The sequence below is a fragment of the Acinetobacter sp. VT 511 genome, assembly GCF_001077515.1.
Lineage (GTDB): Bacteria > Pseudomonadota > Gammaproteobacteria > Pseudomonadales > Moraxellaceae > Acinetobacter > Acinetobacter schindleri.
In genome coordinates, this window is record NZ_LFRE01000073.1 from 115,344 (window position 1) to 173,014 (window position 57,671).

The following is a 57,671-nucleotide window of genomic DNA, read 5'->3' on the forward strand; positions in this document are numbered from 1 at the left end:
TAAACACACTTGTAGTTTGGTTAAGTCCTTTAATTCGCTAATTTGAGAGAGTTGTGAAACGTATTGCTTCTGTAAGTAGGCCAACTGAGAAATCATGGCTTGGTTTTCACCAGTAAGCGTTAACACACCATTTTGATAGCAGACAACCTGCCACTGTTCCGGTTTGGGCAACAAAGGTTGAATGAGTTTTGTAAGTTTCTGCCATGCAGCAACTTGTGATGAGAGAAACGAGAAGTTTCCTGTTTTTATGTGTTTTCTTGTTTGTTGAAAAACGTTGACAGGTTCAGACATACATCATTCCTACATGATTATGCCTTAATCTTATGCGCTCTTTTCGGTAGATATCAAGGAAGAGATCACCCAAGGAACTCGATTAAAACAGTTTTAGAGAGGTTTTTTATGCATTTGCGACGTATTTTGTTGGCATTTTCCCTGGCGAGTTCAGCTGCTTCTGTAGCATTCGCAGATTTAGTGGATCTAAATCAGGAAAGTGGATCCGTCGATCGTCTTGAGCAGCTTACACGGACTTTAGCACAGGGCGCTTATACACAATCAGATGATGTTTATATCCCTGCTGAAACCAAATTAAGCGTTCAGCTCCGTGAGAAGCCAGTTGAGCTCAACAATGCAACGATTGAGAAAAAATACGGCGCTTCTAAGTCTACATCTAAATCTTCTTCAAGTTTTTCATCTTCTCCATATTCTTGGTTAGTGGCACATCCTCTGCCAAACCTGAAACGTGTCAGCTCTGACTTTGGTGGTCGTACCATGAATGGTCGCGCTGAAAACCATTCTGGTCTGGATATGTCTGCACCAAGCGGTACACCGATCTATGCGACGGGTCCTGGTATTGTGACCAAGTCAGGTTGGGGTACAGGTTACGGCCAATACGTGGAAATTAACCACGGTAATGGTTACCTAACTCGTTATGCACATGCTTCACGTCTGATTGCACGTGTGGGTGATCGCGTAGAAGCAGGTGAGCACATTGCCAACGTAGGATGTACAGGTCGCTGTACGGGCCCGCATTTACACTATGAAGTAGTAAAAGACGGTCAGCGTAAGAATCCTTCGACTTATCTTGCCATGCTGCCATAAGGCCTGTCAGGTCATTTAAGCTATCCTGTACATAACACCTACAGAAAAAGCACATCCATATTTAAAAGTAATAAATCTCTGGTCTCTTTCTAAAATGAGAGAAACTGGAGATTTATTGCTTTCAAGTCTTAATTTATCACTAAAAAATATGAGCAATGTATAATTTTGATTCTTTACTGACTCAGATTTGTATCTTTGTGTAATAAATGATCAACAGGTATTTAGCTGCTAAATACCCCAGCATTCGCGCATTCAGCGTAGGCGATACCTGTCACTGCCCTAAATATGATACATATAAACGATTAATGTAGATCTTTAGGAACAGTAGATTATGGCGTTTTATGGCGATACAGACGCGCAAGAAACTCAAGAATGGCAAGACGCTTTTGACTCTGTTTTGCAACACATGGGCACTGAGCGTGCAGCTTTCTTATTAGAGAAACTTTATCAGCGCGCGATTGCTAAGCATGTTCCCATTCAGCGTTTAAATACTCCTTACTTAAACACGATTTCTGTTGAAGAACAACCACCTATGCCGGGTGACCAGGACATGGAGCGCCGTATTCGTGCGCTGATCCGCTGGAATGCACTGGCGATGGTTCTTCGCGCGAACAAAACTGGCGATGATCTAGGTGGCCACTTGGCCAGTTTTGCATCATCCGCAACCTTATATGATGTAGGCTTTAACCACTTCTTCCGTGCCAATAGCGATAGCTTCGGCGGTGACATGATCTATTATCAAGGTCACTGTGCTCCGGGTATCTATGCACGTTCATTTCTGGAAGGCCGTTTAACGGAAGACCATTTAAATAACTTCCGTCGTGAAGTAGATGGCGTTGGCTTACCTTCTTATCCACATCCATATTTGATGCCGGATTACTGGCAATTCCCGACTGTATCGATGGGTCTGGGTCCGATTATGTCGATCTACCAGGCACACATTCAAAAGTATTTGATGAACCGTGGCTTGATCAAGGAAGAAGATCGTAAAGTCTGGGCTTACCTGGGCGACGGCGAGATGGATGAGCCAGAAAGTACCGGTGCAATCTCTCTGGCTGGTCGTGAAAAGTTAGATAACCTGATTTGGGTGGTCAACTGTAACCTGCAGCGTCTTGATGGCCCGGTACGTGGTAACGGCAAGATCATCCAGGAACTTGAGTCGCTATTCCGTGGTGCAGGCTGGCGCGTAATTAAAGTCGTTTGGGGTCGTCATTGGGATCCACTGCTTGCCAAAGATGAAACTGGCGCTCTAAAAGCGATTATGGAAGAAGCGGTAGACGGCGATTACCAACGTTACCAAGTAAAAGGTGGTGCTTATACACGTGCGCACTTCTTTGGTAAATACCCAGAAGCTGAAGAGCTGGTTAAAGGTTTAAGTGATGAAGACATCGACAACTTGAACCGCGGTGGTCACGATCCATTCAAAGTATATGCAGCCTATGCAGAAGCAATGAAATCCACAGGTCAGCCAACCGTTATCTTGGCGAAAACAGTGAAAGGCTATGGCCTGTCTGAAGAAATTGAAGCGGTGAATAAGACTCACCAAATCAAGAAAATGCAGCTTGAGTCGTTGAAATATGTGCGTAACCGTTTCAACTTGCCATTTACTGATGAGCAGTTAGAAGAAGTTCCATTCTACCGTCCAAGCGAAAATTCGCCTGAATTGAAATATATGAAGGCACGTCGTGAGGCGCTCGGTGGTTACCTGCCTGCACGTCGTAAGGAGAGCGAACAGCTTGCGATTCCAGAACTGTCGGTATTTGACGCAGTACTTGCAGGTTCTAACGGTAAGCAACAATCAACCACCATGGTGATGGTTCGTTTAATTTCTTCATTATTGAAAGAAAAAGCCATCAAAGACCGCGTGGTTCCAATCGTTCCAGATGAAGCGCGTACATTTGGTCTGGAAGGTATGTTCCGTCAGCTGGGTATTTATGCTGCACATGGTCAAAAATACACGCCTGAAGACCAGGAACAATTGATGCATTACCGTGAAGCAAAAGACGGTCACATGCTTCAAGAAGGGATTAATGAAGCGGGTGCGATGAGTGCTTGGGCTGCGTTGGCAACCAGTTATTCAACCAATAACCTGCCAATGATTCCAATGTACATGTACTACTCTATGTTCGGTTTCCAGCGTATTGGTGACATTGCATGGGCGGCAGGTGATGCGCAAGCACAAGGCTTCTTGCTGGGTGCAACAGCGGGTCGTACTACATTGAATGGTGAAGGCTTACAGCACCAGGATGGCCATTCGCATATTCTTGCGAATACGATTCCAAACTGTATTTCTTATGATCCTTGCTTTGGTTATGAGCTTGCCGTGATTGTTCACGATGGCTTGAAGCGTATGTACGTGAATCAAGAGCGTGTGTTCTACTACTTAACCGTAATGAACGAAAACTACGAGCATCCTGCAATGCCACAAGGTGTTGAAGAAGGCATCAAACGTGGTATGTATCTGCTGGAAGAAGACGAGAAAGCGACTGTCCAGTTGCTTGGTTCAGGTGTGATTCTGCGTGAAGTGATCAAAGCTGCGAAGATCCTGCGTGAAGAATATCAAATCCATTCAAACGTATACAGCGTAACCAGTTTCAACGAGCTGGCACGTGATGGTATGGCGTGTGAAGAGTACAACCGTTTACATCCATTAGCTGAAGAAGTGAAAGAGTCTTGGGTTGCTCAGCAACTACGTGGCACAAATGGTATTGTAGTTTCTGCAACAGACCATATGCGTGCGTATAGTGAGCAAATCCGTGCCTACCTTCCAGACAACCGCCCATTCGTTGCATTGGGTACTGATGGTTATGGCCGTTCCGATACACGTGCCAAACTTCGTAGCTACTTCGGTGTAGATGCTGCTCATATTGTGGTTGCTACATTGAAGAAACTGGCTGACGAAGGTGAAGTAGATGCTCGTCTAGTGAAAGATGCGATTTCTAGCTTCGAGCTGGATACTGATCGTCCAGTTGCATGGGCGCCACAAGCAACGCCTGAACTACACGCTGTTGCTGACTACAAGGAGGAGAACTAATCATGCAAATTACGACTCCTGATATTGGTGTAGATAAGGCAACAGTTGCTGAAATTCTGGTGAAAGTGGGTGATACCATTACCATCGATGAAAGCATTGTGCTGCTGGAATCTGACAAAGCCTCTGTTGAAGTGCCTAGCACTTCAGCAGGCGTGGTAAAAAGCATTCTGGTTAATCAGGGTGATGAAGTATCTGAAGGTGCAGTACTCATTGAATTAGAGGCTGAAGACGATGTCAATGCTGTAGAAACCCAGCAAGCTGATGTGTCAGACAAAACTTCGGAAAATACCCCGACTTCATTACCTGATGATGAAATCCTTCAGGAAGTGGCTTCACATCAGCCGGGCACTGCGGCTAAACAAAGCCAAGCACTTGCTGCTAATAGCGCTGCATCTGCAACTGTTGAAGTGAAAGTGCCAGATATCGGTGTAGAAAAAGCACTGGTGGGTGAAATTCTGGTACAGGTCGGTGATGAAATCACGGTTGATCAAAGCATCGTGGTCGTAGAGTCTGATAAAGCAACTGTTGAAGTTCCAAGCACTGTCGATGGCACAGTAGAAGCTATTCAAATTAAGGAAGGTGACACCGTTAAAGAAGGTGTGGTTATCCTGGCAGTGAAAACTGCGGCTTCAGTATCGGCTCAGCAAGCAGCTCCTGAGTCGGCTGAACAGGCTCCTGCACCAGCAGCACCTGAAGCCAAAGCTGAAACAGTTACACAAGCACCCGCAGCGCCTGCTGGCGATGTGGAAGTGAAAGTACCTGACTTGGGTGTCGACAAAGCTGCTGTAGCAGAAATTCTGGTACAGGTCGGTGACAAGGTTGAGAAAGACCAAAGTATCATCGTGGTGGAATCGGATAAGGCGACTGTCGAAGTGCCAAGCACGACTGCAGGTGTGATCAAGTCAATTCATGTCGAGCTCGGCCAGAACGTTTCTGAAGGCATTGCACTGATTACGATTGAAGCTGCAGGGCAGTCAGCACCTGCGACAGCTCCGGCTCCAAAAGCAGAAGTGTCAGCAGCTAAAGCCGTACCTGTACCAGCTGCAGTGCCAAAAGTTGAGACTGCTGCTGCATCTGAAACGCAAAATGCAGACAAGCTCACCAAAGAGCAGAACGCTGCCAATGCCAAAGTCTATGCCGGTCCCGCAGTTCGTAAGCTTGCACGTGAGCTGGGAGTGGTACTTGCTGAAGTCAAAGCATCTGGTCCGCATGCGCGCCTGATGAAAGAAGATCTGTTTGCATATGTGAAAACACGTCTGACTGCACCGGCATCTGCTGCAGTTGCGCCAGCCGCGGCTGCACCCGCAGGCTTACCAAAACTACCAAGCTTCGATGCATTTGGTGGCGTGGAAGAGAAAGCCTTGACGCGTTTGCAGCAGGTTTCTATTCCGCAGTTGTCTCTCAATAATTACATCCCGCAAGTGACACAGTTCGACTTGGCCGATATTACTGAACTTGAAGCATGGCGTAATGAGCTGAAAGGCAACTTTAAGAAAGAAGGTCTAAGCCTGACCATTATGTCATTCATTATCAAGGCAGTAGCACACCTGCTGAAAGAAGAGCGTGAATTTGCAGGTCATTTGGCAGATGACGGTAAGTCAGTCCTGTTGCGTAACGAAATCCATATGGGGATTGCAGTCGCAACACCAGATGGTTTGACGGTTCCTGTACTGCGTAATCCAGATCAAAAATCCATTAAGCAAATTTCGAAAGAATTGGGTGAACTGGGTCAAAAAGCACGTGATAAGAAACTTTCACCGAAAGATCTGCAAGGTGCAAACTTCACGATTTCAAGTCTTGGAGCAATTGGTGGTACAGCGTTTACCCCACTTGTGAACTGGCCACAAGTTGCAATCCTGGGTATTTCACCTGCGACCATGCAACCGGTTTGGAATGGTGAGGGCTTTGATCCACGCTTAATGCTTCCATTGTCATTGTCATACGATCATCGTGTGATTAATGGTGCAGATGCGGCACGCTTCACCAATAAGTTAAGCAAATTGTTAAAAGATATTCGTAGCCTATTGATCTAATGCATTAATGCTTTAATAGAAAGACCCTGCTCCGGCAGGGTTTTTTTATATTACGATTTGTAAATATGGATACTCTTGATTATAATGAGCCTACTTCATTGGGGAGTAGCCGCCTTTTGCGCAAAGCGAAAGGGTGATGGTCAACATATTTGTCCTGAACCGGACATGGTCATCATAGCAAAGAACCAAATGAGCTTCTTGAAGCTTTCTTTTGTTGGCAAGACCTTTGATTTACCATTCTGCAGATTTTGGCTGGCGGGAAGGGTAAGTCATCGGTAGCACATGCCAGCCAGAGAAAGACACATGTACGAATTCCTTCTTTCAACTGCCGTCGTAGCACTTGCCGAAATGGGCGATAAGACCCAATTGCTTGCCTTGCTGCTTGCCGCGCGATTCAGAAAGCCTGTTCCTATTCTTATTGCGATCTTGCTAGCGACCTTGATTAACCACGGTTTGTCTGCGGTATTGGGTCAGTGGATTACCACGGTCATCAGTCCAGATGTGTTGTTATGGGTTGTTTCAATTGGTTTTATTGCCATGGCGATCTGGATGCTGATTCCGGATGAACTTGGTGATGAATCTTCTAGCATCAATAAATGGCAAAAATTGGGGGTGTTTGGTGCGACCTTTATCCTATTCTTCCTGGCAGAAATTGGTGACAAAACCCAAGTTGCAACTGTAGCCCTGGCAGCACGTTTTGACAGTGTGCTTTGGGTGATGCTGGGAACCACAATAGGTATGATGATTGCCAATGCACCGGCAGTTTTTATTGGGGATAAGCTGGCAAACCGCCTGCCAATCGCCTTGATTCACAAAATTGGTGCGTTGATCTTCCTGTTGATTGGTATTGGTACCTTGCTCAAACATTATTATTTCTAATTCATAAGAATAATATATTAAATCCTGAGCTAAAAACTCGGGATTTTTTATTGTGAAATAGCTATCAAAATGCTGATAAATAAGGCTATATAGACATTTTTATTTATTGTAAGTTTCTCTGAATACTTATATGTTAACAACAACACAAAAATCATTTTTAAATGTATAAAATTGGGGAAAGTTATGGCTTTTGAACGTACCACATCACAGGTTTTATTCGATGATGGCATCCACAAGTGCATTAGTTTTACCAGCCTGGTAAAAGGTGAAGGCGTTCAGGCCAACCAGTTTTTAATTATTGATAATAACCGTGCGGCAGTACTGGATCCGGGGGGTGACCTGACTTATGTGCCGCTCACCATGGAACTGAACAAGTATACCCGTCTGGCCAATCTGGACTATGTCATGGCCTCGCATCAGGATCCGGACATTATCACTTCGATGCCGCGCTGGTTAGTCTATACCGATGCCAAAGTGGTCGCGTCCAAGCTCTGGGCACGTTTCTTGCCGCACCTGAACTCGGCCTTTATGAGTGACCGCATGAAAGGTAACTGGTTAGATCGTCTGGTGGAGCTGCCGGATCATGGCCAGATTATCAAACTAGGCAATTCCAATATTGTGGCAATTCCTGCTCATTTTCTGCATTCAGTCGGTAATTTCCAATTCTATGACCCGATTGCAAAAATCCTGTTTTCAGGCGATATGGGCGCGTCTATGGTCGAAGACGCTTCGCGTCCACTGGAAAACTTTGCGGCGCATATCCCGAAAATGAAGGGTTTTCACCAGCGTTATATGTGTAATAACAAGGTGATCCGTCTCTGGGTGCAAATGGTACGTACCATGGATGTAGAAATGATCGTGCCACAGCACGGTACACCGTTTGTGGGCAAAGAGCAGATTAATCTGTTTCTGGACTGGATTGAAACCCTGGAATGTGGCACTGACTTAATGGATGAAACGGTATTTACCTGTCCGGAATAACAGGAAAAATTAAAAAAATACTTGAGTGAAAAAACAACATTTTTTATATTTTCGGATTCCAAAAAATCTTTTTGATGACGAGAATTTATAAAAAATGTTGTCTCAAGTTCCAACACAGGATGCATGTTTAAGTTGTGGCGCATGTTGCGCCCATTTCAGGGTGTCGTTTTACTGGGCAGAGGGCATTCCTATGCCAGAGCACTATACGGAACCTGTTACATCGGTGTATTCGTGTATGGCCGGGACCAATCAGAAAAATCCGCGCTGTATTGCATTACAAGGTACGATTGGTGAGCAGGTCAGTTGTGGTATGTATGAGCTACGCAGTACTTCATGTAAGGAAGTACAGGTTGCAGATGCGCAGTGTAATAAAGCCCGCATTGCCCATAATATGATTCCATTCATCCAGATCGATCGGGATGAAGCTGGGAATGACAATAACTTTGAACGCGTCAGCTAAATCTGCATGCAAGATTTACAAAAGCAGGGCTTAGGCTCTGCTTTTTTATTGGGTATAGGTGTTGGTATGAGTGAGCCTCGAATCTGCCATGTTGCAGGCAAATGATTATTTTTCCATGATCTGTTTTTTATCTCACTATCTGTGGAAAAGAAGAAGTGTATAAATGATTTTGTAAGCTTAATTATTCTTCTTGCCAAGCTGGAATATTTAAACTGTTGATTGAATAGTCGAATTTATAAATTTAGCCAGTTAAATTAGATCTAAGTCCAGATTTCGACAAAATAAATTTTGCAATTGCAATGAAATTTAGAGCTAAATTTGTTTATAATGGCGCACGGAAATTACCAGTGAGACTGTTATGTTGACCATCGTTCAAGACGCGTTAACCTTCGATGATGTCCTATTACTCCCTGCCTACTCTACTGTTCTCCCAAAAGATGTCTCTCTAAAGACACGCCTGACTCGCGGCATTAACCTGAATATTCCTCTTGTGTCTGCAGCTATGGATACGGTGACTGAATCCCGTATGGCGATTGCAATGGCGCAAAATGGTGGTATCGGTATTCTGCACAAGAACATGGATATTGCTGCACAGGCTGCTGAAGTACGTCGTGTGAAGAAATTCGAAGCGGGTATGGTGAAAGATCCAATCATTGTTACCCCAGAAACTACCGTTCGTGAGTTGATTGCCTTAACTCAGGCAAACAATATTAGCGGTGTACCTGTTGTTAAAGATGGCAAAGTGGTTGGTATCGTGACAGGTCGTGATACACGCTTTGAAACCAATCTTGAACAGCCAGTCAGCAACATCATGACAGGTCAGGAGCGTCTGGTCACAGTTCGTGAAGGTGAGTCGAAAGAAAACATCCAGGCCTTACTGCAAAAACACCGTATCGAAAAAGTTCTGGTTGTAAATGAACAGCAAGAACTGAAAGGTTTGATCACGGTTACAGATTTCCGCAAAGCTGAAAGCTATCCAAACAGCTGTAAAGATGACCTGGGTCGCCTACGCGTGGGTGCTGCGGTTGGTACGGGTGCAGAAACACCAAGCCGTGTTGAAGCATTGGTTGAAGCTGGTGTAGACGTGATTGTCGTCGATACTGCACATGGTCACTCTGCTGGTGTGATTGAACGTGTACGTTGGGTAAAACAGAATTTCCCACAAGTTCAGGTGATTGGCGGTAATATTGCGACGGGTGATGCTGCACTTGCACTTCTGGATGCTGGTGCAGATGCTGTTAAAGTGGGTATCGGTCCTGGCTCCATCTGTACGACGCGTATTGTTGCGGGTATTGGTATGCCACAAATCTCTGCAATCGATTCAGTTGCGAATGCATTGAAAGAACAGATTCCATTGATTGCTGATGGTGGTATCCGTTTCTCTGGCGATATGGCAAAAGCGATTGGCGCTGGTGCAAGCACCATCATGGTGGGTTCACTGTTGGCTGGCACCGAAGAAGCACCAGGTGAAGTTGAGTTCTTCCAGGGTCGTTACTATAAAGCTTACCGTGGTATGGGCTCATTAGGTGCGATGGCTGGAGCAACAGGTTCTGCAGACCGTTATTTCCAGGATTCTAAAGCAGGTGCCGAGAAACTGGTTCCAGAAGGCATTGAAGGCCGTGTACCTTATAAAGGCCCAATGGGTAACATTGTGCATCAGATGATGGGCGGTCTGCGTTCATCTATGGGTTATACCGGTTCTGCAGTGATTGAAGATCTTCGTCAAAATGCGAAGTTTGTGAAAATCACTTCTGCAGGTATGTCTGAATCTCACGTACATGACGTGACGATTACCAAGGAAGCGCCAAACTATCGCGTTGGCTAATTTCCTTTCTGCACTCATTCGAAAAAAGCCGTCATAGCAATGACGGCTTTTTTATTTTGGTGTAAAGTGTTGCTCATTGTAAAAATGGATGGTGTAATTCATCCACTAAGAAGAGAGACAACAATGAGTTATTTTGGTACCGATGGTATTCGTGGCAAGTTTGGCGTATTGCCGATTACCCCTGAATTTGCACTTAAATTAGGCTTTGCAGCAGGGAAGGTACTCAAGCGACATAGCAAGAAAAATAAACCGCTGGTGGTGATGGGGAAAGATACCCGTTTATCAGGCTATATTTTGGAATCTGCCTTGCAGGCGGGCCTTAATGCGGCAGGTGTTTATGTACATTTACTGGGTCCATTACCGACTCCTGCAATTGCCCATTTGACCCGTGCACTGCATGCCAGTCTGGGTATTGTTATTTCAGCTTCTCATAATCCGTATTTTGATAACGGGATTAAATTTTTCTCTAGTGAAGGCAAGAAACTACCGGATGCCTTACAAGATGAAATTAATCAGGAGCTCGAAAAAGAAATAAGTATTGAAGATACGGCGAACCTGGGTAAAAGTTTCCGTGTCAAAGATGCTAATGGTCGTTATATCGAATTCTGTAAATCGACTTTCCCATATCATTTAGATCTGAATGATTTAACGATTGTAGTGGATTGTGCCAATGGGGCAGCCTATAACGTGGGTCCTGCAGTGTTCCGTGAATTGGGCGCAAAAGTTATTGCAATGTTTGATGATCCTGATGGTCTCAATATCAATAAAGACTGTGGCTCAACACATCCTGAGAATCTGCAAAAAGCAGTCGTTGAATATCAGGCTGATCTTGGGATTGCCTTTGATGGAGATGCTGACCGTGTCATTATGGTCGACAAAAACGGTGAGCAGATTACTGGTGACCATATTCTGTATATCCTTGCGACTCAGGCCAAAAATAAGCCAGCAGGAATTGTAGGCACACTCATGAGTAATATGGCGCTGGAACTGGCTGTAGAAAAAGCCCAAGTCTCATTCTTGCGTGCCAAGGTGGGTGACCGTTATGTATTACAAGGTCTGGAGCAAAAGGGATGGGTCACTGGCGGTGAGCCATCCGGTCATATCCTGACATTAGACAAGAGCACCACGGGTGATGCCATTATTGCTGCGCTACAAGTATTGACAGTGATGGTCGAGCAGAAGAAAGCCCTGCATGAACTGGTAGCTGATTTCCGCTTGTTACCGAACGTATTGGTCAATGTACGTCTGGATGCCATGTTTGATCCGTACGCCGTCCCTGCGCTTGCTGCTGAATTTGAAAAAGCAGAACAACAGCTGAAAGGCCGTGGCCGCTTGCTGATTCGTAAGTCAGGTACTGAGCCGGTTATTCGTGTTATGGTGGAAGGCGAAGACCTGGATGAAGTCACTACACTGGCCCATTCATTGGCAGATGCTATACGTGCCAATGCTGCCTAAACTTGCTGACTGATTATAGAGAGATGGAATGACTGATTTAATTAAAGATCTGAGTGAACTACGCCTGAATTATCAGAAAGGCGAGCTGCTTGAGGATCAGGTTAAACTGGATCCACATGAACAGTTTTTGCTCTGGTTTAACCATGCCCTGGCAGCGCAATTGCATGAGCCTTATGCCATGTCACTGGCTACGGCAAATGCGCAAGGTCGTCCGCATGTACGCACAGTCTTGCTACGTGGGGCGACTCCAGATGGCTATGCTTTCTATACCAATTATGATAGCCAGAAAGGGATGGATCTTGAGGTAAATCCTTATGCTGAGCTGCTATTTTACTGGCAGGAGCAGGAACGACAAATCCGTGTTTCTGGGCGTGTAGTTAAAATCTCTGAAGAAGAATCCACAGATTATTATCATAAGCGTCCACGTGACAGTCAGATTGCTGCGCATGTCAGTACGCCCCAGAGTGGTGTGATTGCCAGTCGTGATGAGCTGCAGCAGCGTTTCTGGGACTATCATGATACGATGGCGAACCAGGAACAGCTTGATAAGCCAGAATTCTGGGGTGGTTACCGTTTAGTACCTGATTATTATGAATTCTGGCAAGGACGTCCAAATCGTTTGCATGATCGTCTGAGTTATACCAAGAATGACGATGCCTGGACATTGCAGCGACTGATGCCATAAATGCCAAAACTTGAAATCAAGCAGCGCCCTTTACTGACCCGTCCTGAATCTTTTCAGGACGTACCGTCTTTTATTGCAGAGATTCTGGCACGCCGTGGAGTGGAATCGCAGCAGGAGCTGGAGCTGAAACTCAAGCATCTGTTGGCACCGAGCATGAAAGGCTTGCCGGAAGCCATTCAGCTGATCGATGCAGCGATTGATGCAGGTCAGAAAATCGTGATTGTCGGTGATTATGATGCCGATGGTGCCACCAGTACCGCATTAATGCTGCTGGCACTGCGTGATATGGGAGCGGATGTTGATTATCTGGTCCCCGACCGTTTTAAATATGGCTATGGCTTAACGCCGGCAATTGCTGATCTGGCATTTGCCAGTTTTACCCCTGATCTACTCATTACTGTGGATAATGGTATTTCCAGTCATGACGGGGTAAAACAGGCACAAGATCATGGTATGCAAGTGATCATCACTGATCACCATCTTACCACCAAACCGACACCTGCTGCTGAAGCGGTGGTCAATCCAAATCAGCTCGGTTGTGAATTTCCAAGCAAGGCACTGGCTGGGGTAGGCGTGGCTTTCTATGTATTAGCCAATCTATCTACCCATCGTAAGAAGCTTGGTAAGTCTTCTACAGTAATCACCAATTATCTGGATCTGGTGGCACTGGGAACCTATGCAGATGTAGCTAGCCTGGACTATAACAACCGCATTCTGGTTGATGCTGGACTGAAGCGGATTCAGCAGCACTTATGCCGTCCAGGGATTAGTGCACTGCTGGAAATCGCAGGGCGGGATGCAGCAACGTTAAAAGCCCAAGATCTCGGTTTTGTACTCGGTCCGCGCATTAATGCGGCTGGACGTATGGAAACCATGGATATCGGGATTGAATGTCTGCTCGCTAAAGATCTGGCAACTGCTTATCCACTCGCAGAACAGCTGAATCAGCTCAATGTCGAGCGCCGTCAGGTCGAAGGCAAGATCAAGCAGGAGGCGCTGGCTGAACTGGAAAAAATCCAGCTGGATGAAACAGAGCTGCCAGCTGCCCTGATCATGTTTGAACAGCATTGGCATCAAGGCGTGATTGGAATTGTCGCTGGACGTTTAAAAGAACAGTTTCATCGTCCAAGTATTGTTTTTGCTGCAGATGCAGATGGCATTCATATCAAGGGTTCTGCACGTTCAATTGAGGGGATTCATATCCGTGATGCGATTGAGCGGGTGGCTGAACAAAATCCACATATTGTCAGTCACTTTGGTGGGCATGCAGCAGCAGCAGGACTGACCATTAAAAAAGCACATTTTGCTGAATTTAAGCAGACCTTTGAACAGTTAATTGGCAGTATGGATGAAAGTCTGTTTACTGCAACGTTATGGACTGATGGTGAGTTGCCAGCCTCTGCATTTCAGATTGATACAGTAGATCTTTTGCATAATCTGAGCCCATGGGGACAGAAATTTCCACAACCTATATTTGAAGGCATATTTAAAGTATTGGATTATCGCTGGCTTAAAGAGGTACATCTGAAGCTGCGAGTGGCGTTGGAAAATGGACAGGTGGTGGATGCGATTGCTTTTAATGCAGCCAGTAAATATCAGTTTGACCCAATGCAGGACAGTGTACGTCTGGTCTATGAACTGGATAAAAATATCTTCAATGGAAATGTCAGTTTGCAGATGCGGATTGCACATCTGGAACAGTAAATAAAAAAAACCGCTCTTTTGAGCGGTTTTTTTATACTCTGTAATATTTAATTAGAAGCGATAGGCACCACGTACACCGAAGATGTCAGCATTGTCACCAAAAGTAATACCACCTTCTAAACTAAATTGCTGAGAAAAGAATTTTTTAGCACGTATACTAAATACGTCAGTACCTTCTAAGTCAGAATCAGTATATCCAATACCTACACTAAAGGTTTTATCTAGATATAAATCAGCTCCCAGATTATACGCATCGATGTCACCGAAACTGGCACCAGCTTCAAAATTCATATCATAAGTTCCAACTTGAGTTACATATTTCGCACGTAACGTTGGATCAATTTCATCATCTGCGTCATCTTCAGAAATGCCGATAAGTCCTAAAGCAACTAATAAACCAGGAACTGGTAAGTAGCCTGCTTCAGCGCTATAACTGGTTAAATCCCCAAAATCATTATCAAAATGAGAAAGACTACCACTCAAGTAAAAATCTGAATTTGGAACAAAGTATTTAATACCTGCTTGAATCCCAAAAATCTCTGAGTCATCTACATAACTTAAAGCACCATTTATATTGCTCGCGCGATTTAAGAATGCAGCTTCGTTTAAAGGGTAATTTTTGATTTGAACTGGGCTGAAGTAATGAGTGCCATCAATCGAAAAACCTACATCTGAACCACCTTGGTCGCGGTCTAGGATCTCAATAGTGCCACCTACTTCAGTCTGATAAGCATGGCTCAAACCAAATGTACCCAGCAGGGCAGTTACAAGTACAATTTTTTTTAACATGTAAAAGTCTCGGTTGTTATTGATAAAACTTGAAATTTTATACTTGTAACAAATTGTATGTTTTTTATTCTTATGGTCAAGACCATTGGTCTTATTTTGGTGCATTAAAAAGCCCCTCCGAAGAAGGGCTTTTTTATTAAAGCTATGTCTAACTTAGATTAGAAGCGGTATTTTGCAGCTACACCAAATTTGTTGTAGTCATTATTACCTGCTTCACCAAAGCCTACACGGCCTTCAAGGCTAACTTGCTGGTTGATGAATTTACGTGCACTCACACCAAATTCACTACGGTCGATAAGGTCATTGTTCTGATAGTCAGCACCAACGCTTAAAGTTTTATCGATAAAGTAGTCAGCTTTCAGGTTGTACTCATCGAGATCACCAAAAGCGGCACCAGCTTCAAGGTTAATGTCTTTACCGTTGCTTAAGGTAGTCACATATTTTGCACGAAGTGTTGGATCTACACCGTCATCACGGTCGTTATCCCATCCTTTCACACCAGCAGCAATCAATAAGCCTGGTGCTGGAAGGTAACCCACTTCTGCAGCATAAGTCGTTAGGTCATTATCGAAGTCATCATTGTCTTGCAAGTCATGACCACTCACCTTACCACCTAGATAGAAGTCTGAATTCGGTACAAAGTATTCTGCACCGACACCGTAACGATGTGCTTCAGCATCACCAATTTCATCATATTGGTATTCAGCTTTCACATTACTTGCACGATCAAGGAAAGCAGCTTCGGCTAATGGTGAATTACGCGTTTGTACAGGATTAAAGTAGTAAGTGCCATCTACACCGAAAGAGCCGCTTGAACTACCGTTGTCCGGATCTGTTAAGCCTGCTGATGCACCAATTTCTGCTTGATAAGCATGTGCTGCGGTACCCGTAAAAGCTACGGCTGAAATTAGTGCTGAAGCGATTGCTAATTTTTTCATGCGGATACTCCCCTCTGAAATATTGGCTGGGATTTAATAAATTTTTTGTTACAGTTTCAGTCTAGCCCAAATCGACAGATCGTCAATCAAGGGAAAGTTACATTAATGTCAATTCAGTAATTTTGTGTAATTTTATGATTTTAATTCATTGAAATATAAATAAAAAAAACAATGTTTTGTTTTATTAAAACTATGTAAAGATTGTGAATTTTAGAGATTTTGATTAATAAATAATCAGAAAATTTATGATTAAATAGACTGGTTGAGTTTTAAAAAATTAGAAATTTTTCGTTAATAAAATTCATTTTGAATGCATTTTCTCTCTATATGAAGATGAATCAACACTGCTAAATTGATTGAGTTGAATTATTGAAATAAATATTTATGGCAGGCAGAAATCATACAGATGTCCTGTTCAAACTGCGGGAAAGGACTGTGATATAATTGCCTGCTAAAAATTTATGCCTTATTGATTGAGAGAAATTCACGTGGAAATTAATCCTTATCTACTCCAGCTAAAAGACTTGAACGAACGTGGTCAAACACTACGGGGGTATCTTTGACTACGATCTGAAAAAAGAGCGTTTGGAAGAGGTTCTCCGTGAATTAGAAGATCCAGCCATCTGGAATGATCAGAACCGTGCGCAGGCTATGGCCAAAGAAAAAGGCGAGCTTGAGAATGTACTGAATGTACTGGATGGTCTGGCGAATCAGCTTGAAGATGCACAAGCCATGCTTGATCTGGCTGTAGAAGCCGATGAAGAAGCCATGCTTGAAGATGTTCAGGCAGAATTAACAACAGCAGAAGAAGAGCTGGCAAAGCTTGAATTCCGTCGTATGTTCAGTAATCCAATGGATCCAAATCCATGCTATGTGGAAATTCAGGCAGGTTCAGGTGGTACAGAAGCACAAGACTGGGCATCGATGCTGCTGCGTATGTACATGCGCTGGATTGAACGTCATGGTTTTAAAGCAGAAGTGATGGAAGAGTCTGACGGTGATGTAGCCGGGATCAAGTCTGCTACGATCCGTGTAGAAGGTGAGTATGCCTATGGCTGGTTACGTACCGAATCAGGTGTACACCGTCTAGTACGTAAATCACCATTTGACTCGGGTAACCGCCGTCATACCTCATTCTCTGCAGTGTTTGTATCGCCTGAAGTAGATGACAATATTGAGATTGAAATCAATCCTTCAGATGTTCGTACAGATACTTACCGTGCCTCGGGTGCCGGTGGTCAGCACATTAACAAAACTGACTCTGCGGTACGTCTGACTCATATTCCAACCGGTATTGTGGTGGCCTGTCAGAACCAGCGTTCACAACATGCCAACCGTGACCATGCCTGGAAACAGTTACGTGCAAAACTCTATGAACTGGAAATGAGCAAACGTAATGAAGCGGCTCAAGCATTAGAAGACTCGAAGTCTGACATTGGTTGGGGTAGCCAGATCCGTTCTTATGTACTGGATGACTCACGTATCAAAGACTTACGTACTGGTGTTGAAAATTCAAATACAGGTGCAGTTCTGGATGGTGATCTGGATAAATTTATTGAAGCAAGCTTAAAACAAGGCCTGTAAACAGACCTTTTAACTCTCTGCGTAGCAAAGCAGATACAGTTTGTGACTCTTATATCTAAAATATTCGATATATAAATCGAAAAAATACGATATACTGGGATAAATGCTGCAATCAGCTTTGTTGCGCACGACTATGTGATGTGACTATGGACTTTGATCTGATCTTTAAAGCACTGGCAAATCCCACACGCCGACAAATTCTGGAATGGTTAAAAACACCAGAGCAGTTTTTGTCTGCCGAAGAATGTGGCGGCTTTCAGCGTGGTGTTTGTGCGGGCCAGATTGAAAAATTAGGGCAAGTCTCGCAGTCCACCATGTCCAATCATTTGTCCGTGTTACAGCAGGCGGGATTAATTACTGCCACTAAACATGGGCAATGGTCATATTTCTCCCGCAACGAAGCTTTGATTCAGCAGTACATCGAACATCTACAACAACACCTCTAAAATAGATCTGGAGGTCGGAGTCAGTATGGCTGAATTAAATACCCCCCTGAAACTGGGTGCGCTTGAATTAAAAAACCGTGTCATCATGGCACCTTTAACCCGTAGTCGTGCAACCGATGAGCGTGTCCCAACCGCGATGATGGCTGAGTACTATGCCCAACGTGCAAGTGCAGGCCTGATCATTTCTGAAGCGACTGTCATTTCTGAAGAAGCCAATGGTTACCGCAATACACCTGGTCTATTTACAGATGCACAGGTTGAAGGCTGGAAACTGGTAACCAATGCTGTACATGAGAAGGGTGGTTTAATCGTTGCCCAACTATGGCATGTGGGGCGTGTTTCTGATCCAGAGCTGTTAAATGGTGAAACACCGGTATCTGCAAGTTCAGTACAACAAGCCGGTCACGTCAGCCTGTTACGTCCTAAGCGCCCTTATGTTCTTCCACGTCCGCTGGAAATCTCAGAAATTCATGCCATTACCGAGCAATATAAGCAGGCTGCTATTCGTGCCAAAGACGCCGGTTTTGATGGAGTAGAGTTGCATGGCGCCAATGGTTATCTGATTGACCAGTTCCTGCAAACCAAGACCAACAAGCGTGATGATGAATACGGTGGTTCCGTTGAAAACCGGGCTCGTTTCCTGCTGGAAGTGGTGGATGCCTTGATCGAAGTCTGGGGCGCAGATCGTGTTGGTGTGCATCTGGCACCACGTGGTGACGAGCATGACATGGGTGATGATGATCCACGTGAAACATTTGGTTATGCGATGGAGCAGCTGGGCAAACGTCAAATCGCGTTTTTCTTTACCCGTGAATATCTGGCTGAAGACAGCATTTCTGAATATATGAAACAGCGTTCAGGTGGCGTGCCGTATATTGCCAACATGCGCTTGAGCCGTGAGGATGCTATTGAACTTTTAGCCTCAGGTAAAGCAGATGCGGTCTCTTTTGGTAAGGCCTATATTGCCAATCCGGACCTATACGAGCGTCTGTTGCAAGATGCACCGCTGAACGAGCTAAAACTGGAAAATATGATCGGCAGTCAGGCGGCTGAGGGTTATATTGATTACCCGACTTTGGCAGAAGTAAAAGTTTTAAGCACAATAGAATAATCTGAAAATGAGCCACATCGGTTAACATGTCGATGTGGCTCTGTTATATTTTGCCGATTCACTCAATTTCGGGGCAACATTTGGCTACTCCTTTTTGGTACAACGCGGCACTGACACTGATCAAGCCTTTATATCAGTCACGTATTCGCAAGCGTGCGGAAAGTCCTGAACAACTACAACAGGAATTGCTTGAGCGTTTTGGTCCGTTTCAGACCCCCAAAAACAAACATGCCATCTGGTTTCATGTGGTTTCGGTTGGAGAAACCAATGCGGCACAGCCACTGATTGAATATTATTTAAAATCAGGCCATCCGGTGCTGGTGACCAATACCACTAAAACAGGTCAGGCACGCGCTAAATCTCTTTTTCTTAAAGAACCTTATTTAAATTTATTTCAGGCAGTTTATTTACCTGCCGATCAAAAACATCTGATTCGGGATTTTTATCAGAAATATCAGCCTAAATTGCTATTATTGATGGAGACCGAGCTCTGGCCAAACCTCATTGATCAGGCAAAGAATTATAAGGTGCCCTGTCTGTTGCTGAATGCCCGTCTTTCAGAAAAATCAGCTCAAGGTTATGGCAAGGTCAAAGGGCTAACCTGTGGCATGCTGAACGCAATGCAGCAGCTATTGGCTCAAGATCTTGCAACCCAACAACGTTATATTGATTTAGGCATCGAAACTAAAAAAACCCAGGTTTTAGGCAATATCAAGTTTGATATCACGGCACCACAGCAGTTTATTGAGCGTGCGAGTGAGTTAAAACGGGAATGGACTTTACAAGGCCGTAAGATCATTACCTTGGCCAGTACCCATGCACCGGAAGAGCAGCAGCTGATGGCCGAATTAAAAGCAGCTCTAGATACTGATCCAAACTTACTGTGTATTGTGGTGCCACGTCATCCGGAACGTTTTGATGAAGTGTTTCAGGCCGCGCAGGCTCTCAACTTAACCACCCAACGCCGTAGTTTGGAACAGAAAATTGAAGCGGATACCCAGATTTATCTGGCAGATTCAATGGGTGAGATGTGGCTGTGGTATGCACTTAGCCAAGTCTGCTATGTCGGTGGTTCTTTAAATGAGCCAGGTGGTGGACATAATATTCTGGAGCCGATTGCACTAAATGTACCTACGATTCTGGGTAAGAATTATTTTAACTTCCAGACCATTGTCGATGAGTTTGTTGAAGCTCAAGCTGTAGAAGTGGTAGAGAATGTTCAGCAGGCAGCTACAACTTTGCTGAAGATTCTAAATAATTCCTCCAAGGCAGAAAGTTTAAATACCGCAGCACAAAAGATTATGCAGCAGAATCAGGGTTCGCTTGCCAAGCATATTGCAGTAATAGATCAGTATTTGTAAAACTGCACCACACTCGCATATATCGGTTTACTACTAAAAGTTTAATTGTAGAGATGACCTACTTTTCAGAGATGAAAATTAGCAAAAATCTTTTGTTTGATTGAGGATACATCCATGTACCCTAATCAAACGGGTGACATCCATGTCACCTGTCACGAATGCCAATGGCGAGTTGTTATTCCTATATGACTCATTGTTGTGCTGATGATTGTCGTGCAGACAATGCGTTACTGAATTAAATCTTTTGATTGGTTTTTAGTTATGAACATCGTCCTACTTGATCCTCGTCAAACCCAATCTGAGATTTGGACGATCAGTGCCAAACGCCAATTGGAACATTTGCAGACACATTTGGACATTCAAGTCGGTGATACGCTAAAAGTGGGTATCCGTGAAGGGAAACGGTATCTCACAGAAATTATCGAAATTACAGAAAAAATAGTTCGTCTGAAACCCTTAAAAGAAGAAGCTGTGCCTGCGAAGTTGCCAGTGACGATGATTGTGGCTTTACCACGTCCAAAGGTACTGCGTCGTCTGATAATGGATGCGGTGACACTTGGGGTGGAGAAGATCATTCTGCTGCATAGCTATCGGGTTGATAAAAGCTATTGGCAAACTCCATTTTTACAACAGTTAGATCATTATATAGAGCTGGGACTGGAACAGGCCGGGGATACGATTGCGCCGAAAATTGAACTCTATAAACGTTTTAAGCCCTTTGTAGAAGATGTACTACCGACCTTGATTAGTACAGATTGCCCGGGTTATGTGGCGCATCCTTATGCTGAAAGCAAAATGCCTTTTGCAATTGAGCATCGGTGTACGGTGGTGATTGGACCAGAAGGCGGTTTTATTCCTTATGAAATAGATCTACTTATAAAAAACGGTTGCCAAGCTGTGAGCCTTGGCAACCGTATTATCCGTACTGAAACAGTAATCCCTTATGTCTTAGGTCGACTGTTTAGCACGGCCTGAAGCATCTTCAATATTTTCACCACGGTACACTTTTACTTCTTGTACAGGGTAAGGAATTGAAATGCCATGTTCCGCGAAGGCTTCAATCACATGTTCCTGAACGGTACTGATTGAATTACCTGTCGAATTTTCCTGGGTATCGACCCACCAGGTTACTGTCAGATTAATCGAGAAGTCAGCCAGTTGAGTCACATTGACATTAAAAGCAGGCTGGCTGAGGATCAACTGATCCTTGTCCAGAATTGCCATAATGATACTCTTGGCTTTCTGCACATCATCTTCATAGCCAATTCCAACCACAAACTGACAGCGGCGGCGCGGATAAGCCGTATTTACCGTCACGGCACTGGTATATACCGTTGCATTTGGAATCACAATACGGCGGCCATCGGGTGAGCGCAGGAAAGTTGCACGGATCTGGATATCTTCTACCGTACCCTCCATGCCTGAGACAATAATGTCATCGCCAATTTTAAACGGTTCACCGAGCAGAATTAGCACGCCGGACAACAGGTTCTGGAAAATATCCTTGAAGGCGAAACCGATCGCCACCGAACCAATCCCCAAGGCACTCATCAGCTGCCCGGGTGTAAAGCCTGGAATGGCAATGACCATGGCAATCAGGAAGCCAATAAAAAGAATTGCAGATGTACCGACACGGTTAAGTACCAATACCAGGTTCTGTTTACTGTAACTCCGTTCACCAATCGCTTTACGTACAAAAAACTTGAACAGTTTCGAAAGCAGGTAAAAGATACTGAAAACTACCAGTGCGATACAGATATAAGGCAGGCGCTCCCAAAACGCCTCAATAAATTTATCGACGGTTGAATACGCATCATTATATTTAGCCGTGTGCTCAATGACGGTCTGAGCAGTTTTTTCAGTTGCTTGATGCAACAGCTCAGTGGTCTCTTCAGTCACTTGGCTTAGAGCATTGTCTTTTTCAGCCACGAGTATCCCGATTATAAAAAAATCGCATTATTTTGCCTGATTTTTACATTGAACTTAATAGAAAGTTGCATAGCCCTTGCGGGTGATAGCAAAATTTAACATAAGCTTAAAAATATTCTGTCCCTTGCTGGATCACTTCCTGTGGACTTTCTAGCTCACCACTTCCCATCATAAAGGATACTATGCTGCTAGCAGCAAATAGACTTAACACGGTCAATAGTATCATCAGCCAGGCCAGAATTTTTTCCCAGACTGCAGTTGGTCGCGGTGCACCAAAGCGGTTATGTCCTGCTGTGCCTCTTGCCAGCAGCAGATAGAAAATAAATAAAATATTAACCACCGGCACTAGCATCAGCAGCATCAGCCAGCCAGATTTATTCAGGTCATGCAGGCGGCGTGCCACTACCACAATATAGAAATACAGATAGAACACAACCAACAGCAGATAGCCCAAGCCAGCCAGACCAGTCAGCGCATCAACAAACTGCCAATTATCCAGAGACAAGGTGGTCAGGCTGAAAATACCGCTGACCAGACTGAGGGCAATCGAAGCAAAGAAAAAAATGATATGCAGGAAAGCGTACCAGCCAATAAAGCTGAGCCGGCCAAAGCGCCCTTCAAGAGATAGCGGATTATCATTGGAAGGTGCCGGAGAGCGGGAGAAGAATGGCGAAGTATCTTTAGAGTTCATGGGCTGAGCCAGTTCAAGTAATTGAAAACAGGCAAACATGTTTGCCTGTAAGGAAGTATAAAAATTCAACACCATTATAAGATTAAACGGAATGGTGAGATACGAAAACTAGACAGGAATGTATTGGATTCACCTGTAAACCTATGTTTTAAATGAATTGATCAGAATACGACCAAAGCATGATTGTCCAATTTGAGATAAGCCGTTCATACTGAGCTATGCATAAAAAACAATCAATAACGTGGCATCAACCTCTCGTGATGAGAGGGAATAAGATCAAGGAAGTAAATAATGAAAGAGATCTATCCTGTACCAGCAGAATTTAAAAAAACCGCACGGACCACCGAGGCTGAATATTTCGAACGCTATCAGCGCTCTATTGAAGAACCGGATGAATTTTGGGCCGAGCAAGCCCAGCGCCTTGACTGGATCAAGCCATTTACCAAAGTTAAAGATACCAGCTTCGACAAAGATAATTTCAAGATCGAATGGTTTGCTGATGGCCAGCTGAATGTCAGTGCCAACTGTCTGGACCGCCATCTAAAAGAGCATCCTTATAAGCCGGCAATTATCTGGGAAGGCGATCACCCATCCCGTCACAAGATTATCTCTTTTCATGAGCTGTATGATGAAACCTGCCGCTTTGCCAATGTTCTGAAAAAGAATGGCATCAAGAAAGGTGACCGTGTGGTGCTGTACATGCCAATGGTCTCTGAAGCTGCGATTGCCATGCTGGCCTGTGCCCGTATCGGCGCAGTACATTGCGTGGTATTTGGCGGTTTCTCGCCAGACTCGCTGGCTAGCCGTATTGAGGACAGTCAGGCGAAAATGGTCATCACGGCTGACTCCGGTATGCGTGGCGGCAAGCCCATTCCACTGAAAGCCAATGTAGATGAAGCCCTGAAAATTGCTGGTACTGAATCAGTAGAGCATGTCATGGTGGTGCATCGCACGGGTAATCCGATCGAAATGAAAGAAGGTCGGGATCTGTGGTATCACATGGAAATCATGACAGTCAATGAGATCTGCCCACCTGAACCCATGAATGCAGAAGATCCACTGTTTATTCTGTATACATCAGGCTCAACAGGCAAGCCAAAAGGGGTACTGCATACCACCGGTGGTTATCTGACGTATGTGAACTCTAGCTTCCGCGAAGTTTTCGACATCAAGCAGGATGACGTGTTCTGGTGTACCGCTGATGTGGGCTGGATTACGGGTCATTCCTATGTACTGTATGGTCCATTGTCGAATGGTACCACCACAGTCATGTTTGAAGGGGTTCCGCAATATCCAAGCTGGGCACGCACCGGGCATATCGTGGACAAACACAATGTCACTATTCTCTATACCGCACCCACTGCGATTCGCGCCATGATGCGTGAAGGGGATGCTTTTGTGCGTGAAAGTGACCGCAGCAGCCTGCGCCTGCTCGGTTCAGTCGGGGAACCGATTAATCCGGAAGCCTGGAACTGGTACTACAGTGTGGTAGGTGAAAGTCGCTGTCCAATCGTGGATACCTGGTGGCAAACCGAAACCGGTGGTTTCATGATTACCCCATTACCGGGTGCGACCGATCTGAAACCAGGCTCTGCAACCCGGCCATTCTTTGGTGTGCAGCCAGCGATTGTTGATGCTGAAGGCAAAGAGATGGAAGGTGCAGTGGAAGGTAATCTGGTGATCAAGGATTCCTGGCCAGGTCAGATGCGCACCATCTGGGGTGATCCGGAACGCTTTATCGAGGCTTATTTCTCGACTTATCCGGGGACCTATTTCACGGGTGATGGTGCGCGTCGGGATGAAGATGGCTATTACTGGATTACTGGTCGTGTCGATGACGTGCTGAATGTATCCGGTCATCGTCTGGGAACAGCTGAAATTGAAAGTGCGTTGGTGGCACATGAGTCTGTAGCTGAAGCTGCAGTCGTGGGTATGCCGCATGATATTAAAGGTCAGGGTATCTGTGCTTTCGTGACTCTGCAGGCAGGAACCGAGAGTACGGAAGAACTGCGTGCTGAACTGGTGGCCTGGGTGCGCAAGATTCTTGGACCAGTCGCGACGCCAGATGCACTGCACTGGGCGCCGGCATTACCGAAAACCCGCTCTGGTAAAATCATGCGCCGTATCTTGAGAAAAATTGCAGCGAATGAACTGGATAGCTTAGGTGATACTTCAACTTTAGCCGAACCACAGGTGGTGGATAACCTGATTGCCGAAGTGCAAAGAACCGCTTAAATTTTTATAAAATCAAGAGAATACCGGCTTTCTTTAGCCGGTATTTTTATATCACTGATAAGCTCTGCATGCTTTCGGATATGGGCTCCGAACTTGATCTGTTAAGCTTCTGGCATGCTGTAGATAGCTAAAATGAGTACAAAAGAATGGATGTGCGACAACAATACCTGGATCAATCTCCGCTTGATATTGCTCAGTCTTTGGCAGATCAGTTTGCCCTGAGCGCAGCTGAACGTGATAAACAGGGTGGCAATCCCAAGCAGCAACGCGACCTGATTCGTGACAGTGGCTTGCTCGGGTTGTCTATTCCAGAGCAATATGGCGGACTGGGTGCAGACTGGCAGACTATTTTTCAGACCATTCAGGCAATTGCACGCGTAGACAGTTCACTGGCACATGTTTATGGCTTTCATCATTTACTGATTGCGACGGTACAGCTGTTCTCACAGCCGGAACAATATAGTCCCTGGTTTGAACAGACTGCACGTGAAAACCTATTCTGGGGCAATACCTTAAACCCGCTGGATCGCCGTACGAAAGTTAGTAAAACTTCTGACCAAGAATATATCTTCCATGGAGACAAGAGCTTCTGTTCCGGTTCAATCGACTCAGACATCCTGCTCTGTTCAGGTTATAACGAAGAGGGCCAACTACTGATTGGCGTAATTCCAACCCAGCGTGAAGGCGTCAGCTTCCTGGGTGACTGGAACAATATGGGCCAGCGTCAAACCGACAGTGGTACCAGTCATTTTGAACAGGTGAAAATTCATAAAGATGAGCTGTTATTGAATCCCGGGCCATTGAGTTCACCATATTCCAGCCTGCGTCCATTGATTGCCCAGCTGATTTTTGTGCATATGTTCCTCGGTGTAGCGGAAGGGGCGTTTGAAGTAGCCAAGCAGACAGTACAGACACAAAAAGCCTGGTCGAAATCACTGGTTAAAAATGCAGTCAATGATCCCTTTACCCAGAAGCATTTTGCCGATTTTTATGTACAGCTAGAAGGCGTACGTCTATTGGCAAACAAAGCCATTCAGACTTTGCAAAAGGCTTGGAATGTGGGGCCTGATCTAACAGCTGAAGAGCGTGGTGAAGTATCTATTGCCATTGCCTCCGCAAAAATCGCTGCAACTAATACTTCACTGTATATTACCCAGAATATTTTCCAGGTCATGGGCGCACGAGCAACGACAGCCAAGCTAAATCTGGACCGTTTCTGGCGCAATGTACGCACTCAGACCCTGCATGATCCGGTGGATTACAAATATCAGGAAATAGGTGAATGGGTACTGACGGGTAAAGTGCCTGATCCAAGTTTTTATTCTTGATTCATCTTTTAAAAAGCCTCCATTTGGAGGCTTTTTATTGGTCAGTAGTTTGACTTAAATTTGTTTAAATACTTCGATTGCCCGGGCACGTGAGCTTTTTAAATCGACAATCGGTTTTGGATAATCCAGCCCTAAATCTGGATTTTTGGCATAAGGTTCATGAATGGTTTTAGCATCTAGATGTGCCAGTTCTGGAACCCATTCACGGATATAGTCGCCGTTGGGATCGAAACGCTGTGACTGATTCACCGGATTAAAAATCCGGAAATAAGGTGCTGCATCCATGCCGGTCGAGGCACACCATTGCCAGCCGCCATTGTTAGCAGCCAGGTCACCATCAATCAGATGTTGAATAAACCAGGCTTCGCCCAGCCGCCAGTCGATCAACAGGTTTTTGCTCAGGAACATCGCGGTAATCATACGTACCCGGTTATGCATCCAGCCCGTTGCCAGCAGCTGGCGCATACCAGCATCAACAATCGGAATCCCCGTCCGGCCTTGCTGCCAGGCAGCTAAATCTTCTGGAGCATCACGCCATTCTATCGCCTTGGTATTTTCCTTAAATGGCTGATGTCTGGACACTTTAGGAAAATCGTGCAGGGTATGCTGGTAAAATTCACGCCAGAGCAGTTCATCCAGCCAGGTCTGCTGACCGACATCTTCAAGCTGGAAATAACCTTGAGAAGAGGTGAATAAAGCCTGCACACACTCCCGGATTGAAAGAATACCGATATTTAAATACGGCGATAACTGGCTGGTACCATCGATCGCTGGAAAATCCCGATCGGTTTTATAATCCTTTAGCCGGTCTGCGATAAATTCATTCAGTAATTCAAAGGCGTGTTTATCTTCAACTGGCCAATACGGGTTGGCTGTCTCTGGCCTAAGCCTCAGAAAATTTATCCAAATTAAAATTAAACTGAGAAAGATCGAGTTGTAACTTAGGCTGTGCTTCAATATCTGGATAACAGGAAGGCACATCGATAAGCAGCCGTTCATAGCATTTCTTTTTAAATGCACTAAACACCTGATAAGGCTGTTGGCTCTGATTGCGGATCGAACCTAAAGGAAACAGGGTACGATCTTCATAGTATTCACAACTAATCTGATGCTGTTGCAATAATTGCTCGACAGCCTGATCACGCTGCTGCTCATTAAGCCCGGTTTCGATATTGTAGTACACGGTACTGATTTGAAATTGCTGGCATAGTGCCAAAAGTTGCTCTGGAATATCTGGCCAGAGCGGAATATTTAAAATCAGAAGAGGGATATTCAATGCTTCTAGCTGCTGTTTCACGATTTTTAGCCGGCGCAGATAGAAGTCGATCTTGATCGGTGCATCCTGATGCAGTTGCCATTGTTCAGGTGACAGGATGACCAGCGCCAGACATTGCCTGCTTTGTGCTGCATGCCATAAGGCAGCGTGGTCATGAAGGCGTAAGTCGTTCCGGAACCAGATCAGATGCATGACAGTTTTCTAAATCAATAAGATGCCATGCATTCTAGATAATCTGATCAAACAGAAATAGTAGAGAAATATTAACGTGATAGGAGCTGAAGTTTGTCACTATCAGCTCTGAAGGTATTAGCCTTTGGCGAGATGGATATTTTCCAGCGTATCTACCAGAGTTCGGGTCATCTGGTCAATTTCATAATTCACTTCATCACCAACCTGAACAGATTTCCAGGTCGTTAGGCGTAGGGTTTCTGGAATCAGGTCAATCGAAATCTCACTTTTGACACGATCGACATGGTTTACTGTCAGGCTGCAGCCATTCAGTCCGATAAAACCTTTCAGGAAAAAGTATTTGATATTGCCAGCTGGAATCTGCAGGTTAATATGCAGGGTTTCACCGCGACGCTCGATCTGGGTGACTTGAGCTGTGCCTTCAATGTGTCCGTACAGGTTATGACCGCCATTTTCCGCCCCCACTTTTGCTGAACGTTCAATATTTACTTCATCACCGACTTTAAGTGATTTTAAAGTGGTGAGTTCAAGCGTGACATTAGAAATATCAAAATGAATCTGTTGCTGTTCATGGTCAATCGTGGTCACGGTCAGGCATACACCATTTAGTGCGACACTGGCACCAATAAATACATCTGCAAAGAAACCTTGCTGATCACTGACAATGATCGTAATAAAGCCATTGCCTTTGCGAATTTCAACGACCTTTTCCAGGCCTTGGACAATACCGGTATACATAGTTAAAACATCTATTCTTGCAATTGCATCACATTGTAGGGAGGAATACAGAATCCGGCTAGCGTTGTACTGTACTGCCTGGTTTTCTGCCCAGATAAAAAAATCCCCTAAGCCGAGCCTTAGGGGAGTGAATGGAAAGCGCTGAGATTTCTTGGAATACTTATACGAGCTCAGCGTCTTCTTGTTGCACAGCTGTTGCCTGTTGTGCTTCAAGTTCACGGACCAAAGGCAATACCTTTTGGCCAAAATATTCAACTTCTTCAATAAAGTGCAGGAAGCCTGAAAGAATCAGATCAACACCAACTTGCTTCAGCTCGATAATCCGCTCAGCAATCTGCTGTGGTGTACCAATCAGGTTGGTACGGAAACCGTCATTGTATTGAACCAGATCTTCAAAAGTAGACTTGGCCCAGTTACCTTCACCTTCTGCGGTTGCTGCACCTGCTTCCCGCGTTGCATCACTAAAAGATTTCACTGCCTGGATATTGGCCTTGGCAATGATTTCCTGCAGTACAGCTTGTGCTTCTTCCTCAGTATCACGCGCAATAACGAAGGCATTCACACCGATTTTCACCTGGTGATTGTTGGCTTTGGCCTTTTCACGGATATCATCAATCTGCTTTTTCAATTCTTCAGGCGTGTTGCCATTGGTGAAGTACCAGTCGGATACACGTGAAGCCATATCGCGTGCAGCGCGGGAGCTGCCTCCCTGGAAAATTTCAATATGCGGTTTTTGTAGCGGTTTTGGACTTAAGGTATAGTCATTAAACTGGTAATACTTGCCATTAAAACTGAAATGATCTTGAGTCCAGACACCTTTCAGACTACGGATAAACTCTTCCGAACGGGCATAGCGCTGGTCATGCTCCGGCCATTCTTCACCAATTGCATCAAACTCGCCGCGGAACCAGCCACTGACCACATTAATTGCAATACGGCCATTGGTCAGGTGATCGATGGTTGCCAGCTGTTTAGCAGCCAGCGCAGGTTTCCATGGACCTGGCAGAATCGCAGCGATGACTTTCAAACGTTCAGTCTTGGCCAGAATACCGTGGCTAAAACTGACTGATTCATGCTGATTTTCTGCGTTATAGCCTGCAGTAAAACGGATCTGGGTCAGGGCATAGTCAAAACCAGCCTTTTCCGCTGTCTGTGCCAGACGTACATTATAGTCATAGCTCCAGTCGGTGCGCTGCTCGATGTTACTCACCACCAGACCACCGCTCACATTTGGAACCCAATATGCAAAAGTAATATGTTTGTTATTTGACATTCTTCTCACCCTCTGAAGAAGTTCTTCGTTAAGCAACTTGAGTTTTTGGTGCTTTTTTGCTGTGTAAGCGGGACTCTGCTGCATCCAGGCTAGGCACTGCTGCTGAAGGCAGCACTTCTTCCTGTTCAATCTGTTTATTGATGCCCAGGTTCTGGTTGGCTTGTTGAGACTTTTCTTTAATCACTTCAGCACGTTGACCTTTGGCTGGTGCCCATTCCAGGATTGGTAATGCACGTGCGACAGCCAGTGTGATACGTGCGCGAAGCAGTTCGCTGTGAATGGTATATTCAGGTGTGAAGTCACGATCCGTTGCGTACACACCAATTGGTAATGTTTGTGCCTGAAAGAAGCTGAATAATGGACGTAATTGATGTTCAAGCACCAGTGCATGACGGTCACTGCCACCGGATGCTGCTAACAGGACAGGAACATCCACCAGCGCCGTTTGCTCTACAAAGTCGAAGAAGTGTTTGAACAGGCCAGTGAAAGAGGCACGGTAAACTGGAGTGCCGACGATCAGTGCATCCGCTGCTTCTACAGCTGCCAAATCATCCTGAACGCGTTGCGGTAACTGGTTACGGTAGATTGCACCACCCAGTAACTGACCAATTTCACTAAATTTAATGAAATGTACATTGATAGGTGTGGCTTCACCCAGCTCATCAATAATCGCTTGTACCAGCGCTTCAGTTTTAGAAGGATGATTTAAACCACCAGAAACGGCAACGATATTGAGCGGTTTTTGTAGATCTTGATTTGACATTTTGGAACCTAAAAACGGGTTAGTCTCGGAATGAGCCTATTAATCCAAAATGCGTTCATGAGTGTAAAATAAGGAAAAGCTGAAAAGTTATCTAAATTTGAGATATAACTGAAATATTTGCTTTTTGGAAAGCCAATCGCAACTAATACATTGATATTTTGACTTATATTGAATAAGAATAAGCATTCTAGTCAGCTAATAATGCATATACAAAAAAATGATGAGAATTAAATAATTAGTGAAATACCGATATTTTAGAATTTATGTAACGAAACTGGATATTATTTTTAAAAATTGTACAGTCTTGCATATCGCTGACCTACCGACTACAGGTAGAATATAAGCTACCGTGCACAAGATCTCTCTCACGTCCTATGAATATTTTAATCGTTGATGATCATCCACTGTTTCGTCATGCTTTAATTCAAGCCGTTCGTTATAGCTTACCGCAAGCACAAATTCATGAAACTGCAGCAGTAAATGAATTTTATGAACGCCTGGAAAATGGTCCTGAACCTGATCTTGTGCTGCTGGATCTGAATTTACCGGGTGCTTCCGGCTTTTCTGCATTGGTGCATGTCCGTGCCCAATATCCTTCGCTTCCAATTATTGTGGTATCGGCTCACGAAGAAGTTAGCATCATTCAACGTGCTATTGCACATGGTGCGATGGGTTATATTCCAAAATCAGCACATCCAAGCCATATTGGTGAAGCGATTCGTGAAGTACTGGAAGGCGAAATCTGGTTACCGCCAAATCTCCCAGCCAACATGAACTTTGATCCGCGTGCGGCTGATGAAACTGCACTGGCTGAACGTATTCAGTCTTTGACCCCCCAACAGTTCCGCGTATTGATGATGGTGGCAGAAGGTTTGCTGAACAAGCAGATTGCTTATGAACTGGATGTGTCGGAAGCAACCATTAAAGCCCACGTGACGGCGATCTTCCGTAAGCTTGGCGTACAGAACCGTACCCAGGCTGTCTTGGCGATCAATGCGCTGAATATTGAAGAAAAGAAAATCTAAGCTTTTCGAAGCGCCAAAAAAAGACCTCCGCAGAGGTCTTTTTTTATGGTCTGAATATCTGCTTTTAGGCAATACAGTCCTGTTTTGGCGTAAGGTCAGCACAGAACAGCGGGTTCAAGGCACATTGCAGTTCATCAATCTGTTCTTGAGTCACATAGCCTTTTGACATCAGGTATTCAGCAACACGGTCGTCACGCAGACTTAGAAAAGCTGCATCATACACACCCAGATCGACAAACAGCGCAGCCGTTTCCAGGCTGTTAAAGCGATCCAGGTAAACATCATTGCCATACATCAGGAAAATATGATCCTGTTCTGACTTTGGATCGACGCGTAGGCGCTCTGCCAGCTCGATTGGTGAGGTTTTAATAAAGAGCAGCTCAGAAAGTTCATCAAACTGTGAGGTGTCCAGCTGGTCATCACCAGTTTTAACCTTAGCCAGCCATGCTTTAAATACCAGTACCGCACCACCGCGCAATAACATGCTCCAGATCTGATGACGGGTATCTTCACTTAAATCTGCAGCTTCGGTTTCCAGAGACTGAATCAGCTTCGATTCCTGCTCTGCCAGACGCTCGAACAGCCCCAGACCTTGCGGTTTATAGGCAAAAGGCTCAAACACATCAAAGTGCAGTTCTTCAAATACCTGTAGGGCGAGAGGAACTGCAGATTGATACAGGGTTTCTAGCGCTTCAATTTGAGCAGGATCAAGTTTGCTGTACTTAAACAGATTATTCCAGTCGATTGCCGGCAGCATGGCATTGGCACCGTATTGACGATGAAACTGTCGGTTCTGATTGATCTCAGTATTAGTGTCTAAGCTCATGATTAGTCATCCTTTATGCAGTAATAAATGATCAGCTGACATGCGGATGAGGAATATAGGCATGAATAGATACTGATCGTTTCTAAGTCATATTTTTAGAGCGAAATAGGGGCATGAAAAAATACGACTAAAGTTCAAACAATCAAGTTAATCCTATATTAGTTTATATAAAATAATAGCTTACAATATTGTAACCAAGTACACACAGGTTCACGTCAGGAATGGTGAAGTTTTGCCATAGCGATTTTTAAAATGATATTTTTGGTCAATTGATGTAAGGATTTTTAGCCTGATTCTGATATTTTTGGCACATGCGCTTAAAAATCATGCAAATATTGAAATTTTTTGTGACATTTAACATAAAAAGTGCCTGCTTTACACGGTAAAACAGGCACTTATCGAAACCATAACCACTTAACTGTCTGAGATTTTTAAACCCGATAGCCATGAACGTAATGAAGCAGGTTTCAGCGGTTTTTTCAGCAGCACAATATTCAGTTCCTTAAGCTGCTGTGGCAGTTCAGGATCAGAATCCGCAGTGATCAAGGCAACCGGTACATTTGGCTTACGATTATCTACGATAAAGTCCAGGCCGCGTTGGTCATGATTCAAATGCTGATCCACCAGCCAGACCTGAATATTTTCCTGTTCAATCATTTCCTGTGCCTGTTCAGGCTCTGTAGCTTTAAATACCTGATATCCCCATTTGGTCAGCAAGGTCGACATGCCTTCCAGAATGGTTTCATCATTGTCCAGACACAGCACTTTAAAGGCTTTGGACTTCAACGGTACTGCCTGCACTGGAGCTGCTACAACTTTTGGTGCCTCAGTGAGCGGTACTTCAATCATGAAGCACGAGCCTTTGCCATATTCAGAGTAGACGTGTACCGGATAGTCCAGCATGCTGGTCATACGCTGCACAATCGCCAGACCCAGCCCCAAACCTTGTTCACCCCACGGAGAAGTATGACCACAACGCTCAAATTCCTGGAACAGCTTGATCCGCTGCTCTTCGGCAATACCCGGTCCGGTATCCCATACGCCAATACGGATATGATTCGGTTTGCTGCTGGAACGCAGTACACCCACAATCACTTTGCCGCTGGCGGTATAACGGAGCGCATTGCTGACAAAGTTCTGGATAATCCGGCGAATCCATTGTGGATCAGTATCAATCCAGAACTGCGCATCATGCACACTGAACTTGATGCCACGCTGGGCTGCAATCGACTTGAATTGCAATTCTAGATCACTGAGCAGATCATGCAATGGATAAGCTTGACGCTTCGGCTGAATCGTTCCACCTTCCAGACGGGCAATATCCAGCAGGGCAGAAAGCATGCTTTCTGCACCATACAAGGCACGGTCCAGCTGCTGTAAGGTCTTGCGATCTTCTTCACTTTGCACACTTTGTTCCAGTGCCGTACTGAACAGACGTGCTGCATGCATCGGCTGTAACAGGTCATGACTGGCTGCTGCAATAAAGCGGCTTTTGGACATATTCGCCTTGTCTGCCTGTTCACGAGCCAATTGCTGTTCGGACAAGGCATCCGCAAGCTGCTGGGTACGATCACGCACGCGTGCTTCCAGTACGGCTTCATTTTCACGGAAGGCGGTAATATCCGCAAAGGTCGTAACAAAGCCACCGCCTTCAATCGGATTGCCACGCATCTGAATCACGCGGCCATCTTTACGGATCCGCTCGAATTCATGTGCACTACCGACCTGCATCCAGTGAATCCGTTTACGCACATGCTCTTCGACCGAACCCGGCCCACATTCACCGCGCTCGGCGTTATAACGAATCAGGTCAGCGATCGGGCAACCAACATAGACAATATCTTTTGGATAATCAAATAGCTTCAGATACTGGTTGTTCCATGCTACCAGGCACATGTTTTCATCGACGACACTGACACCTTGGGTCATATGGTCGATCATGGTCATGATCAGGTTCTGGTTAAAGCGCTGCCACTGGGAAGCTTGGTCAAGAATGTTGGCGACCTGACCAAGAGCCAGACCGTTATTTACCATCGCAGTGGTCAATAAGGTACGCGCTGAGGCAGCACCGATCGTGCCAGCCAGATATTGCTCGGTAAAGCGCCACCACATGCCATTGGCACTGCTATTTTCATTCAGCTCGACATTATTCTGGGTACAGAACTGCTTGAATGCACGCGTGGTGGGTTCTTCACCGGTAATGCGTTTGGCCAGCGTAATCAGGTCACCGACTTTTAAACGGGCCACATCCTGATGGGAATAGCTCACTTCAGTAGTTGGGCTCTGCGAAGGCAGGGGTTTGGTTTCATAGTAGAAGAAACTTTCCGCCTGAATCTGCTCTGCCACACTTGGACGGAAGATGCGTGACACCCAAATGTAGAGCAGTAAATTGAGACCGAGTGACCACACCACACCATGAGTCAAGGAATCAAAGGATTCAAAACCCAGTAATGCTTCAGGACGAAGCCAGTTGAGCGCCAGTGGGCCATAATTGAGAAAGTCGTGGCTAAACTGCTGATATGTTTCGGGCAGGCTACGCAGAATGGTCGGGAACAGTAAGGTATAAGCCCACAAAGCAAAACCGGTCAGCAAGCCGGCATAGACACCCTGTTTACTGCCACCCCGCCAGTACAGACCACCAATCAGGGCAGGGGCAAACTGTGCCACCGCACTAAAGGCCAGCAGCCCGAAGATAGAAAGCTGATCAATATCATTAAAGAAATTGAAGAACAGGAAGCCCATCAGCATTACAGCTAAGATAGAGATGCGTCGGGTAAATTTCAGTACCAATGGCAGACGTTTGTCATGACGTGAAATCAGGTTAAAACGCCACAACGCCGGCATGATCAAGTCATTACTCAGCATGATCGATAAGGCAACGGAAGACACCAATAACATCCCGGTGGATGCCGAGAATCCTCCGAGGAAGGCTAATAGGGTCAGCCAGTCCTGGTTATAGCTTAGAGGCAAAGACAGTACTGCTACATCTGGAATCGCCAGATAATGTGGTGCTGCATGCAATGCCCAACTGGCAATTGGAATGATCGCGATGGTAGTCAGAATCAGATAGACTGCAAACCAGCGGCGGGCACCACGGATATGCTTTTCATCGCGCAGTTCAACCACGGCCACGTGGAACTGACGCGGCAAACAGATAATCGCCAATGCCGCGAGTAGGGTTTGTACCCAGAAACTTTCTGGCACGCCAAACAGCTGCACTTCATGGAAGGTGGTTTTGATATCACCCGTAATCTGTGACAAATTTTCCGGTGCAGCAAACATGAAGAAACCAGCAACTGCCAGTAATGCAAACAGCTTAACGAAAGATTCAAAGGCGACTGCCAGCATCAGACCGCCATGCTGTTCGGTATTGGCAATCTGTCGCGTACCGAAAATCATGGCCAGGATAGCCAGAACTCCGGTCAGGAACAGTACACTATTGGTAGTGCTGGCGATTCCCGCTGAAGGCTCCAGAATCACGGATGCACTCAGGGCAATCGCACGCAATTGCAAGGCCAGATAGGGAATAATCGCGATGACTGCCAGAATGGTAACCAGTGAAGCCAGTGGTCCACTTTTACCATAACGTGCCGCGACAAAATCTGCGATCGAGGAAATGGCATGGTGCTGACGTACTCGTCCCAACCGGCGCCAGATGTCATAACCAATCGCGACAAAAAGCAGTGGGCCGAGGTAGATAGGTAGGAAAATAATCCCTTCACGTACTGCAGCACCTGTTGCTCCATAAAAGGTCCAGGAAGAACAGTAGACACCTAAAGTTAAGCTAAACAATAGCATGCGTCCACGAGTGCTGAGACGACTGGCGTGTTTCTCCCCGAAAAATGCACAAACAAAGAGTAATGCGATATAGAGGGTGAGCACCCCTATGATGAGCCAACTGTTCATATTGCCTGAAGTGTACTGAGCATGCGGCTATAATACAGCATCATGAACGCAGGCGTTCAAATTGCTTATTTTTTAACGACCAAAGTCTAAATTACAACCACCTATAAAGCTTGTTAATTTGTACAGGTGATAATTCGAATTAAAAAATGGATGCCTAAGGTTGGGCATAGCAAGGAGAATATTTATGGATGAGAGACAAGTAGAACAGATTCTACAAAATCCCAAATTCAAGGAAATGGTCGCCAAAAAAAGTCGTCTTAGCTGGACACTTACGGCAATCATGTTGTTTGTATACGTGGGTTTCATGCTCTTGGTTGGTTATAACAAAGAATTTCTAATGAGTTCTGTTTCTGGCGGTGTGACGACTTGGGGGATTCCATTAGGACTTGGCATTATCGTATTGTCTTTTGTTTTATGTGGTGTGTATTCCTACATTGCCAATAACCAACTTGATCAACTGAACGAAGAAGCAATGCGCGAAGTTGAAGCAATCACTCATGAAAAAGGGCTGCACTAAGATGAAATGGAATTCATTTAAAGCACTTGCGGCATCAACATTATTGATGTCTGGTATGGCAGTTGCAGGACCTGATTTAGGTGCAGCTGAACAACAAGCCACGAATTGGCACGCGATTATCATGTTCGTGATTTTCGTAGGCGCAACGCTTTTCATTACCAAATGGGCAGCAAAACAAACCACCAGTACCAATGATTTCTATACTGCGGGTGGCGGGATATCAGGTTTTCAGAATGGTCTGGCAATTGCCGGTGACTTTATGTCAGCAGCATCCTTCCTCGGTATTTCCGCAATGGTATTCTTGTCAGGTTTTGACGGCTTACTATATTCTCTAGGCTTTATGGTGGGTTGGCCGATTGTATTGTTCCTGGTGGCAGAACGTCTGCGTAACTTGGGTAAATTCAACTTGTCAGATGTCGTCTCTTTCCGTTTACAGGAAAAACCGGTGCGTACTTTGGCTGCATTAAGCTCCTTGGTTGTAGTAGCGTTCTACCTGATTGCACAAATGGTGGGTGCAGGTCAGCTGATCAAGCTTCTATTCGGTCTGAACTATAACATTGCAGTTGTTATTGTTGGTTTACTGATGATGGCTTACGTGATGTTTGGTGGCATGTTGGCAACGACTTGGGTACAGATCATCAAGGCCGTAATGCTGTTATCTGGTGCGACCTTCATGGCTTTCATGGTGATGAAAGGCGTGGGCTTCAGTTTTACCAATATGTTTGAACAGGCGATTGGTGTCTATTCAAAAGTGCATGATTTGAGCTTGGCTGATGCAACCAAAATCATGGGTCCTGGTAGCTTGGCGTCTAACCCGGTTGATGCAATCTCTCTTGGTCTTGCCTTGATGTTTGGTACAGCAGGTCTGCCACATATCCTGATGCGCTTCTTCACAGTAAAAGATGCTAAAGAAGCACGTAAATCGGTGGTCGTGGCGACAGGCTTTATTGGTTATTTTTACCTGTTAACCTTCATCATCGGTTTCGGTGCGATTCTATATGTATCGAATAACCCGCAATTCCTAGATGTAGCGAAAATGGCTATGACTGGCAAACTAGAGCTGGTTGGTGGTAACAACATGGCTGCAGTTCACTTGTCTGATGCTGTTGGCGGTGACTTGTTCATGGGCTTCATCTCGGCAGTAGCATTCGCAACAATTCTTGCGGTAGTTGCTGGTTTGACCTTGTCTGGCGCTTCAGCAATCTCACACGACTTGTATGCCAACGTATTTAAGAAAGGTCAAACCACACCTGAATCTGAACTGCGTATGTCTAAAATTGCGACTTTAGGTCTTGCAATCTTTGCCATGATTTTGGGTATCCTGTTCGAGAAGCAAAACGTTGCCTTCATGGTTGGTCTAGCTTTCTCTGTGGCTGCATGTGCAAACTTCCCAGTACTTGTACTTTCCATGTTCTGGAAAGGTTTAACAACTCGTGGCGCAGTAGCAGGTGGTCTTGTAGGTTTAGTATTAGCAGTGGTACTTATCGTACTGTCTAAAGCAGTTTGGGTAGATACATTGGGTATTTCTGATACACCAATTAATCCATACAATGGTCCTGCATTATTTGCGATGCCTTTAGCATTCTTCTTCTGCTGGTTGTTCTCTGTGACAGATAACTCTGCACAAGCGCAAGCGGAACGCAAAGCATTCGATGCACAGTTTGTACGTTCACAAACAGGTATTGGTATCTCAGGTGCCTCTGATCACTAAGATGATTTGATCACCTATAAAAAAGTCCCGCAAGGGACTTTTTTATTACCTGTAGATCCCGACGCTCATAAGGAAGTTCATCTTTTCCGTCCCTTTATTGCATAGCTGGATTTCGAAATTTTGGAAAAAATAGAAGATCAAGTCTTTTCTATGAAATGTTACGAGAAGAACACAGGAGTACAACCAAGCGAATAATAACAATAACTTATCATATTGCTTAGGTTTCGATATGTGATCGAAATACATTTTTTTATTCAAGTTTTCTTTTTAAGTAATGTACGTGGGGCCGATCTGGTCTGATTAATAAAAAGCAAAAAATGGAGTGGATATGTCTTCCAGAGCCACATCCTGGTATTCCAATGTGAATCCTCGTGTGTTTTTAACAACTGTCATCATCATTGGACTATTTCTTTTAATGGTGGTCCTGGCACCTAATTCGTTTGAACTGATGACGCAGCAACTGAACCAGTGGGTGACGACCTCTTTTAGCTGGTTCTATGTACTCTCTGTTGCAATTTTCCTGATTCTGCTGATTTTTATTGCACTATCGGACATGGGTAGGATTAAGCTGGGCCCGGACCATAGCACGCCGGATTATAACAATGCCTCCTGGTTTGCCATGCTGTTTACTGCGGGTATGGGGATTGGGTTGATGTTCTTTGGTGTTGCTGAACCGGTAATGCACTATGTCACTCCGCCATCGGGTGAACCTGAAACTATTCAGGCGGCACAGCAGGCCATGCGTGTGACCTTCTTTCACTGGGGACTCCATGCCTGGGCGATCTATACACTGGTCGGATTATCCTTGGCTTACTTTGCCTACCGGCATCAGTTACCTTTGAAAATACGCTCTGCACTTTATCCTTTAATTGGCAAGCGAATTTACGGCCCGATCGGGGATGGTGTCGATATCTTCGCAACGATTGGAACCGTATTTGGTGTCGCCACCACTTTGGGTTTCGGAGTAACACAGATCAATTCTGGTCTGAACTATCTGTTTGGCATTGAGCAAAGTACTGGAGTACAAGTCATACTGATTATTATTGTCAGTGCGATGGCTTCACTCTCGGTATTTTTTGGTCTGGATAAAGGGATTAAGCGCCTATCCGAACTGAATCTGGTTTTGGCTTTGGGACTATTACTTTTTGTCTTTCTGGCAGGACCGACTATTTATCTGCTGCAAACGACTATTCAAAACGTCGGACAGTATGTGTCTGGTCTATTCAGTATGACCTTTAATCTGTATGCCTATCAGCCTAATGGCTGGATTGGCGGATGGACCATTATGTACTGGGCCTGGTGGATTTCCTGGTCACCATTTGTCGGGATGTTCATTGCCCGGGTATCTCGAGGTCGAACCGTTCGCGAATTTATCGTGGGCGTTTTACTGATTCCAACCGGCTTTACCCTGATCTGGATGGGCTTTATGGGCAATGCTGCGCTTTACAGCATTTTACATGAAGCAAATATTAACCTGATGCAGGCAGTACAGCGTGACTCATCTGTGGCACTGTTTGAATTTCTGCAGGGGTTGCCTTTCTCGGCAGTGATGAGTGTAGTCGCCACATTCTTGGTAATGTTATTTTTCGTCACTTCGGCTGACTCTGGTGCACTGGTTACCGATTATCTGACTGCGAAATCTGATCAGTCTCCAACTTGGCAGCGTCTGTTCTGGACAGTGATCAAGGCTTTACTGGCAATTGTGCTGTTATATGCAGGTGGCCTGGCTGCACTGCAATCTGCCACCATGTTGAGTGCTTTGCCTTTTACCTTGATCATGTTGGTGATTAGTTGGGGGCTGATCAAAGCACTACGGCTGGAAGTCACCAAAATGCATGCATTACAAGAAGCCCGAATTACACCACGAGCAATTCATAATCCGCGTAGCTGGCAGCAGCGTTTGGGACTCATCATGCATTATGCTCATAATGAACAGGAAGTGACAGCGTATATCCAGTCGGAAGTCAGACAGGCATTTTTAAGTATTCAGAAAGAATTTCAACGCCGTCATCATGCCGTCATCATTGATGAAATAGAGCAGGGGCTTTGCTTACGAGTAGATCATCAGGATGAAGCGAATTTCGTTTATGCAGTGGTTGCACGCCAGATCTTACCGCCAAGTTTTATGCCATCTCAGGATGAAGATGCAGGACAATATTTTCAAGCTGAAGTCTTCCTCAATGAAGGTGGGCAAAACTATGATGTGATGGAATGGACCCGGGAAGATCTTTTGCAGGATATTTTGGATCAGTATGAACGGCATCTGCACTTCTTGAGCAGGGTGCGCTAAGTGGTGCTATCGCTTAATTAACCTAATAAACCGAATAAAAAAGGATGCATATTGTGTCCTTTTTTATTCGGATTATCTTAAAATTTAACAAGGATATGAACCCTTAACTTATTTATAAATAATAAAAATTTCATTTATTCTTTAATAAAAATATAGATGATTAGCTCGTAAAAGGATGAAGTAAAAATCTATATTAATAAACTAAAAAATTAGATGTGATTTAACTGCTTATATTTTTAAATGAATACATCATTTTGATACAAAGCACTGCTCTGCATATGACATGATTACATGTTAAGTTTGAGCAGATAACAATAAAACTGCAGATTGTAGTGTCATGAAGAAGAAGGATTAGATGAAGCAAGCTTTGTTAATGTGCTGGACGACCTTTAAGCGCCTGCCTTCTGCATGGCTGCTTTGTCTGCAATTCATCATTCTGATCCTGTCAGTACTGAGCTATGAATACGCACCTTATCGGGCTGCAACTTGGGTACTAGGCGTATTGGTTTTACTGGTGATCGCTAGGGTTATTCGTCAGACTCCCGTATTTACCTTATTGGGATTAAGTTTCGTTGTTGGTGCGCTATTTTTTTCATCATTGGTTTTATTCGGGATGAAACAAGTCTGGGTCTTAATTACCGCCCATGCCTTTGAAGCATGTGCTTATTTTAGTGCATCCTATGGTTTATTGCGTTATATGTTTCATGACCGTTACCTGACCAAAGATGAATTATTTGCGGCAGGCGCAGCCTTTACTTTGATGGCTTGGGGTTTCGCTTTTCTTTATAGTATCTGTCAGTTATTGGTTCCCTATAGTTTTGCTGATCCAGATCTACAAGCTTATCAGCCCTGGTTAGATTTGTTGTTCTTGAGTTTTAGCGTGCAGTCCGCGACAGGATTGGCGGATACTATGCCAGTGAGTCCATTTGCCAGAATGCTCACCATGATCCAGATGTTCTTTGGCGTGATGTATCTGGCACTGATTGTCTCTCGACTGGTAGGGCTGCAATATATTTCTCATTTACCGCATAGAAAATCAGAGCAAGAAAAAAAGGACACATAAAGTGTCCTTTTTTTGTATTCAGAATCTAATCAGAAATTAGAAACGGAATTTAGCATTCAAGCCCACAGTTTGGGTATCTGTTGCAACATCTTGATCCAGATTAGCATTTTTAGTTTCGTAGTTAGCATTAACATAGCTAGCACCTACAGATACTGCTGGAGTAACGAAGTAGTTTACGTTCGCACCTAAAGCTTTATCTGGAGAACCTGCATAGCTAGATTCCATATAAGAAACGCCAACACTTAGTTTAGGGTTGAGGTAAAGCGTTGTACCTAGGTTATAAGCAGTGTCTTCACCGTAAACTAAACCAGATTCAAAACCGATCGACATATTTGTACCATCGATTGCACCTACGTATTTAGTACGCGCAGTAATTGCATCTTGATCTTCATTGATAGTCATCGTCTCAAGAGCAGCTTTAGCAACACCGTTGTTAAACATGTTGAAAGCATCGTAAGAAGTCTGGTCAGCAACACTTGTATAACCTACTGCAACCAGGAAGTTAGAAATAGGTAATACACCCACTTCTAATGCATAACGATCGCCATTGTCATTCTTTTGGCCATCTTTACCGTCAGTAATAGTATGGCTATAAGAAGCGCTTGCATATGCTGGAACAAGTTTAGTTGGAATGTAGACTTCACCTTTCGCACCGAAAGTATGAGAAGTCTGGTTTACACCTTCTTCTGAAACTCGAGTATCTGCCGCTACATCGTATTCACCGTATGTATAAGCTAAAGACACGTTAGAAGCTTGGTTTAGGAATGCTGCTTCAGCTAAAGGACCTTTAGAAGTATCAACGTCCTTGAGATAGTAAGTACCTTGAACAGCACCAGTGAAGTCTTTGTCATTTACCGTATTGTCGATGTACTCTGACTGGCCTTGAACTTCAAATTGATACGCCTGAGCACCGGTCATCGCTAATAATAAAGCAGTGGCTAAACCTAGTTTTTTCATGATTATTACCGTTTTTTAAAAGGGAGGTAAAACAGGGGTAATTGTATTGTAACAATTTATTAAGTCAATAAACCTTTTAAAATCATATAAATATGAATTTTCTAATTGTTATGTTTTTGTAAAGATTGTGAATTTATTATTTAACTGCTTAGTCCTAAAAAAAATACTGATAGAACAAATAATTACTTAAATAAAAAGAAATAATATAAAACACGTGAAAATTCACATTTATAACAGGTGGTTATTGTTTAATTTAATTCAAATGTATATAAGAATTGGAAAAACCAATTCTATAGAGTCAAACCTCTCCATATAAATGATTAAGAATGCCTAGATCACTTATTTAGTTGATTCAATAATTCTTTTCTAATTCATTAAATTTATTTTTTATTTAAATTAAATCTAATTTTGTGTAAAAAACAGACAAATATCAAATCCAACTAATTTAATATGCTTTACATTTTACATGAAAGTTACGATAATTAATTCATCAAGTTAGATGATGTATTTACTTAAATTCTTTATTTGACCTGATTCTCCACGAATTTTGTGTTTTATCGGCCCAGCTTTCCCCAAGGTTGGGCTTTTTTTTGCCTGAAACTTAAGTAGAGATGAGTGAAGGAGATAAAGACTAATCAATACGTATAAATATTAAACAAATCAAAGTATATTTTAAAAGAAATAAAAGCACTATAATGGTGCATTATCTTTGTTAAGATATTATATAAAAAATTAAATAGATAAAAAAAACCCCAATTTTCAATGAAAATTGGGGTTTTTTGGCCAAAATTTGCGGGTAAATTAAAATATCTGCTGAGGAAAAATTTAATTCGCCCTAATGCGGTGCATTATGCACTTAATTGTTGCATATGTAAACAGTAAACAATACGAATTTCAATTTTTTTGAAATTGTTTGATACATCTGCTGGTTATTTGCTGAAATTAAAAATTTTTAATTTAAATATAAGAACATAAATTAAGATCTATATGACTTTTGAGTTCAGTAAAGTTATATAAAAGCATTTAATATAAAGAATTTTTTCTTTCTGAAGAAATGGATTTTTTGTATAATAATTAAGATAAATCAAATACTTTATTAATTATTAGTCTGAGGGCGTACGCTAAGACAATGAATACTCTGCGCTCTGAACAAATCAGTAAACATCTTTATTGCGCAATGTCTGTCATTATTTTATGTCTGCTGTTCATTTGCATTCCTCTCATTGTGAATAGCACTCAAAGTTACCTTAAGGCTGTGCGTACTTCTGACGAATTACATGCCTTGCAAGAAGTTGCCATTCTGGCCAATAAGATTTCCAAGGAAAGAGCCCCTGCCAATAAAGTCCTTTCCAGTACGCCTGAAGAAATTCACCAACGACAACAAGAACTCGAAATTTACCGTAAAGAAGTAGATCAGCAGTTCGAGCATACAGCAAAAGTATTACAGCAAGTGGGCTTCCCGCATTTAAGTCAACGTTTGGAAAGTACGGTTCGACCAAGTCTGGAGCAGGGACGTTTACAGATCGATCGTTATGCAAAAATTCCTTGGGAACAGCGTAATGCTCAAGCACTTGATCAAGCGATTGCTGCAATGTTTAAGGCCTGGGACAGTTGTCGTACTATCCTAAAAGGAGTAGTAATTGCTTCTAATACCACCTCTACCTCACAAAATAATTTTATTTCTCAGATTTTATTTTTATCTGACTTGAGGGATCAGGCAGGGCGTGCCGCCTCTACAATCATGGCTTATGTGACTTTCGACCAACCGATTCCTGCTGCAAACCTAACCCGTGCTATGCAAGTCCAATATCGGATCCATTATCTTTGGGATTTAATCGGCACATTGCAGCCGGAAGAGGACAAGACTGAAGAATTCAACCGGTTGCATAATGCTGTCGATACGGTATTTATTCAAAAAGGCTTACCGATCGTTTCAAGTCTGGTGGAAGAGAGCATTCAGCAGGTTCCTTATCATTTGACAGGAACAGAACTCACCAATGCGATGGTTGATAAATTTGCTACCGTTGTTGACCTGCAAAGCTATTTACTTGAGTACAGCAATCAGGTTGCAGAGCGGGAAAAATCTTCTCATTTGCAGCAATTGCTCTGGACAGTTTTACTTTCATTCGTGTCTTTAGGAGCAGCAATTGCGACGATGATTTTTGCACGTAAAAGTGTATTTCAGCCGCTGATAGAAGCGCGTCAAATTCTGTTTACGCTTTCGGAAAATGGTGATACCAAAGCTTTATCATCGAATGCCCATACTAAATCTGAATCCTTATTTACTGCCATTCAAAGGTTGCAACAGATGTTGCAGCAACGTGATGCCTTAGAATTCAGGCTTAAAAATATTGCTCATTCCGATCCTTTAACCGGACTGGCGAATCGGTTCGCCTTGGAGGAATACACTCGTTTTCTGGAATCACATCCTTCACAGTTTAGTCAGACGTGTTTGATGATTATTGATATTGATCACTTTAAGCAGGTGAACGATCAGTATGGACACATTATCGGAGATGAAGTCATTCAGTTTGTGGCGCAGTGCCTGAAGGACAATGTCCGTACTTCTGATTTACTGGTACGTTATGGCGGGGATGAATTTCTGGTTCTGATTGAAAATATTGACTTCGATAATGCCCGTAAGATTGCCGATAAGATTCGAAGCGAAGTAGAGGGTGCTTATATTTTAAGTGAAAATGGTGATCAGATTCAGGTCTCGGTCAGTGTGGGGGTGGCGATAGGTGCGCAGTCCTGGATCAGCCTGTTTACCAAAGCGGATAAAGCTTTGTTTGTGGCTAAAGGTCAAGGACGTAATGCAGTGGCTGAGGTTTAATTCATATATTTTTAACGTTTTTTACTTTATATATCCATGTTTTTAGAATGAAAAAAACGATGAATAAATCACCGTTTTAGCACAACATCTAATTCTTTAGAATCCGCCCTAACCCTATTTTAAAAAGAGGGGCTAGGGGAGATTCCTTATTTCAATAACGGCTTTAAGAACCGCGCGGTATGCGAAGTCTTACTCTTTGCCACTTCTTCAGGCGTACCTTCCGCGATAATCATACCACCACCTGAACCACCTTCAGGACCTAAGTCCACGATCCAGTCCGCAGTCTTAATCACATCCAGGTTATGCTCAATCACCACAATGGTATTGCCCTTGTCACGGAGCTGATGCAGGATATCCAGCAATTTGGCAATATCATGGAAATGCAGGCCAGTCGTCGGTTCATCCAGAATATACAGGGTTTGGCCGGTATCACGTTTTGCCAGTTCACGTGCCAGTTTCACCCGCTGTGCTTCACCACCAGAAAGTGTTGTCGCAGACTGACCCAGACGGATATAACCTAAGCCAACCTGATGCAAGGTTTCCAATCGACGGTGAATCACTGGAATGGCATCGAAGAAATGCATGGCATCTTCAACAGTCATCTCCAGTACATCAGAAATGTTCTTGCCTTTGTAGTTTACTTCCAGCGTTTCACGGTTATAACGCTTGCCATGACATGCATCACACGGTACATACATATCCGGCAGGAAGTGCATTGCCACCTTGATCATACCGTCGCCTTCGCAGGCCTCACAGCGACCACCTTTCACGTTAAACGAGAAACGGCCGGCTGCATAACCACGTGCCTTGGCTTCCTGTGTTTGTGAAAACAGTTCACGAATCGGAGTAAACAGACCGGTATAAGTCGCTGGGTTGGAACGTGGTGTACGTCCAATCGGACTCTGATCAATATCTACAACTTTATCCAGGAATTGCAGACCATCGATCGAATCAAATTTCTCTGAGGTCTGAGTAGTCGCACCATTGAGCTGTGTTGCTGCTAGTGGCAACAAGGTGCGGTTAATTAACGTCGATTTACCTGAACCTGATACACCCGTGACACAGGTCATCACCCCTAATGGAATGGTCAGGTCGACATTTTTCAGGTTATGGCCTGCTGCACCCATCAGCCTGATCTGTTCTTCCGGTTTTGGTGGTTGGGTCCGTTTTTTCGGTACTTCAATTTTCAGCTTGCCAGACAGATACTTACCAGTCAGGGAATCTTCATGTTCAGCAAGTTCCTGATAGGTTCCTTCGGCAATCACATGACCGCCATGTACGCCGGCACCTGGACCGATATCAATAATATGGTCGGCGGCACGAATCGCATCTTCATCATGTTCAACGACCAATACTGTATTACCAAGATCACGCAGACGTACCAAGGTTTGTAGCAGACGGTCGTTATCACGCTGGTGCAGGCCAATCGAGGGTTCATCCAGCACATACATGACACCCATCAGACCGGCGCCGATCTGAGAAGCCAGACGGATACGTTGTGCTTCACCACCAGATAAAGTTTCAGCTGAACGGGACAGACTCAGGTAATTTAAACCAACAGACACCAAGAAGTGCAGACGCTCGCGGATTTCCTTAAAAATCTTATCGGCAATTTCACCGCGGGCACCTTCAAGATTCAAACCTTGATAGTAGCTTTCGGCGTCACCAATCGACATGCGGGTAATGTCAGCAATGGTCTTGTCCAGAATTTTGACATTACGTGAAATTTCATTCAGACGTGAACCATCGCAGGCATCACAGGCTGCATTGGACAAGTACTGTGCCAGATCATCACGGACATAATTACTTTCAGTTTCACGATAACGGCGTTCCAAATGCGGCAGTACACCTTCAAAAGCAATCACACGATTATGACGGCGACCGCGTTCGTCAATATAGCTCAGATCAATCTTTTCACGACCGGTGCCATAGAGGAATTTCTTTTTAACATCGGCTTCGAGCTGATTCCACGGCGTATCCAGCGAATAGCCAAAGTGATTGGCGACCTTTTCGATCATGCTGTAATAATATGGACGCTGACGGTCCCAACCCCGGATTGCGCCTTGACTGATACTCAATTCAGGATTTGGAATTAGTTTATCTGCACTAAAATGGCTACGCGTACCGAGACCATCACAAACCGGGCAGGCACCAAATGGATTGTTGAACGAGAACAGACGTGGTTCCAGTTCCGCCACCGCACGATCACATTTCGGGCAGGAATGTTTGGCTGAGAAAACACGATCTGGCCGTTCGCCTTTCATCCGCGAGACAATGGCAATATCGCCACCCAGACGAAGGGCAGTTTCAAAGCTCTCGGCAATACGGTTACCCAGATCATCACGGACTTTAAAGCGGTCAACCACCACTTCAATGGTATGCTTTTTCTTTTTATCCAGTTCCGGTGGAGGATCAATTTCCATGATCTCGCCATCCACGCGGGCGCGTACAAAACCCTGGCTCTGTAACTGTTCAAATAATGCGGAATATTCACCCTTGCGTTCACGTACAACGGGCGCCAACAGCATCAGGCCAGTACCTTCTTCCAAGCCTTTTACCGCATCCACCATTTCACTCACGGTTTGCGCGACCATCGGCAGGTCATGTTCTGGACAATAAGGTGTACCGACGCGAGCATACAGCAGACGCAGATAGTCATAAATTTCAGTAATTGTGCCCACGGTTGAACGCGGGTTGTGGCTGGTCGACTTCTGCTCGATCGCGATGGCCGGACTTAAGCCTTCTATCGAATCGACTTCCGGTTTTTCCATCTGGGACAGGAACTGGCGCGCATAGGCAGACAATGACTCGACATAACGGCGCTGACCTTCGGCATACAAGGTATCGAATGCCAGTGAGGACTTACCTGAACCAGACAGTCCCGTAATCACCACAAACTTGTCGCGTGGTATATCAAGGTTCACATTTTTAAGGTTATGGGTACGTGCGCCTCGAATACGGATGTGGCTTTGGCTCATGCAATGATCCTAGAATATTCATCAAAAACCCTTATATGATACCGGATGAAAATTGTTCAAGTGCAAATAAAAGTATTTTAAACGTCAAGTTATGTCGGTGATTGGTCAAAAGATCAGTACCAAAGCAATAAGTTAAAAATGTATGAGATATTTTTTCCGATTAAAATTTTGGTCCTGCTTTTAATCAAAGCATTTGAACATGGATTTAAACTCTGTAAAAAAACACAGAGTGCTTAGCATTGCGGAGCATCGATCCAAGATAAAAATTAGGATCATTGTGCCTATTTAGAATTTTGTAGAAAAAATAAAAAGCCCCGTATTGAACAGGGCTGAATTCAGCTTGTATCAATCCAGACCAGGCCACTGGCGTTGCTCAAATGCGCTGTCCCAGAACAACCATTCCAGACGCGCTGCATGGGTATAGGCTGTATGCATTTTTTCCAGGGTGTCGGCATCGACACGCGCTGCTACGCGATCCACAGTTGCAATCACATTGCGTACAGCAGTATGGAAATCTTCCCCGGCGTAAGTATCAATCCAGGCCTGATAAGGATTATTGGCTGCGGCCTTATCGACAATATCCTTGCCGACTTCTGCATAAATCCAGAAACATGGCAGCAGGGCTGCCAGCACCACCGGATAGCTTTCGGCCCAGGCAGTCGCCTGCAAATAGGAAGTATAGTGATGGCAGGCCAGCGTCAACGGCGTATTTTCGAACTGGGCTTTGCTGATACCGAAATCCTGCATAAAGCCATTATGCAGGCTGCGCTCGACCACAATCGCAATTTTAGCCGCTTCACTAAACTGGATCACATCATCAGCCTCAAAGGCTTTGGCGGCACAGACTGCCAGTGCACGGCCATAGGCCAGCAGATAATGCGCATCCTGAATCACATAATGACTGAAGGCATCACGGTTCAATGTGCCTTGTGCCAGCTGCTGGTTAAAAGGCAGTGCCAAGGTCTTTTGATAAAGTTCGAGGTTACGTTGCCATACGTCTTGAGAGAAACTCATACTGAAATCCTGAGCAGTTGAAGTCAAAGCATGCAGCACTATAGCAAAGATCGACCCGTTGAAAAGATCAACCGATTTGAAAAGCAGAAAATACGCAAAAATGGTTCAGGAAGTGCTTTGGTTTATGTGGCAAAAGTTTCATAATTGAGACAAGTTTTAGTCTTGGTATTTCCCTACAATAAAAGAAATACACTCAATGAAATTTATCTAAGGTCGATTTGTATGTTGAAACATTTTGGTTTCTCAATCGCATTTTCGATCGTGTGCCTTGGTTTGTCTGCTTATTGGGGTTATACCCATGGTCCGGAAGCGGGCCTGCAAACCATGTTCACAGCACTGACCATTACCGCCATTCTGGCGATTATGGAAGTGTCGTTGTCCTTTGATAACGCGGTTGTCAATGCATCTGTCCTGCGTGGCTGGGATCATTTCTGGAAAATGCTATTCCTGACAGTGGGTATTCTGATTGCAGTTTTCGGGATGCGTCTGATCTTCCCGGTGGTCATTGTTGCAGTGACTGCAGACCTGGGCTTTATGGAAGTGGTGCGTCTGGCCCTGAATGATCCAAAAGAATATTCAGCGCGTTTGATGGCGCATCATCCTGAAATTGCAGCCTTTGGTGGTGCCTTCCTGTTGATGGTATTCCTGAATTTCTTCCTGGATGAAGAAAAGGATACGCACTGGTTCAGACGAGTAGAACGCCGTTTATCCAACCTGGCCAGTGTTCCGGCGATGTCGGTCTTTATTGCTCTGGTGGCGCTGCTGATCATGGCGGCCAATGTGGTAGAGGCCAAACGTCTGGTCGTGACCATGGCGGGAATCTGGGGTATTGTGATTTATATCGGGGTGCAGGTGCTGAGTCATATGCTCGGTGGTGAACCTGAAGTGGATGAAAATGGCAATGCAGTTCGTCATGATGAAAATGGCGTACCGACCGGTGTAGTGAAAGCCGGTATTGGTGGTTTCCTCTATTTAGAAGTTCTGGATGCCTCGTTCAGTTTTGATGGCGTGATCGGTGCCTTTGCGATTACCTCAGACGTGGTGATTATCATGCTCGGTCTGGCAATTGGTGCGATCTTTGTCCGTTCAATGACGATTTATCTGGTTGAGCAGGGCACATTGGATGCCTATATCTATCTGGAACATGGTGCGCATTATGCCATCGGTGCATTGGCTTTCATTATGATTGCCAGCGGAACCGGCCTGCATGTACCAGAATTGGTGACCGGTCTGATCGGTGTGGCCTTTATTGTCTGGGCCGTGATTGCCTCGATTCAGTACAAGAAGCGTCAGGCAGCTTTAGACAAATAAAGTGCTGACCCTGAATGAAAAGCGTAGCTCCGGCTGCGCTTTTTTATTTTTTAGATCAGCATCATCTTTATTTCAAATAAAATTCCTGCATCCATCCCGGCCGAATGTCCTATAATCTTCGCCTGAAGATCCATCAATTGAACTACCATAATTTATGATGAATGCCCTAGAACGTCGCTCAACCTTTGCGCTTAGCAGCATTTTTGCACTGCGTATGCTGGGGTTGTTTATGATTATCCCTGTATTTTCGGTTGCAGGACAGTCATATGAATATGCTACGCCGGCACTGATTGGCCTGGCAGTGGGGGTTTATGGTCTGACTCAGGCCATTCTACAGATTCCGTTTAGCCTGATTGCAGACCGTTTCAGTCGCAAACCGTTGGTGGTCATCGGGTTATTGCTATTCGCTCTGGGTGGTGCAATTGCCGCCATGTCGGACACAATCTATGGAGTGATTATTGGGCGTGCCATCGCGGGCGGCGGTGCGGTTTCGGCGGTGGTCATGGCATTGCTTGCCGATGTGACCCGTGAAGAAAACCGCATGAAAGCCATGGCGACCATGGGCATGAGTATCGGCTTATCTTTTGTGGTGGCATTTACCTTAGGTCCTTGGTTAACGGGTCTTGTGGGTATTTCAGGGCTGTTCTGGGTGACTACCATAATGGGGTTTGCGGCAATTGCGATGCTGCTGATGGTGCCAAAAGTGACCCGTCATCATCGTAATTTTCAGCAGGGGTATCTGATCCAGCTGAAACAAGTCCTAAAAATGGGTGACCTGAATCGCCTGCATGTTTCGGTGTTTAGCCTGCATTTATTATTAACGGCAATGTTTATCTATTTGCCTTCGCAGCTGATCGAGTTCGCTAATATTCCTTTGGCCAGTCATGGCTGGGTATATCTGCCCTTACTTGTGATTAGTCTGTTCTTTGCTTTTCCAAGCATTATTCTGGCGGAAAAATACCGCAAAATGCGTGGTATTTTCCTGACTGCAATTGCGGGAATTATCGTTGGCCTATTGGTACTGATTTTTGGCTTTGAATCGAAATATATCCTGCTCACTGGTTTAGGGATCTTCTTTATTGCCTTCAATGTAATGGAAGCCTTATTACCATCGTGGTTATCCAAGGTTGCGCCAATTCAGTCCAAGGCAACAGCGATGGGCGTGAATGCCAGCAGTCAGTTCCTCGGCGCCTTCTTTGGCGGTACGCTAGGCGGACAACTTTTGTTGCTGAATGATACTTCCATGGGTTGGAGTATTTTGACTGCGGTTGCTATAATTTGGCTGCTCATCAGTTTTGGTCTGGCTCAGCCGCGCTATCTTTCGTCCCTGGTGTTAAGCCTGCCTGAAAATCGACAAACAGATGAATGGACTTCACAGCTTTTATCTATTCATGGTATTGAAGAAGTCGTGGTGATGCCTGAACAGCAAGTGGCCTACGTCAAGGTTGATAAACAGCAGATTAATGATACTGCGCGACAACAATTAACGCACTTGTTGGGTAAAGAGGTAGCCATTTAAGCATAACTCTTATAAAGTAAAATATAGAAACAAATAGGAAGTATAGGTCTCATGCGTGGTGTAAATAAGGTTATTTTAGTAGGTACTTTAGGTCGAGATCCTGAAACAAAAACTTTCCCAAATGGGGGTTCTCTCACTCAATTCTCTATCGCGACCAGTGATTCGTGGACGGATAAGAACACTGGTGAGCGTAAAGAGCAAACAGAATGGCACCGCATTGTGCTGCATAACCGTTTAGGTGAAATTGCACAGCAGTATCTACGTAAAGGTTCTAAAGTCTATATCGAAGGTTCACTACGTACCCGTCAGTGGACAGACCAAAGTGGTCAAGAGCGTTACACCACAGAAATCCGTGGTGAGCAGATGCAAATGCTGGATTCTGGCCGTCCTCAAGGTGAACAGTCAGACAATGGCGGTTTTGCACAGCCACGTTTCAACAATAACCAGGGCAGCTATGGCAATAACAATGCTGGTCAACAAGGTTATAATGCACCACAGCAAGGTGGCTTCAATAATGCACCTGCGGGTGGCAATGGCTATGGCAATAACAACCCAAGCGGTTTTGCGCCAAAATCTGCACCAGCTCCAGTTGCAGCGCCTGCAGCAGACCTGGATGATGACTTACCGTTTTGATTAAAATTTAAAACAGAAGAGCATCCTTAAAAGCCCGTCATCCGACGGGTTTTTTAAACACGTTTATTTGTTTTCTTCTTTTTAGGAGATACCCACATTGTGATGAGGGCACGGCATACGGTTTCTTGTGCCATATCCAGAACCTCAACATTAACCTGGTATTCAGCAATTTCATGCCATTCAACATTTAACTTTGCAGGTGTGGCAATGGCTCTTAAATCGGTCGTTGCTTTTTTAAGATATTCGACCTGCATACCTTTTAGAATCCAGGAATGGGTTTTGGGGACGCTGGCATCGGTCATGGTACCTGCTGCCAGTTCAGCCAGATTGCATATGGCAATCGCATGGATTGTATCTAGATGATTGAGTACAGCCGCATGTTTCTTCATGCTCACTTCGCAATAATACGGAGCAAGCGTTTCGAGCAATGGGGAAATACTGCTGAAATAAGGTATTTTGATGCAAAGTAATCTGGAAAATATGTATTTACCACCTGGTTTTTTGTGAAAGGTTTTCCATATTTTTAGAGCCTGGCTCATGATCGCGATCCTGCGTAAGAGGTGAATAATAATAAGATCCTCATACAGAATAATATTCTGTATTTGCAGGACTCACAAGAAAAGTGTTTAAAATAGACAAGTTAATGATTAACGGTGCCGAGCACATTAAGGAGAATGCAAGGTATGGATGTATTGAAAGGGAGTTATCCAGGGGGACGCTTGGCCTTAAAGCGTCAAATTCTGAATTGCGCACTACAGGAATTTGTACAGAGTGGCATAGCTGCAACGACAATTGAAATGATTCGGGATCGGGCAGAAACCAGTGTTAGCGCAATTTATCATCATTTTCATCACAAGGATGGGATCGTAGCTGCGCTGTATCTAGCCGCTTTAAAGGATTAGTCCAGCCGACGTTTAGATGCCTTATCCCAAGCGAAAAGTGCTGAACAGGGTATTCATGCCATTATCCGAAGTTATATTGATTGGGTCATCAGTTATCCAGATTTTGCCCGTTTTCTCTATGCAGCCCATCATGTGGTACATACCTCAGAGCTGCGTCAGGATCTGGAACAGCGTACCAGCCAGCGCAATCAGGATTTAAAGAAATGGCTGGCCCAGCAGTCAGATGCCGCTTGTCTGCAAGCTGTCCCACCTGCTTTACTGACCTCTTTAGTAATTGGCGCGACAGAAAGCTATTGCCGTGCCTGGCTGGCAGGTCGAGTCAAGGATTTTCCGCAAAAGCACGTATCTGCTTTGGCACAGTCAGTTTGGGATTCTTTACAGCATTTTTCTCGGTAGAGGTCAGGAGTTAAATTGGAATAAAAGATAATAAGTAAAAAATTAATAGAATTTATAAATCTAAAAAACCGATAGTTTTTATAAAAAGTTACGGTTTTATCTATTATTAGTTTTTGCGTATTCTTAGTTCATCGAATGAATTCCCGCGAACTGATAGGAAAAATCACATGAGTTTAATCAATACTGAAGTTAAGCCATTTAACGCAACTGCTTATCACAATGGTCAATTTGTTGAAGTATCTGAGCAGGACATGAAAGGCAAATGGTCTGTTGTATTCTTCTATCCTGCTGACTTCACTTTTGTTTGTCCAACAGAATTAGGCGATCTTGCTGATCAATATGCTGAATTCCAGAAACTGGGTGTAGAAATCTATGGTGTATCCACGGATACGCACTTCACCCATAAAGCTTGGCATGACACGTCTGACGTGATTGGTAAAATCCAGTATCCAATGATTGGCGATCCAACCTGGACTCTGGCGAAAAACTTTGAAGTGCTGATCGAAGCTGAAGGTCTGGCTGACCGCGGAACTTTTGTGATTGATCCGGATGGTAAAATCCAGATCATTGAAATCAACGCAGGTGGTATCGGTCGTGACGCGCAGGAACTGCTTCGTAAAGTAAAAGCAGCTCAGTACGTACATGCTCATCCAGGTGAAGTATGTCCTGCAAAATGGAAAGAAGGCGAAGCGACTCTTGCTCCTTCAATCGATCTGGTAGGTAAAATCTAATTCGACAAATCTTTATCAACCATAAGAAAATCCAGCCTTCAGCGCTGGATTTTTTTATGGTTATTCGAAAATGAAAGGACAATTAAATCATATAGCCTTGATGACTTTCGGCTGTGGCAAGCAAGCCTTCAACCAGATGCTCGATCAGTTTTTCATCACCCGACGCTGGCTTTTACATAAGGTATAAACCAGTTGTAGGGTACCAGTACTGACACCAGTATTGTCTTATATTTGGGATACTGCATTTCATTGGCCTAGTATCGATAGTTATCCGCAACGCATACAATGAATACATGTTTATCCTATTCAGATAGGAGTAAAAGATGAAAAAAGTCATAGGCGTTTACCGTAGTCAGCACATGCATTGGGTTGGTGATGGATTTCCGGTTAAAAACCTGTTTTCTTATGACCGTCTTGGTCAGGTCATCAGTCCGTTCCTGTTGCTGGATTATGCAGCGCCGTATCATTTTGATCCGACTACGGTGCAGCAGGGTGTCGGTTCACATCCACACCGTGGTTTTGAAACCGTGACGATCGCCTATCAGGGTGGAGTAACACATAAGGATTCTGGCGGTGGTGGCGGTACGATTCAGGCAGGTGATGTACAGTGGATGACTGCAGGTGCAGGCGTGGTGCATGAAGAATTCCATTCTCCAGACTTTGCCCGGAATGGTGGTCTGTTTGAAATGGTCCAGCTGTGGGTGAATTTACCTGCCAAAGACAAAATGACTACACCGCGTTATCAGGCACTGACGGCAACTAATATTCCCCGGATTGAAATGGATGAAGGTGCAGGGCATATCCGGGTCATCGCTGGTGAACTTGATGGGCATCATGGTCCGGCGCATACCTTTAGTCCGGTCAATGTCTGGGATGGTGAACTCAAAGCAGATTATGAAACGATGCTGCAGATACCTGCCGGTCATAATGCTTTGCTGGTGCTATTGAGTGGAGAGCTGGTAGTGAATGCTGGCCAGAAAGTTCTGGACAGTTCTATTGTGATATTTGCTCAGGATAGCGATCCTATAATCCAGATTCAGGCTTATCAGGACAGCAAATTCGTAGTCTTGACCGGTGAACCCTTGAAAGAACCCATTCAAGGTTATGGTCCTTTTGTGATGAATACCAAGGAAGAAATTGTCCAGGCCTTCCAGGATTTTAATCAAGGTAAATTTGGAGAAATTCCAGTAGCTGCTGAATAAAAATGTCAGTCCAGAAAGAAAGAAGCCTCTGCAGTGCAGAGGCTTTTAAATAGTTATGCGCTGTAAGTTCTTCTGATTATAAGATTTTTTAAATAACTTCAACACTGTGGAGGGCGATGGAGTCATCATTTTATTATGCGGAAAATTATAGCGCTTCTTGTATCTTTTGTAAAACGAAAGTTAAAAAATGGTTAATTTAAATATATTGTTTTTAAAGGATAATTTTTTTAAAAATACAAAAAACATCAATAAAAGCATAAATTTAAACAGTGTTAACTTTTTATATTAAAAATGTAAAAAATTATGAATTTTCAAGCGCTTTAGTCCATCTGAAAAAAATGCAATCTGGAAGATTTTAATAGCCTAATTACGGCAGGCTTGGTACATAATTTCTAAAAGTTTCTCAATGACGGATGATCAGTTTGGATATCGCAGTAATTGGTAGTGGCATGGCCGGACTGGCTACAGCCAGAATTCTTCAGGATGCAGGACATCACATCACTATTTTTGAAGCGCTGCAAGGGCGCGGCATGGACAGTCACAGCCTCGAGTTTGAAGGTGGGCTGGTAGATGCTCCTTTGCGTGTGATGAATCCGTACTTGTGGAAAAATACGCTAAGTCTTGCGACTCATCTGGGGATCAAGACCTATCCGGTACGCACTTATATGGCATGCAGCTGGTTATTTGAGGACCGGACTGAAACCTGGCTGACGACTTCGCGTAGCCGGATTGGTAACTTTCCGATTATCAATAACCGTAAAGGCCTTCAGCAGTATGGCTGGCGTCTGGTTAAAGGTTTATTACAACTAAAAACAGCGTTGAACAAATTCTTTAAATCTAAAAATCAGGATATCAGCCTGGCAGAATTTATTAATCGCAATGATATTGAAGAAGTATTCTGGCATGGTGCGGTGATGCCAGTGCTGTATACCATCTGTACCTGTAACCCAAAAACCATTGGTGAATGGCCAGCCAAGCCCTTATTGATTTTCCTGCGTCAGCTGACAGATGGCGATGCATTATTGCGTATGCAGGGCGGTACACCAGCC

43 protein-coding genes, 2 pseudogenes and 1 riboswitch (2 of these 46 cut by a window edge) are annotated in these 57,671 nt (G+C 44.4%); of the genes and pseudogenes, 30 read left to right on the forward strand and 15 right to left on the reverse strand.

The window, feature by feature from the left end:
- Positions 1-291, reverse strand: the 5' portion of a protein-coding gene (locus tag ACS72_RS11350) for a DciA family protein (RefSeq protein ID WP_048882179.1). Its footprint begins 150 nt before the window's first position; only the first 291 of its 441 coding nucleotides appear in the window; the start codon lies at positions 289-291; its stop codon lies off the left edge, out of view.
- Positions 292-399: 108 nt separating this feature from the next.
- Between ACS72_RS11350 and ACS72_RS11355 the strand changes: the two genes are divergently transcribed.
- The 10 genes from ACS72_RS11355 to recJ all read left to right on the forward strand — a co-directional run bounded on the left by ACS72_RS11355 (position 400) and on the right by recJ (position 14,154).
- Positions 400-1,098 carry a M23 family metallopeptidase gene (locus ACS72_RS11355; RefSeq protein ID WP_004813747.1) on the forward strand — a complete coding sequence of 233 codons (699 nt, stop codon included), beginning with the start codon at positions 400-402 and terminating at the stop codon, positions 1,096-1,098.
- Positions 1,099-1,429: 331 nt separating this feature from the next.
- The gene (gene aceE, locus ACS72_RS11360) at positions 1,430-4,132 is read left to right on the forward strand and encodes a pyruvate dehydrogenase (acetyl-transferring), homodimeric type (RefSeq protein ID WP_004890761.1); all 2,703 of its coding nucleotides are present in this window, start codon (positions 1,430-1,432) and stop codon (positions 4,130-4,132) included.
- A 2-nt stretch (positions 4,133-4,134) separates the two neighbouring features.
- Positions 4,135-6,165 carry a 2-oxo acid dehydrogenase subunit E2 gene (locus tag ACS72_RS11365; protein WP_048882180.1) on the forward strand — a complete coding sequence of 677 codons (2,031 nt, stop codon included), beginning with the start codon at positions 4,135-4,137 and terminating at the stop codon, positions 6,163-6,165.
- Positions 6,166-6,253: 88 nt separating this feature from the next.
- Positions 6,254-6,396: riboswitch (yybP-ykoY riboswitch) on the forward strand.
- A 72-nt stretch (positions 6,397-6,468) separates the two neighbouring features.
- Positions 6,469-7,044 (forward strand): TMEM165/GDT1 family protein, encoded by a 576-nt coding sequence (locus ACS72_RS11375; RefSeq protein ID WP_005220573.1) that lies wholly within the window; start codon positions 6,469-6,471, stop codon positions 7,042-7,044.
- Between the two features lie 183 nt (positions 7,045-7,227).
- Positions 7,228-8,025: an MBL fold metallo-hydrolase gene (locus ACS72_RS11380; protein WP_048882181.1), complete on the forward strand. Its 798-nt coding sequence runs from the start codon at positions 7,228-7,230 to the stop codon at positions 8,023-8,025.
- Positions 8,026-8,119: 94 nt separating this feature from the next.
- Positions 8,120-8,485: a YkgJ family cysteine cluster protein gene (locus ACS72_RS11385; RefSeq protein WP_081405855.1), complete on the forward strand. Its 366-nt coding sequence runs from the start codon at positions 8,120-8,122 to the stop codon at positions 8,483-8,485.
- 358 nt (positions 8,486-8,843) lie between these two features.
- Positions 8,844-10,310: an IMP dehydrogenase gene (guaB, locus tag ACS72_RS11390; protein ID WP_048882183.1), complete on the forward strand. Its 1,467-nt coding sequence runs from the start codon at positions 8,844-8,846 to the stop codon at positions 10,308-10,310.
- Between the two features lie 123 nt (positions 10,311-10,433).
- Positions 10,434-11,765: a phosphoglucosamine mutase gene (gene glmM, locus ACS72_RS11395; protein ID WP_048882184.1), complete on the forward strand. Its 1,332-nt coding sequence runs from the start codon at positions 10,434-10,436 to the stop codon at positions 11,763-11,765.
- 28 nt (positions 11,766-11,793) lie between these two features.
- Positions 11,794-12,450 (forward strand): pyridoxamine 5'-phosphate oxidase, encoded by a 657-nt coding sequence (gene pdxH / locus ACS72_RS11400; RefSeq protein ID WP_048882185.1) that lies wholly within the window; start codon positions 11,794-11,796, stop codon positions 12,448-12,450.
- On the forward strand, positions 12,451-14,154 hold the full coding sequence (gene recJ, locus ACS72_RS11405; protein ID WP_048882186.1) for a single-stranded-DNA-specific exonuclease RecJ: 1,704 nt from the start codon (positions 12,451-12,453) through the stop codon (positions 14,152-14,154).
- A gap of 51 nt (positions 14,155-14,205) precedes the next feature.
- Here the strand turns inward: recJ and ACS72_RS11410 are convergent, their stop codons facing one another.
- Together ACS72_RS11410 and ACS72_RS11415 are read right to left on the reverse strand one after the other, a co-directional pair.
- Complete coding sequence (locus ACS72_RS11410) at positions 14,206-14,943, reverse strand: putative porin (protein ID WP_048882248.1); 738 nt, start codon at positions 14,941-14,943, stop codon at positions 14,206-14,208.
- Between the two features lie 158 nt (positions 14,944-15,101).
- Positions 15,102-15,881: a putative porin gene (locus tag ACS72_RS11415; protein ID WP_004813724.1), complete on the reverse strand. Its 780-nt coding sequence runs from the start codon at positions 15,879-15,881 to the stop codon at positions 15,102-15,104.
- 488 nt (positions 15,882-16,369) lie between these two features.
- On the opposite strand from ACS72_RS11415, the gene prfB reads away from it, so the two are divergent.
- The 5 genes from prfB (at position 16,370) to ACS72_RS11440 (ending at position 21,358) form a co-directional block, all read left to right on the forward strand.
- Positions 16,370-17,465 (forward strand): peptide chain release factor 2 gene (prfB, locus tag ACS72_RS11420; protein WP_099046667.1). Its coding sequence is split into 2 segments (ribosomal slippage): positions 16,370-16,441 and positions 16,443-17,465, totalling 1,095 coding nucleotides; the frame shifts between segments, so codons are not numbered across the junction.
- A 146-nt stretch (positions 17,466-17,611) separates the two neighbouring features.
- The gene (locus ACS72_RS11425) at positions 17,612-17,911 is read left to right on the forward strand and encodes a helix-turn-helix transcriptional regulator (RefSeq protein WP_005180779.1); all 300 of its coding nucleotides are present in this window, start codon (positions 17,612-17,614) and stop codon (positions 17,909-17,911) included.
- 25 nt (positions 17,912-17,936) lie between these two features.
- Positions 17,937-19,022 carry an alkene reductase gene (locus tag ACS72_RS11430; RefSeq protein ID WP_048882187.1) on the forward strand — a complete coding sequence of 362 codons (1,086 nt, stop codon included), beginning with the start codon at positions 17,937-17,939 and terminating at the stop codon, positions 19,020-19,022.
- A gap of 80 nt (positions 19,023-19,102) precedes the next feature.
- Positions 19,103-20,383 (forward strand): 3-deoxy-D-manno-octulosonic acid transferase, encoded by a 1,281-nt coding sequence (locus ACS72_RS11435; protein WP_048882249.1) that lies wholly within the window; start codon positions 19,103-19,105, stop codon positions 20,381-20,383.
- 261 nt (positions 20,384-20,644) lie between these two features.
- A complete protein-coding gene (locus tag ACS72_RS11440) occupies positions 20,645-21,358 on the forward strand; it encodes a 16S rRNA (uracil(1498)-N(3))-methyltransferase (RefSeq protein WP_048882188.1) in 714 nt (237 codons plus the stop codon).
- Here the strand turns inward: ACS72_RS11440 and ACS72_RS11445 are convergent.
- Both ACS72_RS11445 and ACS72_RS11450 read right to left on the reverse strand, forming a co-directional pair.
- Positions 21,332-22,312 carry a mechanosensitive ion channel family protein gene (locus tag ACS72_RS11445; protein WP_048882189.1) on the reverse strand — a complete coding sequence of 327 codons (981 nt, stop codon included), beginning with the start codon at positions 22,310-22,312 and terminating at the stop codon, positions 21,332-21,334. The genes ACS72_RS11440 and ACS72_RS11445 overlap by 27 nt on opposite strands.
- A 106-nt stretch (positions 22,313-22,418) precedes the next feature.
- Positions 22,419-23,042 (reverse strand): DUF805 domain-containing protein, encoded by a 624-nt coding sequence (locus ACS72_RS11450; protein WP_081405857.1) that lies wholly within the window; start codon positions 23,040-23,042, stop codon positions 22,419-22,421.
- Between the two features lie 252 nt (positions 23,043-23,294).
- Here ACS72_RS11450 and acs point away from each other — a divergent pair, with 252 nt between their 5' ends.
- Entirely contained in the window at positions 23,295-25,238 is a 1,944-nt protein-coding gene (gene acs / locus ACS72_RS11455; protein WP_005220600.1) for an acetate--CoA ligase, read from the forward strand.
- Positions 25,239-25,384: 146 nt separating this feature from the next.
- A complete protein-coding gene (locus ACS72_RS11460; RefSeq protein WP_048882190.1) occupies positions 25,385-26,566 on the forward strand; it encodes an acyl-CoA dehydrogenase family protein in 1,182 nt (393 codons plus the stop codon).
- Between the two features lie 54 nt (positions 26,567-26,620).
- Here ACS72_RS11460 and phrB read toward each other — a convergent pair.
- The 4 genes and pseudogenes from phrB to msuE form a co-directional block, all read right to left on the reverse strand.
- A pseudogene (phrB, locus tag ACS72_RS11465) lies at positions 26,621-28,034 on the reverse strand (deoxyribodipyrimidine photo-lyase).
- A gap of 117 nt (positions 28,035-28,151) precedes the next feature.
- Positions 28,152-28,772: a riboflavin synthase gene (locus tag ACS72_RS11470; RefSeq protein ID WP_008305713.1), complete on the reverse strand. Its 621-nt coding sequence runs from the start codon at positions 28,770-28,772 to the stop codon at positions 28,152-28,154.
- Positions 28,773-28,932: 160 nt separating this feature from the next.
- Complete coding sequence (gene sfnG / locus ACS72_RS11475) at positions 28,933-30,045, reverse strand: dimethylsulfone monooxygenase SfnG (RefSeq protein WP_048882191.1); 1,113 nt, start codon at positions 30,043-30,045, stop codon at positions 28,933-28,935.
- A gap of 28 nt (positions 30,046-30,073) precedes the next feature.
- Entirely contained in the window at positions 30,074-30,808 is a 735-nt protein-coding gene (gene msuE / locus ACS72_RS11480; protein WP_004890705.1) for an FMN reductase, read from the reverse strand.
- A 374-nt stretch (positions 30,809-31,182) separates the two neighbouring features.
- On the opposite strand from msuE, the gene ACS72_RS11485 reads away from it, so the two are divergent.
- Entirely contained in the window at positions 31,183-31,833 is a 651-nt protein-coding gene (locus ACS72_RS11485) for a response regulator transcription factor (RefSeq protein WP_004813697.1), read from the forward strand.
- A gap of 64 nt (positions 31,834-31,897) precedes the next feature.
- On the opposite strand, the gene ACS72_RS11490 is transcribed toward ACS72_RS11485, so the two are convergent.
- Both ACS72_RS11490 and ACS72_RS11495 read right to left on the reverse strand, forming a co-directional pair.
- On the reverse strand, positions 31,898-32,659 hold the full coding sequence (locus ACS72_RS11490) for a hypothetical protein (protein ID WP_048882192.1): 762 nt from the start codon (positions 32,657-32,659) through the stop codon (positions 31,898-31,900).
- Positions 32,660-33,073: 414 nt separating this feature from the next.
- Positions 33,074-36,565, reverse strand: coding sequence for a PAS domain-containing hybrid sensor histidine kinase/response regulator (locus ACS72_RS11495; RefSeq protein WP_048882193.1), 3,492 nt, complete (start codon positions 36,563-36,565; stop codon positions 33,074-33,076).
- 184 nt (positions 36,566-36,749) lie between these two features.
- Here ACS72_RS11495 and ACS72_RS11500 point away from each other — a divergent pair, with 184 nt between their 5' ends.
- The 4 genes from ACS72_RS11500 to ACS72_RS11515 all read left to right on the forward strand — a co-directional run bounded on the left by ACS72_RS11500 (position 36,750) and on the right by ACS72_RS11515 (position 42,146).
- Positions 36,750-37,082 (forward strand): DUF485 domain-containing protein, encoded by a 333-nt coding sequence (locus ACS72_RS11500; RefSeq protein WP_004813690.1) that lies wholly within the window; start codon positions 36,750-36,752, stop codon positions 37,080-37,082.
- 1 nt (position 37,083) lies between these two features.
- Complete coding sequence (locus tag ACS72_RS11505; RefSeq protein WP_048882194.1) at positions 37,084-38,793, forward strand: cation acetate symporter; 1,710 nt, start codon at positions 37,084-37,086, stop codon at positions 38,791-38,793.
- Between the two features lie 328 nt (positions 38,794-39,121).
- On the forward strand, positions 39,122-41,083 hold the full coding sequence (locus tag ACS72_RS11510; protein WP_048882195.1) for a choline BCCT transporter BetT: 1,962 nt from the start codon (positions 39,122-39,124) through the stop codon (positions 41,081-41,083).
- Between the two features lie 355 nt (positions 41,084-41,438).
- Positions 41,439-42,146, forward strand: coding sequence for an ion channel (locus tag ACS72_RS11515; RefSeq protein WP_048882196.1), 708 nt, complete (start codon positions 41,439-41,441; stop codon positions 42,144-42,146).
- Between the two features lie 36 nt (positions 42,147-42,182).
- Here ACS72_RS11515 and omp33-36 read toward each other — a convergent pair whose 3' ends face one another.
- The gene (omp33-36, locus tag ACS72_RS11520) at positions 42,183-43,103 is read right to left on the reverse strand and encodes a porin Omp33-36 (RefSeq protein ID WP_048882197.1); all 921 of its coding nucleotides are present in this window, start codon (positions 43,101-43,103) and stop codon (positions 42,183-42,185) included.
- A 1,129-nt stretch (positions 43,104-44,232) separates the two neighbouring features.
- On the opposite strand from omp33-36, the gene ACS72_RS11525 reads away from it, so the two are divergent.
- The gene (locus ACS72_RS11525; RefSeq protein WP_048882198.1) at positions 44,233-45,936 is read left to right on the forward strand and encodes a GGDEF domain-containing protein; all 1,704 of its coding nucleotides are present in this window, start codon (positions 44,233-44,235) and stop codon (positions 45,934-45,936) included.
- A gap of 146 nt (positions 45,937-46,082) precedes the next feature.
- On the opposite strand, the gene uvrA is transcribed toward ACS72_RS11525, so the two are convergent.
- Together uvrA and tenA are read right to left on the reverse strand one after the other, a co-directional pair.
- A complete protein-coding gene (uvrA, locus tag ACS72_RS11530; RefSeq protein WP_005220621.1) occupies positions 46,083-48,914 on the reverse strand; it encodes an excinuclease ABC subunit UvrA in 2,832 nt (943 codons plus the stop codon).
- A 345-nt stretch (positions 48,915-49,259) separates the two neighbouring features.
- Positions 49,260-49,928 carry a thiaminase II gene (gene tenA / locus ACS72_RS11535; protein WP_048882199.1) on the reverse strand — a complete coding sequence of 223 codons (669 nt, stop codon included), beginning with the start codon at positions 49,926-49,928 and terminating at the stop codon, positions 49,260-49,262.
- 222 nt (positions 49,929-50,150) lie between these two features.
- On the opposite strand from tenA, the gene ACS72_RS11540 reads away from it, so the two are divergent.
- The 3 genes from ACS72_RS11540 to ssb all read left to right on the forward strand — a co-directional run bounded on the left by ACS72_RS11540 (position 50,151) and on the right by ssb (position 53,391).
- Positions 50,151-51,239, forward strand: coding sequence for a DUF475 domain-containing protein (locus ACS72_RS11540; protein ID WP_048882200.1), 1,089 nt, complete (start codon positions 50,151-50,153; stop codon positions 51,237-51,239).
- Between the two features lie 154 nt (positions 51,240-51,393).
- Positions 51,394-52,758: an MFS transporter gene (locus ACS72_RS11545; RefSeq protein WP_048882201.1), complete on the forward strand. Its 1,365-nt coding sequence runs from the start codon at positions 51,394-51,396 to the stop codon at positions 52,756-52,758.
- Positions 52,759-52,809: 51 nt separating this feature from the next.
- Complete coding sequence (gene ssb, locus ACS72_RS11550; protein WP_048882202.1) at positions 52,810-53,391, forward strand: single-stranded DNA-binding protein; 582 nt, start codon at positions 52,810-52,812, stop codon at positions 53,389-53,391.
- A 53-nt stretch (positions 53,392-53,444) separates the two neighbouring features.
- Here the strand turns inward: ssb and ACS72_RS11555 are convergent, their stop codons facing one another.
- Complete coding sequence (locus ACS72_RS11555) at positions 53,445-53,930, reverse strand: hotdog fold domain-containing protein (RefSeq protein WP_048882203.1); 486 nt, start codon at positions 53,928-53,930, stop codon at positions 53,445-53,447.
- Positions 53,931-54,074: 144 nt separating this feature from the next.
- On the opposite strand from ACS72_RS11555, the pseudogene ACS72_RS11560 reads away from it, so the two are divergent.
- From ACS72_RS11560 to ACS72_RS11575, 4 genes and pseudogenes are all read left to right on the forward strand, one after another.
- A pseudogene (locus tag ACS72_RS11560) lies at positions 54,075-54,689 on the forward strand (TetR/AcrR family transcriptional regulator).
- 167 nt (positions 54,690-54,856) lie between these two features.
- The gene (gene ahpC, locus ACS72_RS11565) at positions 54,857-55,420 is read left to right on the forward strand and encodes an alkyl hydroperoxide reductase subunit C (RefSeq protein ID WP_048882204.1); all 564 of its coding nucleotides are present in this window, start codon (positions 54,857-54,859) and stop codon (positions 55,418-55,420) included.
- Between the two features lie 323 nt (positions 55,421-55,743).
- On the forward strand, positions 55,744-56,622 hold the full coding sequence (locus ACS72_RS11570) for a pirin family protein (protein ID WP_048882205.1): 879 nt from the start codon (positions 55,744-55,746) through the stop codon (positions 56,620-56,622).
- Between the two features lie 413 nt (positions 56,623-57,035).
- On the forward strand, positions 57,036-57,671 hold the 5' portion of the coding sequence (locus tag ACS72_RS11575) for an FAD-dependent oxidoreductase (protein ID WP_048882206.1). 672 nt of this gene lie beyond the right edge of the window; the window shows 636 of its 1,308 coding nt (coding positions 1-636); its start codon is at positions 57,036-57,038; the stop codon falls past the right edge of the window.

Excerpts from the sequence above, each read along its gene's own strand:
- ACS72_RS11355 (WP_004813747.1), top strand. The coding sequence starts at position 400 with ATGCATTTGCGACGTATTTTGTTGGCATTTTCCCTGGCGAGTTCAGCT.
- aceE (WP_004890761.1), top strand. The coding sequence starts at position 1,430 with ATGGCGTTTTATGGCGATACAGACGCGCAAGAAACTCAAGAATGGCAA.
- ACS72_RS11365 (WP_048882180.1), top strand. The coding sequence starts at position 4,135 with ATGCAAATTACGACTCCTGATATTGGTGTAGATAAGGCAACAGTTGCT.
- ACS72_RS11375 (WP_005220573.1), top strand. The coding sequence starts at position 6,469 with ATGTACGAATTCCTTCTTTCAACTGCCGTCGTAGCACTTGCCGAAATG.
- ACS72_RS11380 (WP_048882181.1), top strand. The coding sequence starts at position 7,228 with ATGGCTTTTGAACGTACCACATCACAGGTTTTATTCGATGATGGCATC.
- ACS72_RS11385 (WP_081405855.1), top strand. The coding sequence starts at position 8,120 with ATGTTGTCTCAAGTTCCAACACAGGATGCATGTTTAAGTTGTGGCGCA.
- guaB (WP_048882183.1), top strand. The coding sequence starts at position 8,844 with ATGTTGACCATCGTTCAAGACGCGTTAACCTTCGATGATGTCCTATTA.
- glmM (WP_048882184.1), top strand. The coding sequence starts at position 10,434 with ATGAGTTATTTTGGTACCGATGGTATTCGTGGCAAGTTTGGCGTATTG.
- pdxH (WP_048882185.1), top strand. The coding sequence starts at position 11,794 with ATGACTGATTTAATTAAAGATCTGAGTGAACTACGCCTGAATTATCAG.
- recJ (WP_048882186.1), top strand. The coding sequence starts at position 12,451 with ATGCCAAAACTTGAAATCAAGCAGCGCCCTTTACTGACCCGTCCTGAA.
- ACS72_RS11410 (WP_048882248.1), bottom strand. The coding sequence starts at position 14,943 with ATGTTAAAAAAAATTGTACTTGTAACTGCCCTGCTGGGTACATTTGGT.
- ACS72_RS11415 (WP_004813724.1), bottom strand. The coding sequence starts at position 15,881 with ATGAAAAAATTAGCAATCGCTTCAGCACTAATTTCAGCCGTAGCTTTT.
- ACS72_RS11425 (WP_005180779.1), top strand. The coding sequence starts at position 17,612 with ATGGACTTTGATCTGATCTTTAAAGCACTGGCAAATCCCACACGCCGA.
- ACS72_RS11430 (WP_048882187.1), top strand. The coding sequence starts at position 17,937 with ATGGCTGAATTAAATACCCCCCTGAAACTGGGTGCGCTTGAATTAAAA.
- ACS72_RS11440 (WP_048882188.1), top strand. The coding sequence starts at position 20,645 with ATGAACATCGTCCTACTTGATCCTCGTCAAACCCAATCTGAGATTTGG.
- ACS72_RS11450 (WP_081405857.1), bottom strand. The coding sequence starts at position 23,042 with ATGTTTGCCTGTTTTCAATTACTTGAACTGGCTCAGCCCATGAACTCT.
- acs (WP_005220600.1), top strand. The coding sequence starts at position 23,295 with ATGAAAGAGATCTATCCTGTACCAGCAGAATTTAAAAAAACCGCACGG.
- ACS72_RS11460 (WP_048882190.1), top strand. The coding sequence starts at position 25,385 with ATGGATGTGCGACAACAATACCTGGATCAATCTCCGCTTGATATTGCT.
- ACS72_RS11470 (WP_008305713.1), bottom strand. The coding sequence starts at position 28,772 with ATGTATACCGGTATTGTCCAAGGCCTGGAAAAGGTCGTTGAAATTCGC.
- sfnG (WP_048882191.1), bottom strand. The coding sequence starts at position 30,045 with ATGTCAAATAACAAACATATTACTTTTGCATATTGGGTTCCAAATGTG.
- msuE (WP_004890705.1), bottom strand. The coding sequence starts at position 30,808 with ATGTCAAATCAAGATCTACAAAAACCGCTCAATATCGTTGCCGTTTCT.
- ACS72_RS11485 (WP_004813697.1), top strand. The coding sequence starts at position 31,183 with ATGAATATTTTAATCGTTGATGATCATCCACTGTTTCGTCATGCTTTA.
- ACS72_RS11490 (WP_048882192.1), bottom strand. The coding sequence starts at position 32,659 with ATGAGCTTAGACACTAATACTGAGATCAATCAGAACCGACAGTTTCAT.
- ACS72_RS11495 (WP_048882193.1), bottom strand. The coding sequence starts at position 36,565 with ATGAACAGTTGGCTCATCATAGGGGTGCTCACCCTCTATATCGCATTA.
- ACS72_RS11500 (WP_004813690.1), top strand. The coding sequence starts at position 36,750 with ATGGATGAGAGACAAGTAGAACAGATTCTACAAAATCCCAAATTCAAG.
- ACS72_RS11505 (WP_048882194.1), top strand. The coding sequence starts at position 37,084 with ATGAAATGGAATTCATTTAAAGCACTTGCGGCATCAACATTATTGATG.
- ACS72_RS11510 (WP_048882195.1), top strand. The coding sequence starts at position 39,122 with ATGTCTTCCAGAGCCACATCCTGGTATTCCAATGTGAATCCTCGTGTG.
- ACS72_RS11515 (WP_048882196.1), top strand. The coding sequence starts at position 41,439 with ATGAAGCAAGCTTTGTTAATGTGCTGGACGACCTTTAAGCGCCTGCCT.
- omp33-36 (WP_048882197.1), bottom strand. The coding sequence starts at position 43,103 with ATGAAAAAACTAGGTTTAGCCACTGCTTTATTATTAGCGATGACCGGT.
- ACS72_RS11525 (WP_048882198.1), top strand. The coding sequence starts at position 44,233 with ATGAATACTCTGCGCTCTGAACAAATCAGTAAACATCTTTATTGCGCA.
- uvrA (WP_005220621.1), bottom strand. The coding sequence starts at position 48,914 with ATGAGCCAAAGCCACATCCGTATTCGAGGCGCACGTACCCATAACCTT.
- tenA (WP_048882199.1), bottom strand. The coding sequence starts at position 49,928 with ATGAGTTTCTCTCAAGACGTATGGCAACGTAACCTCGAACTTTATCAA.
- ACS72_RS11540 (WP_048882200.1), top strand. The coding sequence starts at position 50,151 with ATGTTGAAACATTTTGGTTTCTCAATCGCATTTTCGATCGTGTGCCTT.
- ACS72_RS11545 (WP_048882201.1), top strand. The coding sequence starts at position 51,394 with ATGATGAATGCCCTAGAACGTCGCTCAACCTTTGCGCTTAGCAGCATT.
- ssb (WP_048882202.1), top strand. The coding sequence starts at position 52,810 with ATGCGTGGTGTAAATAAGGTTATTTTAGTAGGTACTTTAGGTCGAGAT.
- ACS72_RS11555 (WP_048882203.1), bottom strand. The coding sequence starts at position 53,930 with ATGAGCCAGGCTCTAAAAATATGGAAAACCTTTCACAAAAAACCAGGT.
- ahpC (WP_048882204.1), top strand. The coding sequence starts at position 54,857 with ATGAGTTTAATCAATACTGAAGTTAAGCCATTTAACGCAACTGCTTAT.
- ACS72_RS11570 (WP_048882205.1), top strand. The coding sequence starts at position 55,744 with ATGAAAAAAGTCATAGGCGTTTACCGTAGTCAGCACATGCATTGGGTT.